The organism is Pandoraea faecigallinarum, from assembly GCF_001029105.3.
GTDB lineage: Bacteria > Pseudomonadota > Gammaproteobacteria > Burkholderiales > Burkholderiaceae > Pandoraea > Pandoraea faecigallinarum.
In genome coordinates, this window is the sequence record NZ_CP011809.2 from 57,672 (window position 1) to 104,368 (window position 46,697).

A 46,697-nucleotide genomic window follows, 5' to 3' on the forward strand; every position below is an offset into this window, starting at 1 on the left:
CAGTTGCTGCCGCTCGTCGACGCGATCCCACCCATTCGCGGCGTGCGCGGCCAACCGCTTCTGAAGCCCAAAGTCATCTTCGCAGACCGTGGCTACGATTCCGAGCCGCATCGTCAGCGGCTTCGCGAGCGCGGCATCAAACCGGTGATCGCCAGGCGCCGGACAGAACACGGCAGTGGCTTGGGCAAATTCCGCTGGGTTGTCGAACGTACTCATGCGTGGCTTCACAACTCTCGCCGTCTTCGCATTCGCTTCGAACGTCGGGATGACATTCACGAGGCATTCCTCAAACTCGGCTGTTCTCTCGTCTGCTGGAACATCTTCCGGCGCGCTGAGCCGTCTTTTTGAAACAGTCTCTAAGTTGACAACGCCGCACAAAGCCCTGAATACCGCTCGCCTCGCGAGTTCAGGCGTAATGCGGTGTCATCAACCTAACGGTGTCCGCGTGTCTTGAGTTACTAACTTTTTAGAAAGTAAATTCATTGTGCCGCATATTGGCACTCGGGTTGTTGGAAGAACGATTTGACGAGTTCGGGCAGTTTTTGGATTCGCCGCAGGGCGCCAAGTGCGAGTTTTTTCATGTCATCGCTGTTTTGCACAAGGCGTCGGCTGACCTGGCGTTTGACATGCGCCCACACTTGTTCGTCCGGGTTCAGTTGCGGTGCGTACGGCGGCAGGTAGAACAGCTTGAGCCGGCCATCGAGCGATGCGACATAGTCTTTGACGAGCTTGGATTTATGGATGGGATGACCATCGACGATGAGGAACACGGGTTTTGTCGCGCCGATCATCAGGCGCGTGAGGAATTCTTTGAAGGTACGTGAGCTCACGGAACCTTCATGAATCATGAACCGGAAGTCGCCGCGTGGGCTGACTGCCGAGATCATATTCAACGAGAACCGGCGTCCGGTCACGGTAACGACAGGCGTTTGTCCAATCGGCGCCCAGGTTGTGCCGGTGTGGTAATCGGAACGAATGCCGGCTTCATCGGCGAAGTAGATCGTGGCACCTTCGGCACGGGCCTGGGCTTTGATCGCGGGATAGGTTTCGGCTTCCCACTGCTGGACTAACTTGGCATCTTGCTGCCACGCTTGGTACAGCGGCTTTTGAACCGAGAACCCAAGCAGTTTCATCACGCGACTGACGGAGGCCAACGCCAGGGTTTTTCCGAACTGCCGTTTGATCAACTCGCCGATCAGCGACAATGTCCACAAACCGAATTCGAACTTGAACTGTTGCGGGGAGTTCTCGCGAACGGCTTGGGCAATCCAGCGCATTTCGTCGGCGCTGATCTTTGGCGGGCGACCGGAAATCGGTTTGGCCAGCAATGCATTTTGCCCGCCGTCAGCGAACTTCGCGAGCCAGCTAAAAATCGTGCGAACACTCAGGCCGTACGCAGCCGCCACGTTGGCTACCGCTTCGCCTGCGCGCACCGCTTTGACGGCTTGCTGGCGCATGACCTGGAGGGTGTGGTGGTCCAGTTTGCGACCGTCGGATAAGCGTTTGCATTTCATCTCGACACTATATCGCAAAAGTGATTTTACTTTCTAAAATGTTAGTACACAGGCAACTCCACCGACAAACACGCCTCCACCAGTTCATGCGAAGTTTCGGAGCTATTGATCACGAAACGGACGCATACGGTTGACTGCTCGCGGAGGGCAAAAAAGCTCAGTTGAAGTCAGCGAGGCAGGCCCTGCCGCCTCCTATACCCTGCTTTCTCTAAACCAAATTCTAGCTTTCGCTTCGAAATCCGCGCTGTGACTGGTTTGCAATGCTTCGCACGCCTGAAAAGTTAACTTGCTGTTTACCGGCTCGCCAATTATTCTCCGGGTTAGCTGAACTTTTCAAGCAAACCGGGAAAATTCGCCAACAACCTGGATAGCACCGTGACCGTAAACGACCTGCTGATCTCTAAGGTGCCTGAGATTGATCAATCGATGTCCATTGCAGACATCCGTGATGACATCGCAGCACGCGCCTTGAACATGCTCGAGCTCGTTCGAGCGACAATGCTCGAGCCCTACCCTCGGAAACATCCTCCGACGTTCACCGCAGCGAACATCGCAGCTATGTGCGGGTTCGACAAGCAGCGCATGAAATACCTCACCACGAAACACAACTTGCCCATCGGCACACAAACGGGTGCCGGCCGTGCCAAGGTGTTCTCGCTTGAGGAAGCGCTCACGTGGATCAAGGCCACGACCAACCGCACACAACGAACCGAAGGGGTCCGCGGCCGGGTTGTCGCCTTCGCCAACTTTAAGGGCGGGGTCGCGAAGACTTCGACTTCGGTTAGCGTAGCACAAAGGCTCACCCTTTTCGGGCGCAAGGTTCTCCTCATCGACGCCGACCCGCAAGGCTCTGCGACACAGCTTTGCGGCTACGCTCCAGATGCAGAGATCACTGACGCAGATACGCTGCTGCCGCTGATCTACGGCGACGAAGCAGACCTGCGCTACGCAGTGCGTGAAACCTACTGGAAGAACCTCGACCTGATCCCGGCCTGCAATGCCCTCCAGGATTCCGAGTACGCCATTCCGTCGCACATCCTCGGCGATACTCGCTTCGAGTTCTGGAACATCATCAAGTACGGCCTCGATCCGTTACTCGAAGAATACGACATGGTGGTTATCGACACGCCGCCTGCCCTCTCGTACCTGACGACTAACGTTCTGATGGCAGCGGACGCGATCATCATGCCGCTGCCGCCCGAAGCACTCGACTTTGCGAGCTCGACTCAATTCTGGCAGATGTTCTCGGAAGTGGCTGGCCGCCTGCCGCGCGCGGAGAACAAGCGCTACGATTTCGTGAATATCTTTATGACGAAGGTTCGCCCGTTCGATGCCTCCAAGGGGGTCCAAGGTTGGATTCGCAAGGCATATGGCGACCGCGTTTTCCCGCTCCACGTGCCTGATTCGAAGGTGCAGCACGCTGCGCTAGGCGCCCTCTCCACCATTTACGATCAGAAACGGCTGGACGTGGACACTGACGGGGAGACGCGGATGACGGGCGAGCAATACGAGCGACTGAAAGCACCGCTGGACGCGCTCTCAGAGTTTATTGACGATCAGTTCTCCCGTGTCTGGTCGAAGCAATTGGAGGTTGAAACATGAGCAAACTACTCGACCGTATGTCGGCCATCGACCCGAACCAGAAACCCGATCCTGCCAATCGCCCGGGTGCTATTCCGCGAAGCGCGCCGGGCCGCATGTTCGAGATGACCAGTCGGATCAACGAGGCTGAGGACAAAGCCAAAGAAGCTCAGGCCGAGGCCGAAAGGGCTCGGGAGGAACTCAAGGCCGCCCTTCAGCAGCTCGAGATCCTTCAACAGAACGTCGGTGGGGCGGGCGCGCTGGAAGTCGACATTGCCACATTGGTCGAAGTGGCCGGCCGCCGTCGCAAGCTCTCACCGTCCGAATACGCCGAATTGAAAGCAAACTTGGCGAAAAACGAGCTAATGCATCCAATCGTCTATCGCCCGCTTGGCGACGGACGAAACGAAATTGTCTCGGGTCACAACCGCGTTGCCATCTATCGAGATGAGCTCAAGCGGACCACTATTCCAGGCATCCCATACACCGGCACGGCGAAGAGTGCGGAATTGGGCGCAGCATTTGCGAACTTGCTCGCACCATCCATGCCTGATTTTGAAAAATTCCGCCAGTTTGAACGACTGCAGTCATCCGGGTTTACCCGTTCTGACATTGTTGAAGCCTCGGGCCTCAGCAGCTCGCACGTTTCGCGCATTCTTGCCTTCGAGAAGCTGCCTCCCGAAGCACTCGAGGCGGTCGCATTGCGGCCCGACCGGATTGGAGGCAATGCCGCGGAAGAATTCGCCTCGCTTGCCAGCGCAGGGAACGCAGAGTCCGTGATCAAGGCCATTCACGCACTGTGTGAAAACGAAGCCCTCACGCAGAAGCGAGCGCTCGAGATGGCTCGTCCGAAGGCACCAAAAGCCACCCCGCCTATTGTGCGCTCAGTGATGGCTGGCAAGCGAAAACTCTGCGACGTAACGGTTCGTAGCGGCGTTATTGGGTTGCGTTTCACAGGAAAAAGTGGCGAGATTGCGGCGGAAGAATGGGCAGCGAAAATTGAGGCGTTCATGCGCACTCAGCTTGCTGCAGATTGATTGCACCCTAGTAGGGAAGCCAAACAAATCAAGCACTTAGCGAAAATATAACGAAATCGGCATAGATAGCCCTAGTAGGGAATCATTAAGAATCAGCCGTTTACGAATAGGATAGAAGATGCAGAGATAACATCTAGAAAGACAAAAGCCTTCGGTTGCCGCCGAAGGCTTTTGCAAATCTGGGCTTGGCTGGACACCGCAGCCGCTACACTCCCCGGGTTAAAAACCGGATGAACTGACAATTCGGAGTGTAGCGGAACACGGGAGCCAGTCAAGTGGTTTGACGCCATTTTCACGAATGGAGTGATTGGCTATGTGTATCGCGCAACACTTTGTTGCTAGCGAGGAGTCTTTGCACGCCTCAGAAAAAGGGATTCACTTCGAATCCGACAACACGAATCTGCCGTGGGTAATCCTGCGTGCGGTTCACCGGGCCAGCCGGCTCGACGGCATCCCCGCCCGAGCCCGCGCGGTCCTGGCCGCCCTCGCCCGCACAGTCGACGCCAAGAAGCCTTACGGCGAGATCTTCGCGCGGCGCGAATTACTGAGCGAGCGCGCCATGCAGTCGGAGCGAACCTTCTATCGCAGTCTGGCTGACCTCGAGGCCGCGGGTCTCATTGAACGCCCCCCCCAACGCCGCTACGTCTCGCATGGGCTCTTCGGCCGTGCGTATCTGCACCTGTCAGCCCGCGCGGCCATCCTGCTGGGTCTCATCGAGGTCACCGTCGAAGACGACGACCTCGATGGCACCGAGGCGGTAGAAGAAACTCAGGCGCATTCTCTCGGCGAGCCCCAAGCCGTTCAACGCTTTGACGCACGGGGTGCCAACGTGGCAGACGGTGCTATAACTAAGGATCTTTCCCCTATCTCTCTGCAAAAGAGACAACCAGGCCGGCTCCCCAGTGACCTCGAGCGTCTGCGCACCCTGGGTTTTCATGAATTTCTGATTTTCAAGATGATGCGCGAAGCACGCGAGCACGGTAAGCGCCTCTCCGATGTCGTCGAGGCCACTTGGACCCATCTCGCCAAGGCGAGCCGTCCGATCAACTATCTGCGCAAACTGCTCGCCTCACCGGTAGACTTCGGCTACCAGCTACGCGCGAAGGCTGCCGAGCAGGCCCGCATGGACTTCCTCGCCGCTCAACAACGCTGCGCGGAGACGTTCGTGCATACTAACGTAGGCAAGATTTTTGTCGACGCCCAAGGGCTCCACCAGTGTGTGCTGGACGACGGAGGCCGCAGCCTGGCGATCACGCACCTCGCGGAGGGTGTCGTACGCCGCAGTGCCGGCAACTGGCAGGTCACATTTATGACGTCGGTAAAGTCGGGCCAGCTGCGCGCGGTGACGCCACACGAGCTCGCGCAGATCCGCGAGGCAGCCATCGCCCGGCGTGGCCTCGCTCCTGAGCGCGCCCCTGTTTCGATGGTCCCGAACGCCTACAGGGTCTGTGAGGAAGCCCTCCCGTCCCGCCTCGCATCGCCTCCATCGCGGGTCCCCACCGCGGAGGCTCACGCGGTCTCCCCGGTGATCAAACAGAAAGATGCGCCGCGCACACTCACGACGACGGCCGCAGAAGCCCTCGCGGCGTTACGGGCAATGTGCAAGCCACACGTCACGTCGACACGCGGTCGCGCCTCGACAACACCGGAGCCACACCATGCGTGACCGGCATGACAGCGGGTGCCGAGCAGGGTAGGGATTGGACGAGGGTGGACAGCCGGGGGCTAGCATAGCCGGCGCAATTTGCTATGGATGCGATCGGCTACCGTCACCCCTTGGGATAAGGCTGGGGAAAGCCTTCGAAAGAAAAACTGGTGGACAAGGGGGCCGGGTGCGGCTGGACATCCGGTAACGTCCGGTTCATCGGGCAGGACGTTTTCGACGTCCATGCGCCTGCACAAACCGATAGGCATGCAAGGCAACGCGTGCGTCATGACTGTGCGCGTTGACCTGTGCTCCAGTTGGATAGGTGGACTTGAACCCGAGCAAACGCGGTGCACGTCTGTCTCTGGAGAGGCGGGCAATGGCGTTCGGGCCGCCCAAGGCTGGCCAGCATCGACGATCGCCTGGCCAGTGACTCTCCAGGCGAACAGATCGCGGTGCAATGGGGGAGGGCAGTGGCGCGGCGACCTCCGGCCCACGAGGCGCCTCCACCGACAGTGCCTCATCGTCGGCTCGCAGGCAGACTCACGAGAAAAGCTCGGCATGGGTGCCGCTGCGCACGAACACCACCAAGCCGCTCTTGCCTGCGTCGTCGAGCGTGTAGATCAGCAGAAAGTCGCCCCCGATATGGCACTCACGATGGCCTGTCCAGTCCCCCGTGAGCGGGTGGTCGAGCCATTCAGGCGGCAGCGGCCCGTCGTTGGCGATCAGCAGCATCATGGCTTCTTCCAGCCGGTTCATGTCGTACCGACCGGAGTGGGACAGACGCAGCCAATCCTTGAGGAAATCCTTGGTGTAGTCCGAAGAGCGAGGCAGCTTCGCCCGTTTACTTGCGGCTGGCTTCTTCGAGGTCATTCAGCAACGCGTCAGCAGTGGCAAAGCGCGCGCGGCGGCTCTTGACAATCTCATCGGCCTCAGCCAGCGCGGCGCGGGTGGTGGCGTTGGGCGCCTTGAGCGCGAATGGCAGTTCCTGGTCAGCGACAACACGGGTTAGGAACACGCGGATCGCATCGGAAACAGTCAGGCCCATCGCGGCCAGCGTTTCCGTCGCCTGCGCTTTGACGTTCTCGTCCACGCGCACGTGGACCATAGTGGTCGCCGCCATGATGGGCTCCTGGGGAGATGGTATTGAGATGCATTGTATCGCACGTCGTGGACCATTTCAAGGACCCTGGGAGGGGCGCCCCTCGACCCCGCCGCTCAAGGACAAGGGCACTCGCCCTCGAGTTCGCAAGCTGGCCACCCATCCGAAACCGAGGATAGCGTTGTGCGAGGGAGGGGACGGTGGTGTGCGCTCATGCACGCCCTGCGCATGGTGAGACCGTCGGACAGGCCGTGTGGTCAATCCGCGGCACAACAAATAGGAATAATTCTCAAAATAGTATTTACATTACTCTAATACTCTTAAGCGGCATTTTTCTGCTTTTACTCTGGCGTTTTGCTTTACCTCTGTCGTAAAATCCCGGCAGATCAATCACTTAACGAAGCCATGCGCTTTGCCAACACGGTATTGTCAGGTTGTTCGGATGGGGGAGGTGGGAGGATAGAATGCGAAATGAAAAAATCTTCAGTCACCCCCAGCGCTCGAGCGACGCGGCGATCTCGTTCAAAGGCTACCGATTTCCGCCTGACATTATCAGCTATGCGGTGTGGCTGTATTACCGGTTTCCGCTGAGTCTGCGCATGGTCGAGGAAATGTTGGCCGTGCGGGGGATTGAGCTGACCTACGAGACGGTACGGTGCTGGGCGACGAAGTTCGGTCTGGCCATCGCCAGGCGTATTCGATCGACGTCCCCGAGGCGCGGCGACAAATGGCATCTTGACGAGGTGGTCGTGACAATCCACGGCAAAAAGCACTGGCTGTGGCGGGCGGTGGACGAACACGGCGCGCTGCTTGAGGTGCTGGTGCAAAGCCGTCGCGACACGGCCGCCGCCAAACGGCTCATGCGCCGCCTGCTCAAGCGCCATGGCGGCGCACGCGTGATCGTCACGGATAAATTGCGCAGCTATGCAGCGGCCCACCGCGAGCTCGGGCTAAGCGTCGAACACCGCCAGCATAAAGGTTTGAACAACCGGGCGGAGAATTCGCATCAGCCTACGCGGGTGCGGGAGAAAGTGATGCGTCGCTTTAAGTCGGCACGCCAATTGCAGCGCTTCGCCTCAGTCCATAGTCAGGTGTCGAACCTGTTCATGGGGTGTCGCTATCACCGCAACGCCGAGCATAAACGCGCGGTGCGCACCCAGGCTTTCGCGAGCTGGGAATGGGCTTGCTCCGCCCGTATGGCGGCATAACGAGCGTCGTTTTCTGCCATGGTGCCTTGGCTCGGTTTCAACTAAACAACCTGACAATACCCCGGGCCGAGCGGAAGGTATTGTCAGGTTGTTCGGATGGGGGAGGCGGAAGGATAGAATGCGACATGAAAAAATTTTCAGTCAGCCCCCAGCGCTCGAGCGACGCGGCGATCTCGTTCAAAGGCTACCGATTTCCGCCTGACATTATCCGCTATGCGGTGTGGCTGTATTACCGGTTTCCGCTGAGTCTACGCATGGTCGAGGAAATGTTGGCCGCGCGGGGGATTGAGCTGACCTACGAGACGGTACGGTGCTGGGCGACGAAGTTCGGTCTGGCCATCGCCGGGCGTATTCGATCGACGTCCCCGAGGCGCGGCGACAAATGGCATCTTGACGAGGTGGTCGTGACAATCCACGGCAAAAAACATTGGCTGTGGCGAGCGGTGGACGAACACGGCGCGCTGCTTGAGGTGCTGGTGCAAAGCCGTCGCGACACGGCCGCCGCCAAACGGCTCATGCGCCGCCTGCTCAAGCGCCATGGCGGCGCGCGCGTGATCGTCACGGATAAACTGCGCAGCTATGCGGCGGCCCACCGCGAGCTCGGGCTAAGCGTCGAACACCGCCAGCATAAAGGTTTGAACAACCGGGCGGAGAATTCGCATCAGCCTACGCGGGTGCGGGAGAAAGTGATGCGTCGCTTTAAGTCGGCACGCCAATTGCAGCGCTTCGCCTCAATCCACGGTCAGGTTTCGAACCTGTTCATGGCGTGCCGCTATCACCGCAATGCCGAGCAAAAACGTGCGGCGCGCACCCAGGCCTTCGCCGCCTGGGAATGGGCTTGCTCCACCCGCATGGCGGCGTAAGGGCGTCGTTTTCTGCCATGGTACCTTGGCTCGGTTTCAACTAAACAACCTGACAATACCGTCTCAGCTAATACATGTGAAAGTCTACTTCTGCGACCCGCGAAGTCCTTGGCAACGCGGCACCAACGAAAACACGAACCGACTCCTGCGTCAGTACTTGCCCCACGGTACGCAACTTGATCAATACTCGCAGGCGGAGCTGAACAAAATTGCAGCGCGGCTCAATGAAAGGCCCAGAAAAACATTGGGCTTCATGTCTCCGGCCGATAAACTACGCGAGGCTGTTGCAGCGACCCATTGAACCTACCCTCGCGACCTTGAGAATCTCGTTGGCACGACGCAACTCCTTGACTTCGCGCTCCAAGGCCTTGAGGCGCTCGCGCTCGTCTGTGGTCACGCCATCGCGCTCGCCGTGGTCGACCTGGTCGCGCTTGACCCACTCGTGCAGTGTCTGCGGCGTGCAGCCGATCATCGGCGCAATCGATTCGACCGCCGCCCACATCGACGGATGTTCGCTACGCTGCTCGCGCACCAGACGCACTGCGCGCGCTCGGACTTCCGGGGAAAACTTGGTTACCTTCTTGTTCATGGCTCCATTCTCTCAAGAGTTGGAGCCTCCACCAAATCCGGGGCGGTTCGCTCGTCGATCGGGTACCTCACGCCGTGTGATTACGAAACGAGGCTACAAGCGGCGTGAGTTGCTGTACGTGAAAACGAGTTAAGGTCAATCTGCTCTTCAGTGAATCTCGACCGTTTCATGGCGACTCCTCGCCCCGTTCGGGGCGCTGAGAAGCAACTTTACCTCTAGTTTTGGCCTGTACGCATATTCTGGGGACACGTCACCGGCAGCAGCCCATATTCCCCGCCTACCGCTTGTACACCATTGGAAGGCGAAAAACCGTGGGAAGCTACAATTACTCGTTTCCTCGCCTCAACTTTTCCTCTTCCATCATCATCTTTTCGTAGCGCATGTCATCCTCCTCCACCCAAGGTAAGCGCCCAAGCAGCCCGTTTAGCTCCTTCTTAAAACGAGCTTCCTCAATACCGTTGAATTCCGGACGGACGTTTCTGTTACTAGCTCCCGCGAGGCGGAGCAACTCGCTGCCGTCGTAGGTGTCTTGGCGTCGGAAATGGCTTTTGTATTGTCCCAAAGCCATTTCCCGCATTTTTGTGAAGCAGTGTCGCTTTGTGGTGGCGCAAGTGGATAGGCTCAGGAAGTCTTCCAAGTACTCCTTGGCTCTAGGCGCTTCACATTTGAGGAACCACCCTTCCATGGTGTCCCAGACCTGGCTGACCGGAGCGCGCTGTTCCGCGAGGTGCTGCGTTAGGGTCGTCGTCGCATCCTTCGGATCGAACCCCGTCGCAGCCCCCAGTTCCTTAAGGTGCTCCGCTAGGCTTAAGCGGCAGTACTCCGGATCGTAGTGCGCTTGTTCGAGCAGCACCCTTCGCAGCACCCTTATCGAGATAGGGGATTGATCGATGCTGATTATCGCGTAGCGGTGATCGGTGGGGTCACAGTAAGCATTGAATCGACTCAGTTGCGCGCTCGACGCCATCCCAAACAGATTGAGTAAGCTCTCGATTCGTTTTTGGTCGCTCTTCCCTTGCGCCATCATGTCGTTAAGGTAACCCTTGGCTTCTATCCTGCGGGTCGTGCAGAACATGTCTTTCACGTGGTCCCAAAATTTTTCGAGTCGGCTTTTATAGATCGGGTTGGCGTCTGTTGCGTCTGCGGCGTGATCGACCTCGGTCTCGCTGATCTGGCCATCGGCGAGCCAGTTGCCGCGGAGCAAGATCGGAACGGTCTTTATGGGGGGTGTCGTATCAAACGATGACATGGTGTGCGTAGCCCTATATTTATCGCTCAGAATGATGACAGCCATAGCTGACGTTCGACAGCACGAGGCTCTCCTGCCGGCGCATTCCAATCCGACTGATTCGGTTGGTGGTTTTATCACCCAGGTGAAACACCACATCGCAGAGGCTGTCAAACCATCCCATGTGGGTGGTTTTCCGATAGGCAGGGAGGACGGCGTCCTGATCATCGAATTTAAGATTAAGATCGGCCAGCGCAACCGCGATGTCCTCGTGACGGTGATTGGACACGAGGGGGACAATACGAAAGAATCGGCGAATTGTGAGAGGAATGAGAGGGCCATCTGCCATAAGTGAGTTCCTTACACACGCCGCCGGAATACCGACGGCTACCCCAATGAGCTCTATCCAAACGACACCACCTTAGCGCCGCGCGCGTAGCGCTTGCCAAACAGCGCCGCATCTAGGGTGCCGTCGCGCAGACGGTGACGACGGTCGTACTGTCATTGTCCGCATCCACGGTCCGGCCGGCCTCCGGTGGACACCTGAATTCGCCCCCGACGCGCGCTTTGGTCGTTGGCATCAGGCGCACGAATGGCAGTACTGTAAATGCATGGCTGAGAACTATTCTTATTGAACGCGCGCAGGCACGCCTCCACGACCGGCCGCGCTGGCGGCACCGTCTCCCCCCGCCGCGCCAGCTTTCCTGCCCCGGTTAGACTTGGCAGGAAGAAGGGCCGTGTAACGGAAACGCGTAAATTCCGCTTGCCAAAATGTACCTTTTTGGGCACAAATAGAAGATGGGTCCCACGCTGAAACCTCTCTACTGGATCGCTTCGGCGAAGAAGGATTTGAAGGCAATGCCCGCCGACATTCAGGACACGTTCGGCTACGCATTGCACCTGGCACAGTTCGGTGGCATCCACGTCGACGCAAAGGTGCTAAAAGGCTTCGGCTCGGCCAGCGTCATTGAGATGGTCGAGCCGTGACGAACACGGCACGTACCGCGCTGTCTATACCGTGAAATTCGGCAATGCGGTCTATGTCCTACATTGCTTCCAAAAGAAATCAATGAAAGGCATTGCAACGCCGAAACCTGATATGGACTTGATCCGTTATCGCCTGCGCGCGGCTGAGCATCACGCTAAAGGAGCCAATGATGGAGATTGAGAAATCCACGGGCAATATTTATGCTGACATCGGCGCGGGCAACGCTGATGAAATGCTCGTCAAAGCTCGACTGGTGTCCAAAATCGCGGAAATCATCGCCGCGCGCGATTGGACGCAGCAACAAGCCGCAACCGTTCTCGGCATCCCTCGGCCGAAGCTGTCGAATATACTTCGTGGCCAGTTTCGCGGGGTCAGCGAAGCGCGACTCATGGAATGCTTGGCAGCGCTCGGGCGCGACATAAAAATTGTCGTCGGCCCCGCCCGGGCAACCGCAGGAAGCATCGAAGTCGTGTTTGCCTGACTGAAGCCAACGAGCTTTCGAATGCAAACCGCGGATTTCTCAGCAGATAGTGTCGGAGTTGAGAGCAAGGCGTCAGCAACGTTTTGTCGCAAAAGGCCGACGCTCAAGGATAATGTGAAGAGGGGGGACGGGGTGCTTCACAGATCCTTGGTCGGTTCACGCGTAGCCGTGTACAGGGGGAGGGAGGCGAGCGAGGGGGCGCGGACCGTAAAATGCGGCAGCGCTGGGGACTGTCAGGAATTTTGTGTGTGAGGCTACCATTATGGAAATGGGGCCGCCATGCCACGCAAACCTAAGACACCACCACGCGAACTGCCGTCAATTCCTAAAGCGCTGATCGACCAATTGGGCGTTGTCAACTTAGGGATGTCGTCGAAGCCGATGCACGAATCGACAGCGATTCAAAAAGTATGAGACGGAGTTTGGGCAACGTGGGTGAATTCACGCCATTGAGCAAAGTGCACCGCGAGCTGTTTGCGATAAAGCCTCGCGCGCAGCAAATGGCGTTTGAGTGCGAAGTGCTGCCGGATTGGCCCGAAGCATGACAGGAAGGCCTGCGTGCGCGCTGGGACGCGAAAGCCCCGCATGCGCCGCTCGCGCTCCCGCGTAGGTTGATGGCTGTTCTCCGCGCGATTGTTGACCCGAGCCGCTGCTTTGACGAACACATGCTTCACATTGGCCAGCGCCGGGATGTCGGCTTTAGCCGCCGGATAGCTGCGCAGTTGATCGGTCACGATCTTGCGTGGCACCGGGTTCGAGCGCAGCACGTGCTTGAAGAACCGTTTGGCGGCTGCCTTGTCGCGCCGCTTCTGCAGTAGGATGTCGAGTTGCGCGCCATGCGCGTCGACGGCGCGCCACAGCAGGTAGGGTTCACCGCGCAGGCTTACAAACATCTCGTCGAGGTGCCACGTGCTACCGGGCTTGCAGCGTGCCGCTTTGACCCGATGGGCAAAACCCGCGCCAAACTTGTCGCACCAGCGGCGGATCGTCTCGTAGCTGACTATCACCCCACGCTCAAACAGCAACTCTTCGATGTCGCGCAAGCTGAGCTGAAATCGGAAGTACCAACGCACCGCATGGCTGATGACCGACGCCGGGAATCGGTGGCCGTGATAGAGTGATTTCGGTTTTCTCATAGCTTCATCGTACGCCAACTTACCGATAACGTGACAGTGCCCCCGGTAGAGGTATTTCCACGGTTCTGTCGCGATAACGAAGTTGCGCGGAAGCGAAGCCAGGGGCGCGTTGGTTTTTACGCAGCCAGTGCATAGAATTGCTCAGCAGGGGACGCACGGCGTCTCTTTGGGGCAAGCATTTGCCCCTTGCGAATCATGTGCATGGTCTCGATGCCGCCCAGGACAATGCGGGCACAACGGAAATTCTGAAAACCCAGCATCGGTCTGAGGCGCCGTTTGATCGCGCGGTGGTCCTGCTCGTCAAGGTTGTTCAGGTACTTGTTCTGGCGGATTTCGATGGGCGTCTCGCGCTGGGCGCCCAGCGCCTGCAGCGCGGCGCGGTTCGCCCCGCTTTTGTCAACGGTGACGGACTTCGGCGTGCCCCGCCCGGCGGTGGCTTTTTCGAAGAACCGGCGCGCGGCGGCGGTATCGCGGCGTGCGCATAGCAGAAAATCAATGGTGTGGCCCGCCTTGTCCACCGCCCGGTAGGGTATTGTCAGGTTGTTTAGTTGAAACCGAGCCAAGGTACCATGGCAGAAAACGACGCCCTTACGCCGCCATGCGGGTGGAGCAAGCCCATTCCCAGGCGGCGAAGGCCTGGGTGCGCGCCGCACGTTTTTGCTCGGCATTGCGGTGATAGCGGCACGCCATGAACAGGTTCGAAACCTGACCGTGGATTGAGGCGAAGCGCTGCAATTGGCGTGCCGACTTAGAGCGGCTAACAAAACCGGTCAACGAGCCGAGCGCAGATAACAGCGCACGCGAGGGATAGCAAAGCGAGATGGTTTTGAAGAGAGCGTTCAAAGCGGATACGCAACTTGCCGAACGCGGCAAGCCACGCATGCGTGCGCTCCACCACCCAACGATGTTTGCCGAGGCGGTCGTTCTTCTCGATGCCCCGACGAGCAATCCGGGCAATGATGCCGCGCTTGTGCAAGTGCTGTCGGCAGCGTGCAAAGTCGTAGCCCTTGTCGGCGTGAAGCTTGTCCGGGCGGCATCGGGGGCGACCACTGAGGCCCGGCACGCTGGGTATGGCGTCGATAAGTGCTTCGAACGCTATCGAATCGTGGCGATTCGCGCCTGTGACAGTCAGCGCCAGGGGCACGCCCCGCTTGTCCACAATCAGGTGACGCTTGCTGCCGAGTTTGCCCCGATCCGTGGGGTTTGGGCCAGTCTGTTCGCCCCCCGGGGGCTCGATACAGATGCACCATCAATACAAGCCCGGCTCCAGTCGATCTGGTCGTGTTCACGTAGGCGCCTGAGCAGAGCCAGATGCAATCGCCCCCAGACGCCCTCGGATTGCCAGTCTCGCAACCGGCGCCCGCATGTCATGCCACTGCCGAAGCCAAGCTCTTGCGGCAAATCTTCCCATGGAATTCCGGTGTGCAGGACAAATAGAATGCCGTTTAGGGCCGCGCGATTTTCCACACGAGGCCGCCCGCCTCTCGCCGAAGGTGCTGCAACCGGCAACAGCGGTTCAAGCGCCTTCCACAGTTCATTGCTAATTTTTCGTCGTGCCATGCCACCTCTAACGCTGCTGCCGTTGCTTTCGATGACATGGTTTTGTTAGCCGCTCTAAATCGACAAGAACCGAACCGACACATCGGCACATCCGAAGGCCCCGCCGCACATCGGCGAGGTGTATTTCAACAGCCTGTTAAGCTACAACGCCTCCAAAACCGGGAGTCTTCGCAAAACTATTTTTTATGTAACCGTTCACCAATAAATGTTGCGATTGATGGATTTGCGTAACGTAGTCGAGACCAGCCATCTTTATGGCACTGCCAGTATCAAAAGACGTATGTTTTAATTTAAAAAACTTTTTAGTAAAATCATCTAATACTTTGGCGTCTTCGTAAATTTTTTTTGTCGCTGTACCAGCCTTAAAAGAGATGCCAATTTGATTGGTCCTAAAAAACTTATCGGGATTGAATGACGGCCATGTTCCTTGCAGCACATCATTATTTATTTCGATGCTCGCAACGGATTTGAGGTCGAGATTGATTTTTTTGCTTAGCTCAATAAAAAATTTTCGCATCTCAAGCGCGCTGGCCCCGGCCTTGTCTCCATGCCCAGCGATATCCACGTTGATCCTTAGCTGGAGGGGCGATAATTGGGGCAAATGCCGCGATGCGCGTGCTTGAGCGGCCGGCAGAGGGTCGGTGAACGTGGCGATGGTGACATTATTTTTGTCAACGCACTTCACCCCTGACTGCTTCGTTAGGGCACATTGGGTGTCATCTTTTATCTTTTGCTTTGATACCAAAGTATCTAACACTGACATCAAATGCATCTTCTGCATTTTGACAAAAAAATCTTGACAAATCTGGAGACGATTTTATTTCGCCTAAAACTAATTCATGCGTGATATCTACAAATTTATTTTGCAGTGTCTGACGAACGGTTTCATCCTGTGGCCACTTGGGCTTTACTCCTTCTTTGCTTTGCACGTAAGAGAGCACGTCGCTAAAAAATTGGTATTTATCTTTTTCCGGAATTGTAGAGTTTTTAATTTCATTAAAAACCATAGCGGCATTAGTGTATGCAGTTTTTTGGTCAAAATTGAAATTCGTCCACGATGGTTGCCCCATTCCATTATGGTGAAATTCCGGGAGAGACCCAACATCCAACGGCACTGTCACGTTATCGGTAAGTTGGCGTACGATGAAGCTATGAGAAAACCGAAATCACTCTATCACGGCCACCGATTCCCGGCGTCGGTCATCAGCCATGCGGTGCGTTGGTACTTCCGATTTCAGCTCAGCTTGCGCGACATCGAAGAGTTGCTGTTTGAGCGTGGGGTGATAGTCAGCTACGAGACGATCCGCCGCTGGTGCGACAAGTTTGGCGCGGGCTTTGCTCATCGGGTCAAAGCGGCACGCTGCAAGCCCGGTAGCACGTGGCACCTCGACGAGATGTTTGTAAGCCTGCGCGGTGAACCCTACCTGCTGTGGCGCGCCGTCGACGCGCATGGCGCGGAACTCGACATCCTACTGCAGAAGCGGCGCGACAAGGCAGCCGCCAAACGGTTCTTCAAGCACGTGCTGCGCTCGAACCCGGTGCCACGCAAGATCGTGACCGATCAACTGCGCAGCTATCCGGCGGCTAAAGCCGACATCCCGGCGCTGGCCAATGTGAAGCATGTGTTCGTCAAAGCAGCGGCTCGGGTCAACAATCGCGCGGAGAACAGCCATCAACCTACGCGGGAGCGCGAGCGGCGCATGCGGGGCTTTCGCGTCCCAGCGCGCACGCAGGCCTTCCTGTCATGCTTCGGGCCAATCCGGCAGCACTTCGCACTCAAACGCCATTTGCTGCGCGCGAGGCTTTATCGCAAACAGCTCGCGGTGCACTTTGCTCAATGGCGTGAATTCACCCACGTTGCCCAAACTCCGTCTCATACTTTTTGAATCGCTGTCGATTCGTGCATCGGCTTCGACGACATCCCTAAGTTGACAACGCCCACGGTAGTCCTGCGCGCGCCGCGCGCCGGCGACCAGGCGCTCCTGAATCCATAGCAGCGTCGAGCGCGCCATGCGCAGATCAAGGCCGGTCTCGAGGTACTGGTCGGCGAGCTTGTCGAGCGGCAAACGTTCCAGGTAGCCGCGGAAGAACGCGAACTGATCAATCCCCAGATATTCACGACGCTCCCACTCGGCGCGCGTCGGTGCCCTGCCCCGCACCGCCCGCGACACGCGCTCGCTGTCCGGCGCCGTGGCCGCTGACGCCGGCACTGCACGCGACTCCACATCGGTGACGTCGGCTACCGCCGGGTTGTCGTGGTGCTTTCCGCCTGCGGGCTGCGTCATGGTGTGTTGGCAAAGCGCATGGCTTCGTTAAGTGATTGATCTGCCGGGATTTTACGACAGAGGTAAAGCAAAACGCCAGAGTAAAAGCAGAAAAATGCCGCTTAAGAGTATTAGAGTAATGTAGATAACTATTTGAGAATTGTTCTCATCCAATGTGCAACGTCGCGGCTGGATGGCCCGCGAGTCAGACGTCGGAACAAGCCTAACGCCACCCACTGTCGGCGGGCCGGCACCGGAACCCTGACGCCCCCGGCCGGCCTCCCCGGCTTCCCCCCTGAACGCAGCGACGCCTGCCCGCCGCGTTTGCGGGATTACCTTAAAAGGTATAAACTATTCCGATGACCGGTAATGAAAAGCCACTCGAATGGATTGGGGGAAGCTACAGGGAACTGATGGCGTTACCACCGGACGTGCGCCGACGATTCGGCTACGCCCTCTCGCTGGCCCAGATGGGCGATCAGGACGATGCGGCGAAGGTGCTCAAGGGCTTCGGCGGGGCGGGCGTGCTGGAGGTCGTTGAAGACGATGTCGGCGGCACGTACCGGGTGGTCTACACAGTCAAGTTCGTCGATGCGGTCTTCGTGCTGCATTGCTTTCAGAAGAAGAGCAAACGCGGGATCGCCACACCGAAAGAGGATATGGACATCATCCGCGCCCGGCTCAAGGTGGCCGAGGCAAGAGCACAGGAGTTGCGAAATGCAAAAACAAATCATTGAAGGCGTCGAAGTCCAGCGCAGTTCGGGCAACGTCTTCGCCGATCTGGGAGTGCCTGAGGCGCAGAAACTGAAGATCAAGACGGGCCTGGTGATTGAGATTCGAAAGGCGATGCGTGCGCTTGGGCTGACACAACAAGCGGCCGCCGAGCGCATGGGTATCTCGCAACCGAAGGTCTCGGGCATGATGCGCGGCGACTTTACCAATTTGTCCGAGCGCAAGCTCATGGATTGCCTGAATCGCCTCGGCTACGACATCGAAATCAAGGTCCGGCCGGCGGCTGAGCCGGTCGGCCACCTCACGCTGGCCACCGCCTGAGCGCCGCAAGCCACACCCGTAGCCCGCGGTATCCGCGAAGTTGACGCCTTCACGGGCGTGGCTCACTCCACCTAGCTTACCCAATATATGACGGGCTGCTTCGGCAGCCCGTTTTCGTTGTGCGCCCAGCATGGGCGCAATCTTGTGGGTGCGAGTCCCACCATGAGTTGACCACAGCGAATGAAGCGAAGCGCAACTGCGAGAGGGTGACCGATCGTGGGAAGGAAGCGTGGAGCGAAACCGCGAGCCGATGGACAAGAACCAGATAGAAGGCGAAGCCGATCAGGGCGAGCAGGCAATGGACTGCAAAGCTCTCGTGGTCAAAGGTCAGGCGGCGTAAATCTGGCGGTTGTGCGGCGAAGGATTGCGTTCTTACCTGGGGAGATCTCGCATTGCGCCTGAAAGGGCGACGGCGCCGAGCCGGAGCGAGAAGTCAGCAGAGGCCGTAGTAGCTGCCGGTTGTGGGCGAAGGGCCGAACGAGTAGGAGGGTCGAAGGCCGTGACGCTCGGACGTGTATTGCATCAGAAGCCCGCGCAGGCGGGGCGCAACGAAGGTAGGCAAGGTGAAGCCAAGCTGGGAGCGATGTGTGATGAAACACGGACGGCGCGGCACGAAACCGGAAACCTGGGGCGAGACGCCTGCTTACGCAGGCGCTCGCGAGAGCAAATCTGGTGATGGCGTGGAAACGCGTCAAAGCCAATCGCGGCAGTGCCGGGGTGGACGGGATGTCGATCGCTGAAACGGCGGACTATCTCAAGACGCACTGGCCTCGGATTCGGGAAGCATTGCTGGACGGAAGCTACCGCCCTCGCCGGTGCGGCGAGTTCAGATTCCGAAACCGGGTGGCGGGATGCGTGAACTGGAGGGTTGGCCGGGATTCGTGAAAAATCCGCCACATCTGCGGTCAAGTCGCTGATTTAGCGAAAGAAATCGGGTAGCCGAATCGGGGCCTGTCAGGAATTTCGTGTTTAAGGCATAACATGCTCCCAAGGAGAGTTTATGCCACGCAAACCGAAAGCCCAGCCGGCGGATCTGCCGGCGATTCCCGCCGAGTTGCTTGAGCAGTTCGGCAACGGCCCGATGACAGCCGAAACCATTAGCGCCGCGACGATGGCCTTCAAGAAGGCCCTGATCGAGCGGGCGCTGAACGGAGAGATGAACCATCATCTCGGCTACCCGGCCGGCGGGGCCAAACCGGCCAACGTCACCAATCAGCGCAACGGCCGAGGCGCCAAGACGGTTCTAACCGAGCATGGTCCTGTCCGTATCGAGGTGCCGCGCGATCGTGACGGTAGCTTCCAGCCGATCCTGATACCCAAACACGAACGACGCTTCACCGGCTTCGACGACAAGATCGTCGCCATGTACGCCCGCGGCATGACGGTCCGAGAAATCCAGGGCTTCCTGCTTGAGCAATACGGCACCGAAGTCTCGCCCGAGTTCATCAGTTCTGTCACCGACGAAGTCATGGCCGAAGTCACCGCCTGGCAAAGCCGGCCGCTTGAGCCGATGTATCCGGTCGTGTTCTTCGACGCCTTGCGTGTCAAGATCCGCGAAGATGCCGTGGTCCGCAACAAGGCTGTCTATCTGGCCTTGGGCGTGCTGCCCGATGGTTCGCGTGACATTCTCGGTTTGTGGATCGAGAACACCGAAGGCGCCAAATTCTGGATGAAGGTGTTCAATGATTTGAAGACGCGCGGCATTGGCGACATTCTGATTGCCGTGACCGACGGCCTCAAAGGCATGCCCGAGGCGCTGGCAACGGTGTTTCCTGCAACGACGCTGCAAACCTGTATTGTCCATCTGATCCGCAATAGTCTGGCCTACGCGAGCTGGAAAGACCGCAAGGCGCTGGCGGCCGCGATTCGGCCGATCTACATCGCGCCGAGCGCTGAGGCCGCGCAGGCCGAACTCAATGCCTTTGCCGAAAGCCCATGGGGTCAGAAATTCCCGACAGTCAGTGTTGCCTGGCGCAGCGCCTGGGACCGCGTGATACCGTTCTTCGCGTTCCCCCCGGACATTCGCAAGGTTATATATACTACGGATGAAATACACAAGCCCCCCACGCCGTACTTCGCTCGTTCGCTATGTCCGCGCTTCCGGCCACCGTATCGGCGCGCTGTCTGATTTGGGGCGCGACTGCTTCCACCGGTTAAACAGTCTTTGATAGGTTCGCTCAGACTGCTCAGCCACGGCTCGCTCTTGCTGACGGACACTCTTCAGACTGTAGGCGGCAGCCGAGCCTTTTCGCGAGCCATGCTGCGCCGGCATTCCAGCCTGCAGTTCCAGCGCACGTAACTTGTGTGCGGTCAACGCGGGACGGTCCCACGCGAACGGCTCGTCGCGTGTCAGCACATACCATACGATCACTGCGAGTTTGCGAGCGGTCGCGACGACGGCGATTTGCTGGCCGCGGCGATCGCGCACGCGTAGGAAGAAGGCGCGCAGCGGCCCAGGCGCCTGCGTGGCGCCCCAGGCAGCCTCGACCAGCATCGCCCGTGCGTAAGAGCGCCCGCGCTTGGTGATGTGGCCGTGCCTGGCCGGTGTCGGGCCGGACTGATAGACCGACGGATTGAGCCCGAAGTAGCTCACCAGCTTCTCCGGATTCGGAAACCGCTCGATGTCGCCAATGGCAGATAGCAGCCCGATCGCTACCGTGGTGTTGACGCCGGTGATCGTCAGCATCACGCGCAATCGCGCGTCGTCGATGGTCGCTTGCGCGAGTGCTTGCTCCACCTCGCTCAGATCCTCACCGAGGCGGTCCAGTTCGCGCAGCCGCTGCTCAACACCGAGTCGCTCGTCCAACGGAAGCGGTTGAACGCCGAGCCAGGCACGCCCCTTCTTGCCAAACAGATCGGTGGCGGGGCATCGCTCGATCAGATGCGCGGCCAGAACCGCATGAATCTCGTTCTTCAGCCGCGTGCGCTGCCGCACCAGCTGTGAACGACGCGAGATCTGTCGACGCAACGCCAGCGTGTGCTCGTCCGGCATCCATACTTCCGGCAGAAAGCCGCTTGCATACAGCTGTGCCAGTACGGCTGCATCGATCTTGTCCGTCTTGACGCGAGCCTCCGCGATCAGCCGAACTTGCAGCGGATTGGCAATCGCCACGCGCGCGACGTGCCGACGAAGCACGTTGACGATGGCGGCAGTGTTGCCGGTTGCTTCGAGCACCACATGATCGGTGGCGCGCAGCTTCTCGGCAAAACGCTCCAGTTCGTCGCGTCGCAACCCGGTGCGGCCGCCTGCATGAAGCGTGCCATCCTCCAGGTACGCGATCTCGGCCACTGAGCGCGAGACATCAAACCCCACGATTCGCATAACCGTCTCCCGTATCAGATCACTGTTGGGAGCCGGTGGGACAGCACGACAACTACGGATTCGCGCTCACAGCGCAACCGGGCGGGTCGCAGGGGCGGCCAACTACTAACACGAGCTCGCGGCTCATCGTGTAACAACGGCCTGCCCACCCAAAGTGCTCCCCAGTGCCCCTGTCCCGGATGGTCACACCATACGCTCAAACCACTCGGCGCGGAAACGCGAGGCACCGGCTATATCATGCCGGTTACGAACGCTATCGAGAATATCAACTCGCAACTGCGCAAGATCATCAAGACGCGCGGTCATTTCCCCGGCGACGATGCCGCGACCAAGCTCATCTGGCTGGCATTGCGCAATATCACCGCCGACTGGGGACGCGCAGCAAAAGACTGGAAAGCGGCCATGAACCAATTCGCTATCCTCTACGCGGATCGATTTGTTCGGCCATCCGTGTGATTCTCAACCCGCCTTGAACACGGAATTTCTGACATCCCCCCGAATCGCACTCCGACAAGGTGCGGTTCCCAATTACCAGTTCGGGTCGGGCCATTCCACGCCTTCCCAGCGCTGCAATTCACGAGACGACACAGATTCAGCAGTCTGCTGCACGCTCTCGATTCCAAACATGAGGCCAAAACTTGACAGCAGGGACGCGAACCGTTTGTTGCGCTGAGTCTTCGACCAGGAGCAAAACATTGCTCCCCGGCTATCCAGTTTTTCGAAAACGTCGATATCAGGATCAAGCCGTAGCCAGCGGTCGATGATGGCTTGCCCCTGCGTACCGAAATCCTCCCGCAAGGCGTCCTCAATGACGGCCTCCAAGGCGTACGTGATTGCCTGATGTCGCTTGGAATGATCGAGGTACCCGAGTGAAACTCGCAGCATCCGATGTTGCACGAGAAGAACGGGCCAGAGTATCTCGACCCCATAGCGCACGCCTATTTCTTCGAAGCCTTCAGGGGGCAGCAGGATTTCCCGTTGCTGCTCGTAGGCCTTGCGCACATCGTAGGCCAAACCCAGAAATGGTCCGTCATCCTGACGAAGTAATGGCGAACGGTCATTGACATCGTGAACGACCTCGTGTAGCTCGGCAAGCGAATGGTAGTCGCCGACAAGCAGAATGCCAGCGTGATTTTTCAACAGTTGATAGTCGAGCACAGGTGGCTCCCTCGGCATCAAAACGGCATGAATTCGAAGTCTGACGGTGCGGAAACGACCTTGCATCGCTTCAGCCAAAGCTTCAGATTCTTGATATCTTCGAATGCCGCAAGGTCCTGCTCAAGCGTTCGGTTGTTCAGCCTGAGTTCCTTGAGATCAACTGCAAGGTTTCGCGACACGCTATCGGGAGAAACGGGCTCGAACGGATCGATTCCGTAGGCGTAACGAAATGCCGATTCAACGTTAAGGATCTCCTGATCCAGTTCGCGCACCTGCTCCCTGAGGATTGTGTTGTAGTGTTTCAGCCGCTCTTCACTCATGCTATTGAGGGCAAGCTGGTCGATATGCTCGAGTTCGAGTTGCAGTTCCAGCAACTGAAGAAGGTTGTTTTTCTGGTAGGCTTCGTTCACACGTTGCATCAGCCGGGTCTTGCGCTCCCGCTCCTGCGGGTCGGTTTCGCGATCGGGGTGCAGCTCACTCGCCAGTTTGCGGTAGACCTCGCGAATTGACAGGTTGAGCCTAGCCTGCTGCTGCTGTGCGCGCGCTTCGGCGGCCTGCTGCCTCGATGACTTCTTCCGCTTCGCGCGCCGGACATCGCGTTGCGCATTGTCGCTTTCCCATTGCGCCTGAGCCTGCTGAAAATGGGACTCAGCACGTTGTAGCAGGTCTTCCGGGGTATTCAGATCCTCATCGTCTCCCAGATCAACGCCAAACATCGCCTCGAGCATGGACTTCATCCCGCCGACTTCGGTAGCCACCTCGCTGTCGTAGCTGGTCGGGCTGTACTTGTCGTAGATCGCCTTCAGGGCTTTGTCTTCATTCTCGTCTTCGCCGATCAGATCGCCTGCCAGATCGACGATCACAAGCGCAACCTTCCGGCGCTCTGTCTTGGTCAGGCTATCGTAAGCCCGGTCCAGGCAATGCACCATCCGGGTCCGTAGCGCTGCCGAGCTTTTCTCCAGGGGCAGGAGTTCATCGACGTACCGCTTCTGAAAGGCAGGCGTAACCGTTTCCCAATCGCGCAAGCGCTTTCGACGTTTCCCGATCTTCGCGATCAGCGAGTTGAAGGTCTTCTGGGCTTTTGAGAGGGCTGACGCGTTGTGATCGGGCGCAATGCTGACAGATCGCGATGTTCTGGTCATGGGGAAATCCGCTGAAGACGGGAGAAAGTCAACGACGGGGCCCATTTTAACCGACGCAAGGCCACGCAAACCGATCCGCCGGTCGATGAAAAAGTGAATTTCCATGAACCTGTATCGCTAACCCTTATTATCGATAGGGTCACATTTATGAATAAAACACCTTTTTCTGGAAACGCACCACACCTGACCTGCAGCTCGATTACCATCACGTTGCCTATAATCTCCGGATGCCGAACGTTCCGTCGCCACCATCCTTTCCTGACACCGCATCCCTGTCCGCGCTGCGAGCGTGGTACGCGGGCGTTGGCTCGCGGGAGGCCGTTGAGCGCTATTGTCCTCAGGCACTCGAAGGCGGCCAGTCGGCGCGCGGCGTGATCGGACGAATTCGTCGACAGCTTGCCGGTTTCGCCCGCAGCCGGCATCGCGCCGATCTGGCCCGGCTGTTCCAGTGCGCGGTGGACGAACGGTCCCGTCACCGCAAGGCCGCGACCCGGGCGCTGGATATCCTGCCAACGCTTGCGATCCCGCAACCGCAGGTGAGCGATGCGGTCGATGTCTGGCTGCCAGCCCGTGTTGTCCCCGTGCTGCATCAGCATGGCATCCGGACGCTGGCCGATCTGACCGTACGCATCCCCCGTCGCCGGCGCTGGTGGCGCACGATTCCCGGACTCGGCGTGCGCAGCGCACGGCACATTGAAACCTTCTTTGCCGCCCACCCGGCGCTCACCGAATGCGCCCGCGCGCTGGTCGTCGTGACGGCGCCGGAGCATGTGGTGCCGTGGGAAAACATTCGCGTACCACATGACGTCGATGGCTCGCGTGGCGTCTTTCGAGCGCCCAGGCCCATGTGTGCGCTCGAGGCCAATAACGACTATCAGGCGATCGGCGCCTGGCTCGAACGGCACGAAGCCGCCGAAACGCAGCGCGCCTATCGGCGGGAAGCCGAGCGCCTGCTGCTGTGGGCGATTGCCGAGCGAGGCAAAGCACTGTCTTCGCTCACGAGCGAGGATGCGACCGCTTATCGCGCCTTCCTGCGCCATCCCACACCCCGCGCCCGGTGGGTCGCGCCGGCGCGCCCGCGATCGTCGTCCGAGTGGCGGCCGTTCACGGGCGCGCTGTCGCCAGATTCCATCGCCTATGCGCTGTCAGTTCTGAGTGCAATGTTTCGCTGGCTGATCGAGCAGCGCTACGTGCTCGCGAATCCGTTTGCCGGCCTTAGGGTGCGCGGCGCGCAGCGCAATGGTGAGCTGGACATCTCGCGCGCCTTTACGGCCGGAGAGTGGGAGTTGATCCGCACGATTGCCGATGGCCTGGAATGGTCGCATGGCTGGGCGGTGCCCGCCGCACAGCGTCTGCGCTTTCTGCTCGATTTCGGTTACGCGACCGGCCTGCGCGCAGGCGAACTGGTCAGCGTTACACTCGGCGGCATCATGACCGGAACGCGCGGCGAGCGGTGGCTTCACCTCACTGGTAAGGGGGCGAAGGCTGGCAAGGTGGTGCTGCCACCGCTCGCACGATTTGCGTTGGACCAGTACCTGATGCAGCGCGGTCTGCCCGTGAGCCCCGCACGCTGGGCACCGGATACGCCGCTGCTCGGCCATCTCGATGAACCCGGCGGCATCACCACGCCGCGTCTGAGGGGGGTGCTGCGCGGGTTCTTCCGGACCGCCGCCGATGCAATTCGGGCCGACCACCCGGCACTCGCCGACAAGCTGCAGCGCGCGACGCCACACTGGCTGCGGCACACGCATGCAACAAATGCTCTGGCACAGGGCGCTACGTTAACGACTGTGCGCGACAATCTGCGTCACGCGTCGATCACAACGACCTCGATCTACCTGGACGACGACGAAGTTCAGCGTACCCGGCAGATCGAGCAGATCTTTGCGCGGCGGCAGCCAACGTGACGACTGTCCACGAGACCATCTATCCGGTGCTGCCTGCGGAGCCGGGCGCGGCGGAGCTGAAAGCGGCGTTCACGCCGAGCGCCGCGGAAATCCGCTTCGTGCGCCGACAATCCCGGCAGGAAGCCTCCGCCGTATTGATCATGGTGCAGTTGAAGCTGCTGCAGCGTCTCGGTTACTTCCCGATGCTCGTGGAGGTACCGCCCGCCATTATCGATCACATCCGGACGTCGATGCGGGCCCGCGTCCTGTCCCGGACGGCGATCGCACGGTATGACGTGTCGGGCACCCGCATCCGTCACCAGAAACTGCTGCGCGGCTGGCTTGACATCCGGGCGTTCGATGCGAGTGAGGCGGCATCGCTTGCTGAACTGGCGTCGGCGGAAGCCCGGACAAAGATCGAACTGCCCGATATCATCAACGGGTATTGTCAGGTTGTTCGGATGGGGGAGGTGGGAGGATAGAATGCGAAATGAAAAAATCTTCAGTCACCCCCAGCGCTCGAGCGACGCGGCGATCTCGTTCAAAGGCTACCGATTTCCGCCTGACATTATCCGCTATGCGGTGTGGCTGTATTACCGGTTTCCGCTGAGTCTGCGCATGGTCGAGGAAATGTTGGCCGCGCGGGGGATTGAGCTGACCTACGAGACGGTACGGTGCTGGGCGACGAAGTTCGGTTTGGCCATCGCCGGGCGTATTCGATCGACGTCCCCGAGGCGCGGCGACAAATGGCATCTTGACGAGGTGGTCGTGACAATCCACGGCAAAAAACATTGGCTGTGGCGGGCGGTGGACGAACACGGCGCGCTGCTTGAGGTGCTGGTGCAAAGCCGTCGCGACACGGCCGCCGCCAAACGGCTCATGCGCCGCCTGCTCAAGCGCCATGGCGGCGCACGCGTGATCGTCACGGATAAATTGCGCAGCTATGCAGCGGCCCACCGCGAGCTCCGGCTAAGCGTCGAACACCGCCAGCATAAAGGTTTGAACAACCGGGCGGAGAATTCGCATCAGCCTACGCGGGTGCGGGAGAAAGTGATGCGTCGCTTTAAGTCGGCACGCCAATTGCAGCGCTTCGCCTCAATCCACGGTCAGGTTTCGAACCTGTTCATGGCGTGCCGCTATCACCGCAATGCCGAGCAAAAACGTGCGGCGCGCACCCAGGCCTTCGCCGCCTGGGAATGGGCTTGCTCCACCCGCATGGCGGCGTAAGGGCGTCGTTTTCTGCCATGGTACCTTGGCTCGGTTTCAACTAAACAACCTGACAATACCTTTCCTTGTCCTTGTAACGATCCGTGGTCGCAACACGAATGTTTGCGACTGCATCGCCACTCGGCAGGTAACGCACCTCGGGATCAGCGCCGAGATTGCCAACGAGGATGACCTTGTTTACCGATGCCATGATGAACCTCCTCCACAACGTAGAAAAAGGCCATCCGGGAGCGTCGAGCGACGCGCCACGGATAGCGCGGGTTGTCACTCGACATGGAAAAGGTAGGTCAAAAACTCGGAATATTCAAGCGTGTATTCGCCGTAATCGGGATGGGGAATTTAGTCCGCTGCGGCACTGACAACTTCCTCGGGCAGCTCGGCATGCTCGCCAAACGCCGATGCGAGCACGTCGAACGCATGACGCGCGGCGTTCCTGACAGCCGTAGACGGGCTTTCGAGCGACGCGCCTAGCAAGTCGGCCGCAGAGTTCACAAACCATAATTTCGACGCCAAGACGCGCCCCGGAAACGCCTGGGACAACGCATCAACGTAACGTTGTGCTGCTTGTTGCGCGTGCTTGTTCGTAGACCAAGCGGACGGTAATGCAAGCGCGTTAGGCATGGCCTGCATGTCGAGGGCGACCGCCTCGAGGTCTTCTTCGGAGGCACGGAACGGGAGAATCGTTAGATGCGCCTGCTCGGCCATCGCTTGGTCGAATGCCGGTCGGTTTCCGCCGCCATCCACGATCAGCCAGCCATTTAGGTTGCTCTGGCTCGCGGTAAGGATCTGTGCCAGCTTGTTCGGATCGCGCCCGTCCAATACCCCGTAAGGTCGGCCCTCGCTCTTCACACGACGATTCGGATCGGTCAGGACATAAGCAGCCGGCTGCTTACGAAGGATCGCGCCAAGGCCCATCAAATGAGACGTGGTCGTTTTTGTCGTGCCGCCCTTCTGGCCCCCGATGTAGACGACATTACTCATACCGCCCCCTTTTCGAGAATTTCAAGCATGATCTCTTGCGCCGACACCACACGGCCGAGCTGTCGACTGCGATCAGCCGCTGCCGCTACATAGCGCGCGAACAGCGTGCGTGATGGACGCAACGTCAGCTGCATCGTATCGGCGGGTTCCTTCTTCGCCGCGCCCTTCCCTGCCGTCTTTGCCACCGTCCGCGTGCGTTCCCGCACCGGTGCCGGGGCTGCGGCCGGTTCCGGTGTGGATATTGGTGCGGGGGCTACCGCCGCTGGCGACACAAGGGGCGACGTTACCGCAGCTCCCAGACGAGCGGCTAAATCATCTACCCCTTTCGGCTGCTTCATCTCATAACCTCACAAAGTTATCGGGTTTCGATGCTATAACGTCGCAACATTAAAACTTCACAACGCTATAGCACTAACAAACCACAACTGCATAAAATCGAAAAACCACAACCTCACAACCTTAAAACCCTGAAACTGCACAACTGCACAACTGCACGCAATCATACAACCTAGAAGTTTTAACGTCAAACGACCATAAATTTATGACTTCAAACATTTATAAAGTTATAACTGCGAAACGGTTTGAAGTATAAATTGATTAAAATTAACCAAGTAGGTTATAGTTCGCTTATGGAGAAACGAACCCCGCATTGCAAGTTGATAGTCGTCAAAGCCTTGATCGAGGCAGGCAAAGTGCGCACGACGCATGCGGCGCGTACCGGCGCCACCGAGTTGGGGCTTGCCTTCTCCGACATGCTGGCGGTGGTGAAGGCACTCACGCCAACGGACTTCTACAAGAGCATGACCACCCATGCCGATCACACGGTATGGCAGGACGTGTACCGCCCCAGCACGCAGGCGGGCGACGTGTACCTGAAGCTGACGGTCATCGATGACGTGCTGATCGTGTCCTTCAAGGAGCTATGACCATGAAATGTCCGGTTTGCGGCGCGGCGGAACTGATCCATGACACCCGCGACCTGCCCTACACCTACAAGGGCGAAACCACGATGATTCCTGCGGTGACGGCTGACTTTTGCCCCGCCTGCGATGAGTCCATCACCGACATGGCCGAAACCGAGCGCGTCATGGGTGAAATGCAGGCGTTCCACAGACAGGTGAACGCGGCTATCGTTGACCCCGCCTTCATCGTCAAGGTGCGCAAAAAGCTCGACCTGGGACAGCGTGAGGCCGCCGAAATCTTCGGCGGCGGCATCAATGCCTTCTCGCGTTACGAGAACGGCAAGACCAAGCCGCCGCTGGCCCTAGTCAAGCTGTTCAAACTGCTGGATCGGCACCCCGATCTGCTCAACGAAGTTAGAACCGCTTGAGAGCCTGGAAAACATCTGTTTTCCGGTAGCGACGCCGCCCAGCCGAAAACGGCTCAATTGGGCCGCCACAAAATTTTGCGGCTAACGCCGCAAAATTGACGAGCCGGAACCGCGTGAGCGGTTCCGGCTATCGGCTGTAAAGGAGCATGGGACACCTGCGGGTATTGTCAGGTTGTTTAGTTGAAACCGAGCCAAGGTACCATGGCAGAAAACGACGCCCTTACGCCGCCATGCGGGTGGAGCAAGCCCATTCCCAGGCGGCGAAGGCCTGGGTGCGCGCCGCACGTTTTTGCTCGGCATTGCGGTGATAGCGGCACGCCATGAACAGGTTCGAAACCTGACCGTGGATTGAGGCGAAGCGCTGCAATTGGCGTGCCGACTTAAAGCGACGCATCACTTTCTCCCGCACCCGCGTAGGCTGATGCGAATTCTCCGCCCGGTTGTTCAAACCTTTATGCTGGCGGGGTATTGTCAGGTTGTTCGGATGGGGGAGGCGGAAGGATAGAATGCGACATGAAAAAATTTTCAGTCAGCCCCCAGCGCTCGAGCGACGCGGCGATCTCGTTCAAAGGCTACCGATTTCCGCCTGACATTATCCGCTATGCGGTGTGGCTGTATTACCGGTTTCCGCTGAGTCTACGCATGGTCGAGGAAATGTTGGCCGCGCGGGGGATTGAGCTGACCTACGAGACGGTACGGTGCTGGGCGACGAAGTTCGGTCTGGCCATCGCCGGGCGTATTCGATCGACGTCCCCGAGGCGCGGCGACAAATGGCATCTTGACGAGGTGGTCGTGACAATCCACGGCAAAAAACATTGGCTGTGGCGAGCGGTGGACGAACACGGCGCGCTGCTTGAGGTGCTGGTGCAAAGCCGTCGCGACACGGCCGCCGCCAAACGGCTCATGCGCCGCCTGCTCAAGCGCCATGGCGGCGCGCGCGTGATCGTCACGGATAAACTGCGCAGCTATGCGGCGGCCCACCGCGAGCTCGGGCTAAGCGTCGAACACCGCCAGCATAAAGGTTTGAACAACCGGGCGGAGAATTCGCATCAGCCTACGCGGGTGCGGGAGAAAGTGATGCGTCGCTTTAAGTCGGCACGCCAATTGCAGCGCTTCGCCTCAATCCACGGTCAGGTTTCGAACCTGTTCATGGCGTGCCGCTATCACCGCAATGCCGAGCAAAAACGTGCGGCGCGCACCCAGGCCTTCGCCGCCTGGGAATGGGCTTGCTCCACCCGCATGGCGGCGTAAGGGCGTCGTTTTCTGCCATGGTACCTTGGCTCGGTTTCAACTAAACAACCTGACAATACCCCGCGAGCGACGCGCCAGGGGGAGGAGATGTCAAACAGATTCCCGCGCGCGGGAACGGCTCGACGCCAAGCGCGCTACAGCTTTGCGCTAACGCGTACCCAGGCGGTGCGGCCGGGTTCCATGATCGCCGAATTCGCCGAGTAGCCAAAGCCGGCGTTTCCAGCAAGATTCAGATGCTCGGTGTACGCCTTGTTCAGCAGGTTGTCGATGCCGACCGCGACCTGCACGGCCTTGCTGATTTTGTATTTCGTATGCAGCGAAAGGACGCCGAAGCCGGCGCTCGGACCGAAGTCCTTGCCGACCACGTTGCCCTCGTTGAGCGTATAGCGATGCTGCGGTGCAACGACCCGCCACAGCCCGCCGACCGACCAGTCGCCGCGCGTGTATTCGAGTCCGAAGCGTGCCTCGAGGGGCGGCATCTGCGGCAGCGGATCGCCGCTCGAGGCGTTGCGCCCCCACGCGTACGCGAGCGACGTCTCCGCACGCAGCGATGCCACCGGACGCCAAGACACGCCGGCTTCCCCGCCCATGATTTGCGCATTGACGTTGGTCGCTTGCGTGGTCGATCCCATCGAGCCGGCCGCGTAGTTGAACAATATGAAGTCCTGTACGTAGCCCGCATACGCCGAGAGCCAGGCATCGAGATGAGCGCTCTTGTAGCGTGCGCCGATGTCGAGCTGCGTGGTCTTCTCCGGCTGTACCGACGAGAAGGCGTTTACCGTACCGGCCGGCCCAGCGTCCGCGGAGAACAGTTCCCAGTAGTCGGGATAGCGCTGCGCATGTCCGATGCCTGCGTACCATGTGAGGGGCAGCGAAGCGAGATCACGCTCGTAACGCGCGAAGGCGCTGGGCAACACGCGCGCACGATTGTCGTCGAAGGTCGGATTCGGCATGTCCATCATCTCGCTGGCCAACGCGCGCTTGTCGCGGGCGCTGGCATAGTCAAGGCGCGCGCCACCGATCACGCGCGAGGCATCGCTCGCATACCACGTTAGCTCGCCGAAGGTCCCCGCGTTCCACATCATTGCCTGCGCATCCCACGGCTGGTCGGCATAGTTCTGCTGGCCCATCGCCGAGCGCGAATCGAGGCGGTTGGATTGCGCGTCAACGCCTGTCACGAGCTTGAAGGCATCGCCGAAGCGCAGTGTCACCGCCGCGCGTGCGCCGAACGTGCGGCGGCGCACGTCGGCTGCCATCGGCATCGGCATGCTGCTTTGCGGGTCGGGCTGGCGCAACGTGTAGTTATCCATCACGTGGTCGGCTTGGTTATAGTAGACGCGCGCCTCGATGCTGTCGAGCACGTCGCCGATGTGCTGCTTCTCGAACGACAGACCGAACGTCTCGCGGCGAAAATGCACGCCATCCATGCTGCGCCCCGCGTAGCGCGCATAGCCGTCGCCGGTGCCCGCCGTCAGCTCGATGCGCGTATTCGCATCAGGGGTCCAGCCGAGTGCGGCGTCGGTATTCCACTTGTCCCATTGCGACGGCACGGTGTTGCCGTTACCGTCCCGATAATCCTGGGAATGTGCGTGATTCGCACTCACGCGGCCGTATATGTCCGGCTTGCCGAGCGTCACGTCGATGTTTTGGTCGTTGCGGCCGAACGAGCCCCCCACCAGGCTGCCATCAAGGCGCATGCCGGCTTGCTCGAAACGCGGCGTGACCCGCTCGAACAGCACCGTGCCGGCCGACGCGCCAGGGCCATACACCACGGACTGCGGCCCCTTCACGACCGTCACCTTGTCGTAGCTTTCCGGCGCGATGTAGGAGGTCGGCGCATCCATTCTGCCCGGGCATGCGCCGAGTGTCGGGACTCCGTTCGCCACGATGTTAAGTCGAGAGCCAAACATCCCGCGCAGCACGGGGTCGCCGTTGGTGCCGCCGCTGCGGATTGACGTGAATCCCGGGATGGTTTTGAGATAGTCCGCACCGTCGCTGGCGGGCAGCGGCTGGCGCGGCGCCTTCGGATCTGTACGTACGATGAGCGGCGTCGTCAACGGCGACGCGACGACTTCGACGGGGGGCAACTGCACGGCCGCGTCGTCCGCCGGTACGTCAATGGGGGGTGTGGTTTCGGCTGCCGCAGCGCTCGCGCTCATTGCGCTGATGGCTAGCGTGGGAACGCTGAAGATCAAAATCTGTTGCATGCGCCGCAAATAGGCGTGGCGGGGCGACCGCTGCGTTCGCGGTGGGAAAATGGTCATATTCAAAAGCCCGAGTAGCACCGTTGCCGCGCGGGCTCGACGAGCCCCACGGCGTTAGGTAGTCAGAAGAACGGAGACAGGTGCGTCAAGAGCGATCGGGCGGCGCGCGGGAGCGACGCGCACACGGGTACCGCTCGGCGCGTGGCTGAATGACAGGCGGCACCGCCGCGCGAACGGCAAGGAGGGAAACGAGAACGAATGGGGTAACGGCCGTCGCGAGGATGGCCGGCAGGTGCGCGAAGAAGCCGCAGTAGCCGCACGCGTCGAGATGCCCCGCGGGGTCGTGCAGGCGGCTCGCGCCGTCTGCACTGTCTGCATAGTGCAAGCTGGGCGCTGCGCTGCAGAGAATCGCCTCAGGCGTCGCCGTGTGCGCGACGCGCCATTGCGACGCCAGCGGCGCCGCGATCGCGAGCCATATCGCGAACACGCCAAGCCAAGCAGTCAGATAACGATGTTGGTACGGCATGCGCGCGTGGGGCAAGCGGGACGTAAGGGAGGGAAAGTCGCTCGGCGCTCATGAAATTTCCGCCATTTGCGTCGCGACCCCTGGCTGCCTCGACATCCGAAAGCAAACGTGGTCCAAGGGACGGACATCGGCGATTTCACGGCTACGCGACGCATTTTAGCAAGCTGCCCCTATCGTGGACACCCCCTAGCGTCTTGTACGCTGTATGGCGCTACAACACGCTCCACGGTGTGAGCGAAAGGCCGAAGAAAAAACGAGGACGTAACCACGGGCTTGGTTGCCAATGAGCTTAAGCAACTTAAAATCATTTGCGCATATGAGTAAATGTTTTAAAGTTTTGCGTTGCTGACGAGTTGTTCAGGTTCTATGGTTTGTTGACAATCATCGCCGAGGCGGCTGGAAATACGCCGAAACCACTTAATTTTCGTCGAAGGCGACATTGCATGCAGGTCAACTGGAAAAACCCGGGTTTCGGCGTGGTACTCCAAAACTATCCGGTAGTTCGTTTTGGGTATGCCTTTAACGGATTGGCAAACTTTGGTACTGTTTGAGTGCTCGCGCAAAGCCTAATGAGACCAGTTCGCCAATTTGACCCTAACAGGACCATGACCACCTTCGTTCGCGCTTACCTGCGCGCTTCCACCAACGACCAGGATGCCCGCAGAGCCCAACATACGCTGGACACTTTTGCCCATGAACGTGGCGTGGTGATATGCGGCTACTACGCCGAGAATGAATCGGGCGCTCGCTTGGATCGACCCGCGCTATTCCGCTTGCTGGCAGATTGCCGCCCGCATGACGTGCTGCTGGTGGAAGACGTAGATCGCCTCTCGCGTCTTGCCGCTCAGGAGTGGAAAAAGTGTAAGCGCTCAAATAACGACGCCCCTCAAGGTTCGGTCAGAGCAGGCATACTCCATGGGGTAAGCGCTGCGTAGTCATCAGCCGTGGTAGCGAGCGGCAACGTCTTGAATAGCCAGACCAGGTATCGATACGGTTCGATACCGTTTGCCTTACAGGTCTGAACGAGTGAGTACAGGTTCGCGCTGGCTTGAGCGCCAGCAACGGTATCCGCGAACAGCCAGCCCTTGCGTCCGATGACAAACGGGCGGATGGCGTTTTCGCAGAGATTATTCGAAATCGGCCAGGCGCCGTTCTCTACGTAACGAACCAGTTTGGGCCACTGTCCGTGCATGTACTGCAAGGCTCGTCCAAGCTGACTCGATGGCACAACGCCGGGCAGGTGCTCGGTAAGCATTTGCTCGAGCACAGCGAGTACGCGAGCGCTGTAGCGGGAGCGCAGGCGTTGACGTCGCTCGCAGGCCCATGTTGTGCTGCGGGCCTCTGCAGCAAACAGCTTGGCGATCATCGCAACGAAACGCGTGGCCAACAAGTCTGGTGTGCGGGAGGCTTTCGGCACTGACGCTTCAGCCTTGATAAAGCCTCGGCGCACGTGCGCCCAGCATCCGAGATGCACGAGTTGATGCTCACGCGCAATGCCGTTGTAAAGTTCGTACCCATCAGACATCAGCGCAGCGCCGGTCCGCACACCAGCATAGAGTCGCTGCGCGTGCTGAGTACCCCGCCCCGGCGAGTACGAAAACATTCGCACGGGTGGGCCCGAGCCGTTGACCTGCGCCCAGAGATAACTCTTTGCCTGTGGTCGTCGGCCGGCTTCCTTTAGCACCTGAAACGTCGTTTCGTCCCCATATATCAAGTCTGACTCGAGCAATGTGTCGCGCATTAAATTGATCACGGGCTGCACAGCCAGACCCACGCGCACGACACTGGCGGCGAGCGTATTCGACGAGATATCGCCGCCGAAGCGGCGCAGCAGCGTGGCCTGCCGATACAGCGGCATGCCGTACTGGTACTTGCCGGTGATGATCCAGGCGAGCGCCGATTCGGTAAGCAGCCCGCGCGGGATAATCCGCGTCGGTGCTGGCGTGACCTTGACGCCGAGATCGCAGCATGGGCAGGCGTATTTGACGCGCTGATGCTGGATCACACGAACCTGCTCGGGAATCACATCCAGTTGTTCGCTCGTCTCGACGCCAATTACCACTAGGGCGTGGCCATCGTGCGAGCAGAACTGCTCAGATGCGGGCAGTTCGTGTCGAACGACTTCGCGCGGCAGGTTTGGATCGAGCGGTTTGCGCCCGCGTTTGCTGCGCGTGTGGGCGGTGACGGTTGTGCCCGGCAATTCTTCGCGCGCGGGGCCAGTGCTTGAGGCCAGCGACTCGGCTTCGTTGAATAGACCGAGTTGGTCGGCATGACGGGCTTCACTCGATGCGCCGAACAGTTCGTGTTTGTAGGCGCGAAGCTTCTCCTGTGCGAGGTCACGCTGCGCCGTCACGAACCGAAGCTCGCCTCGTAAGGCGTCGCGCTCGGCACTGGCGGCGATCAGCGCCTGATATTCTGCGGCGCTGAGCATGATGGTGTTTTCTGGCATGGCCAGTTTGACCATGCGGTAAGCGCGACGTTCAGCTCATGCGCAGGTAATGGCGCTGAGGATGTTTCTGAATCACGGACAGATCGATTCCTTCGAGCAACCAGTGCAGCTGTTCGATACTGAGCGTCACGACGTCATCGCCCCCGGGCCAGATGAACCGGTCGGCCTCGAGTCGCTTCATCAGCAACCAGAAGCCGTTGCCGCCCCAGCCAAGAATCTTGATGCGGTCTCGCCGCCGATTACCAAACACGAACAGCGCCGGGGCCATCGGATTCAGGCGCATGGCTTGCTCCACCCGTATCGACAGACCGTTGATGCTCTGACGGAAGTCCACGGGTTCGCGGTGCTGGTACACTTTTAGCGCTTCGTCGAACCGGAACACGGCAACCTCCCGAGCATCTCGATAACCGCCGTCAACTGGGCCAGATCTGATTTCTCGAGATCGAGCTGCACGCCATTGGGCAGACGCACATGCACGCTGGCGATGATTTGCGGCTCAGGTGCAGAGGACTCAATCGTAGTAGCGGGTGGTGTGCAGGCGATCGGTACGAATGTCGAGGTCACAGGCTCGGTGACGGGCGTCATAACGGCACCTCCCCGTTTGTGCTCACGAATCCACTTGCGCAGTTGGTTGGCGTTGATTTGGGCCTTAAGCGCCAGCCGGGCAATCGACACGCCCGGCCGACGGCATAGCTCGACCAGTCGCCGCTTGGCGATGGGGTCGTAGTCACGTTTGCCGTTCGAACGTATGCGTACGACCCGCAGCGGGAAACAGTCGGTTTCGTTGAGTTCATTCATGTTTGCGTCCGCAAAAGTCTTTGCGGACGCAAGCTTGACCCCTGTCGAGCTACCGCGATAGGGCGTCCTTTAATGACGGCTTACGAAAAAGTTAAAAGGGCTGATCCGTGAGCGCGAGGTACGCGTGGTGGCTGTGAATGTGCCGACCACATGGCAGCACCTGGCACCCAGCCAATACGAATTTGATGCGCGGATGTTCGGCGCGATCAACGACATGCTCATGGATATGCTCGCTGCCATTGCGCGCCGGGACTACGAGCAACGCCGCGAACGGCAGGCGCAAGGCATTGCCAAGGCCAAGATGGCCGGCAAGTATCTTGGCCGTCAGGTGGACCACACGCGGTATGGTGTCATCAATCGCTTACTGGCCAGCGGCAGCTCGTGGTCTGTCGTACAACGGACAATCGGTTGCAGCCGAAGCACGATCAGCCGTGCGATCCGGTACGGTCAGTGCAACACGAAACCGACTGCGCCGGAACCTGGCGCTGCACCGGTGACCGGTGCGTAAGCGTCGTGCTGAAGTTCCATGTCGAGAACAGACGCAAGTTTGCTCTTGCGCGACCTGCTCGGCGATTTCCGGACCGCTGGCACCTCGATCGGTTTGGCGAACCGCGACCTCTTACGGAGGCCATCGACACCACCACGCGAGGCGGGCGGTTCATCTTCCTCGTGTTCGGCGCGCTGGCAGAAGGAACGAGAGGCAGGCCGCGAAGCTTCCTGCTTGAAACGAACCACACTATAGGGACGCTTCCGAGGGCCAGCTCAGCCCTGAGCAACTCTTAGAAGGAGCTGAACGTCACTCGCAGTTGCATACGCGGCAGCGCAGAACCTTGTCGCTTAAAAAGGTAGGTACAGTTTGCTGATGAGGTCTGATTTTCTATAACAATTCAATTTCGTCTTCATATTGTCGACGTGACGCTCGACCGTGCGAGGGGAGATACCGAGAGACGCGGCAATTTCCCTCATCACGACACCTCTCAGAAGCAACCTTGCGATCTCTCGCTCGCGCGTCGTGAGCAGGGCCCACTCACCTCCTAAACGACACGGTTGGCGCATCGACTCTCGCCCGGTGCGCATCGTGCCGGGGCTCGTGACGTCTGTGGTCGTGGGTGCCCGGGCGTCTGGCGCGTTGCGCGTCGCGCGATTATCGATGAGAAAATCATCGGCCTGACAAATCAGTTTTTTCCCAACATTGACGTAATACTGAGAAAAAGCATCTAGCCGATCGATGTTATTGAGATAAAAACTGGCAGCGCCCGGCATGCTGCGCGGCATGTAAAAGCAAAAGTACTCGGCAAAGTCTGCATTGTGATTGACCGTGACCAGACAATGATCGTGATTAAAAATCTCCCGCTGATCAATGAGTTGCTGACGAAAGCGGTCACGGAGCTCGCTTGGGTATGCTTCGACCTTCTCGCGCATGAGTGAATGCCGCTCGGAGGTCCCGTAATACTGGGGCGTATAGGTACCCGCAACATAGCGCGCGGTGAAGAAGGTGTGCTCAAGCGCTTGAAAATCGCTCCAGAGCTCGGCGCGCGTGCCGTCCGCATAGAACCTCGAGTAAGAGAACGCATTGATGCCAGTTTCGATAAAGAACGGCCGGCATATTTCAAGGGTATCGGATGAAAGGCTTGCCATCGTCATGGTGTCCTCCGCGCAAATAAACTCGCTGGCGACTGCCGATCTTAGGCGTCCGAGTCAGCACGCCAAGTGGCGCGAATCGCGGCAATTCCGTGGGCGCCGCGACGCTTTGCCGTGTCCAGCATATCCGGGGTCATGCCGCCGAGCGCAAAGACGGGGATACGTGCCCCGGCGACGATTTGCGCGAAGCGCTCCCAACCGATTGGGGTCGACTCGGGGTGTGTCTGGGTGTGCAACACCGGGGAAAGCGTCACGAAGTCCAAACCGAGTCGGTCCGCGTGCGCCACGTGCTCGGCGCTATGGCAGGCCGCTGAAACCAGTATGGATGTGGTTGGGCGCGCTGACAGTTGCATCATGGCATTAGTGACCAGGTGGACGCCGTCGCAGCCAACCTGTAGCGCGTCATCGACTGTTCCATTCAATATCATCATGGCCCCGTGGTCGTGACACAAACGAACGGCTTTTCGAGCAACGATGATGCGTTCGGGCAGGGGCGTCTGCTTGGCGCGAAGTTGCACCAGCTTGATCCCTGATTCCAAGGTGGCGCGCAGCTGGGAGAGAAACGGTTCGAACTCCGGTGGCTCGCTCGGGTTGGGGGTGACCTGGTACACATTGGGAAGGAAAGAGGGGGTCATATCACGTTCTCGGAGAAGGGTGAGGGGAATCGTGATCGGGTTGGTTGCCGCTGTGGCTAGCCCGGGCCGGGCGGGGGCCAGCTGACTTATCGTTGATGGCGGCGGTCTGCGCGACAAGAACCCCGAACGCGCACGCTGCGGCCACATAGTGGGCGGGGCCCAGCGGTGTCAGCGTCGACAAAAACGATGCGGCAATGGGGGTGACGCCGCCCAACAAAGCGTACGGTAAGTTGTACGAAAATGAGACGCCAGTGCAGCGCACCGAGGGCGGAAACGCACGGATGAATACCGCGCCCATGGCGCCGACCGTACCCAGGGCAAAGCCGGTGAGAAGGTAAAGAGCAAGCAGCCAGGCGGGGTGGTGTGCCGCGACGACATTCAACCCGTAATTGCTGGCCGCGATCAATAGAAACCCCCATGTCAACGTGGGTCTCGCGCCGACGCGATCGATCAAGCTCCCTGCCGCCACGCATCCCACGACGAGGGCGAGAATCGCCGCGCAGTGCGCCGCGAAAATATCGGCCGCTGGGAGAGAATATTGCTTTTGCAGCAGCGCCGGCGTCATCATCATCACCACCACGAAGGTCGTGGCGACCACCGCCGAGAGCGACATCAAGAGCAGGACATGGCCCGGACGGTGGCGGGCAAGTGCGGTCAGCGGGGCGTCACGGGGCGGGGTAGGGTTTCGTTGGAGCGCCTCAAACACCGGTGTCTCGTGCAATTTGCGGCGTTGGTGGAGTGTCGCGACACCCAGCATACCGCCAAGCAGAAACGGGAGCCGCCAGCCGTAGCGAAGCACTTCCTCGGGGGGCAGGCATCGATGGACGGCCCAGGCGGCCACCGATCCGAACAGCAGGCCGGCACAGGCGCCGGCCCCGACGATCCCGCAGGCACGACCGACCCGGATGCTTGGCACGTGCTCCGCGACAAATACCCACGCTCCAGGCATCTCGCCCCCGACGGCGGCCCCTTGCATCAGGCGCAATACGAGGAGCATGACGGGGGCAAACAGCCCGATCTGATCGTAGGTGGGCAGCAGCCCGATCGCCAGTGTTGGCAGCGCCATCAGGCTGAGGCTAAACAGGAAAGTGCGCCTGCGGCCAACCAAATCGCCGAAATGGGCGATAGCCACCCCACCGAGCGGCCTGGTCAGATAGCCAGCCGCGAAGATGCCAAAGCTCTGCAGCTGGCGCAGCCAATCGGAAATCGTGGCAGGGAAGAAAAGTTTGCCGACCGTCTCTATGAAAAAGACAAAGATCACGAAGTCATAGAATTCGAGCGTCCCGCCCAACGCCACGAAAGCGATGGCCTTGTAATCCGAATAGCGAAGAGAATGCGTCGAACCGAATTTTGAAGCGTGCATCAGTCACCGTCTGCCGTTGCGTTCGTTTCCCCGCATCATGTGACCAGAAGGGGTTGACCTCAGGAGAACGCCTGTTGCTATCGATCCCCGGATCGTCTTACCGCCCCCCGCTATACGTAATTTTTACTCATGTGTTCCCCGCTGTCCGTGGTAGAGAATTCCCTCATGGCCACGGCGTGACTATTTGGTGCCACGGCCAGAGACGATGTGCACCATTCGCTCAGCAAGCATCGTCAGTTCGGCCGGCGTCATGACCTCGGCCAATGACAGTTTCGAGACGGTGTCGTAAAGCTGACGGGCCTCGGCAGACGCGCCAACACTGAGTTGGGGAAACGTTGTTTCCAGACGGGCGACCAGCTCGGCGTTCAAAGGACGACGGTTCTTTTCGGCTGCGGCTTTCAGTGCCTCATAGAGGGCCCAAGGCAGGCGGTATTGAGAGCGGTGGGTATCTTCCATGCGTCTATTTGACACTGCCGAAGCACTGACGTATAGTGCCTGCAAGTCACTTGATAGTGACTAAATTAAGGAGCCGGAATGGAGGAGGTCATTCGTTCGCAGTATCGCATTCCGAGGGCGCTCCATGACTGGTTGGTCACGCGGGCCAAGGACGAACAGCGTTCGAGAAATGCGCAACTCGTTGTTGAACTGAGGGCGCGTTTGCAGGCCGCTGCTGAACCGCCATCACCGGCTCAGCCATATCCCGACGATAGGATCAACAGATAGCAAGAGCATCAAAAGCGCGCTCCAACGATAGTCAATATAAATAGGAGTACATATTAAAAACCTGGGCCAACAGCGAATGAGGAGCGGCTGACCTAGCATTTTTCTGATGCAATTCACAATTGGGTGAACGCTATGAAAGAGCAGGGAACTCGGAAACAGGAACAGGGGAAAATCGATCTTCCCCCCAGTGACAAAGTCGACAGGGCGCTCGAACTGACGGTGAACTTGCTGGTCGTCGTCTTCGTGTTGCTTCCCGGGTTGGCCAACGCCCAAAGCGCCGGCGGTGGTGCTTTTGATGGCATCACGCAATTCCTGAAGTCGATTACGCAACTGCTGATCTACGAGTGGGGCTACTACATCGGCATCATCACGCTCGCGATCCAAGGCTACCGCTGGAAAACAGGCCGCATCGACATGATGACGCTCGGTGGCTGGGGCCTAGGCATCGGGCTGGTGTTTTTTGCGCCGAACATCGTGTCCGACCTTAAAAGTCGTGCCGGGGGCTCGGTATGAGCCAGGATGCCCCGCTGCTCGACGAAGGGGAGCCGCTCGTCGCGGCGATGACCCGGCCCACGATGGTGGGCGGACTCACGCTGGTCAGTCTGGCGATGAGCTTCTATTTCCCCGGCATGGCCGCATTAATCACGCGCTCGCTCTGGGCGGCGGCATTGATTCCCGTCTTGTTGCTGATCAGCTATCTCGTCTGCTTGAAGGACGTGTACCTGTTCGACATCCTGTCGGCCGCCACCCATCTGAAGGCGTGTCCGAACCAACGGCTTTGGGGGTGCCGACGCTATGCGCCTCGCTGATTTGCTCAAAGCCCAGTTCGACATGTCGCTGTCGATGCCGGTCCCTCCAGGAGCCGGTGTCGACGCAAGGGAAATGGCGCTGAGCGACATGATTCCGTACACGGTGCACTACGATGACGAGACCGTCGTCACCAAGGATGACGGGCTGGTGCAGGTCATCAAGGTGGATGGCCTGTACTTCGAATCGCTGAGCGTCGAGCAGATCCGTCAGTTCGAATCGCGGCGCAATACCGTGCTGCGCTCGATCGCCAACAGCGACCGGGGCATCTACGTCCATCTGATTCGCCGCAAGGTGAACCAGTATCCGGCAGGCGCGGGCGGGACATGGTTCGCGCGCAAGTTCAATGCGGCCTGGCGCGAGCGCTATCGCCAGCGCTCGTTCTACGTGAACGAGATTTATATCTCGATCGTTCGCAATCGCTTTCGCCACGGTGCGCCCGGCGTGCTCGATCGCCTGTTTTCGCTGGTATCAGGCGAGAAGCTCACGCAAGACGATCTGGCCTCGTTCGAGGAACAGGCCAAGGACGTTCATGAGGCGTCTAACTTTGTGGTGCAGACGCTGGCGGCCTATGGCGCGCGCAAGCTGCGCGTTCAGCGCCGGCCACAGTGGGCGAGTGACACCGTGAGTGCGGCCGAAGCGCGCGTCGCGATCGAGCAGTTCCAACTCGGCTGGCACAAGTTCGTGACGGATCTCGGCCGGCGCGAGACTTATGGCCGTGAGGAAGTGCTCGACTATCTCGGTGAGGACTACACCGAGATCGGGGCGTTTCTGCACTACCTGATCAATCTCGAAGACGAGCGCGTGCCGGTGACCGAGTTGCCGCTCGATCGCACGCTGGCTGTCTCGTGGGTCGATTTCAAGATGGTCGGCAACATGATGGCCATCGAGAACCTCAGCGGTACGCGCGCCGCAGCGATGTTGAGCATGGCCGAGTGGCCGGCACGCACGCCCTCGCGCATGCTCGACGAATTTTTGCAGCAGCCGGTCGAGTACATCATCACGCAATCGTTCTTCTTCACCGACCGCATCAGCGCCGAGCACGACATGCGTCAGGAGCGTCGTCGTCTGACAGTCAACGACCGCGAGGGGGTGGCCGAGGAAGACAAGGACGAGATCACCCGGGGGCTACAGGACCTCACGCGCGGTCGCTCGGTCAATGGCCTGCATCATTTGACCATGCTCGTGCATGTCCCGGTGAGCGCAAAATTCGCCGATGCCACCGATGCCGTCAAGAGCCGACGTGAAACGATGGCCGAGCTCGATGCCGCCGTCGGCCTGCTTAAGAAGGCATTCGTGAATCTGGGGGTGAAGCCCGTGCGCGAATGGTTCGCCCTGGAAACGTTCTTCTGGGCGCAGTTGCCGGGCCAGGCGCAACACTTCATGGGCCGGCGCGGCAAGATCAAATCGGGCAACTTCGCTGGCTTCGCGTCGTTGCACAACTTTGCGGTAGGCAAGATCGACGGCAACCTGTGGGGGCCGGCCATCATGCCATTCGAGACCGAGAGCGGCACGGCCTACTACTTCAATTTCCATCGCGAGATGGAGGGGATGGTGGCCGGCCATTTTGCCCTCACGGCCGATACCGGCGCGGGCAAGACCACGCTGCTGGCCGCGTTGGTGACGATGGCCGACAAAGCGTTGCCGCGCGTGTTCTGGTTCGACAACCGCGAAGGCGCCAAGGTGTTCATGTGCATGATGGGCGGGCGCCATACGACGCTCTCCGTGCAGGGCACAACCGGATGGAACCCGTTCAGGCTGCCTGACACGCCCGAGAACCGTGCCTATCTGGTCGAGCTGCTCACGCTGATGCGTACCTGCTACGGCGGCAAGCTGGTCCCTGATGACATCGACCGGTTCAAGTCGGCGGTGACTGAGAACTACGAACTGCCCGCGGAAGATCGCCGCTTGCGCAACGTGGCCTGGTGCTTTGGCCAGGGCGAGCTCGCCAAAGACATGCGCGTGTGGCACGGCGCCAACGGCGTGGCGGGCGCGAATGCGGGCGTGTTCGATAACGAGACCGATAACATCGATTTGAGCACGTGCCGGCATTACTGCTACGAGATGCGGCAACTGATCAAGGATGGCGCGGCGCGCCCGGAGTTGCCCGTGGTGCTGAGCTACCCGTTTCATCGCATCGAGCAGTCGATGAACGGCGAGCCGTTCATCATCGTGCTCGAGGAAGGACAGAACCTCGTCAAGCACGCCTACTGGCGGGAGAAGATCGACAGCTACCTCATGCAGATTCGCCGCAAGAACGGCATTCTCGGCTTCGTCACCCCCGACGCCAAATTTCTTTATAGCGAAACCGACTCGATCAAGAAGCAGACGGCGACCAAGCTGTACCTGCCCAACGGCAACGCGAGCCGCGCCGACCTGATCGACGAGCTCGAACTCACGCCCGCGGAGTACGAGTTTATTCGGGACACACCGCCCGAAGCCTACAAGTTCCTGATCCGGCGCGGTAACGAGTCGATCCGGGCGGTGTTCGATCTGTCCGATCTGCCGGCGTTTATTCCGGTGCTGTCCTCGAACGACAAGGGCGTCGCACTCATGCACGAGCTCATGCGTGAGCTCGGGACCGAAGACCCCGAGGTGTGGGGGCCGGTGTTTATGGAACGCGCGCTGGCGCGCAACACGCACAACCTCGCGCACAACCTCACGAGCCAAGGAGCACGAGCATGAAAACCGCTCTTGTCGCATTCACCGTGGCGGTCTCTGCAATCGCCGCAATCTCAATCGGCACCTCAGCGCCCGCGATCGCGGGTGGCATTCCGACGTTCGACGAGGCGACGGTGCTTCAGTTGCAACAGCAGTTCAAACAGCTGGAGCAGCAATACGAAACGCTCAAGAGCCAGTATGCGGCGATCACGGGCACCTACGGCCGCGGGCAAATCGGCCTAAGCGATGCCCTGAATGCGGCGTCAGTGGTGCCGGGCTCGTGGCAGGAAGTCGTCGCGCAGCAGCAAAGCGGCGCGTTCGCCGCGAAGCAGGCCGATTACGAGAAGCTCATCAAAACGATGCCGCAGGATGTGTTTGCCAATCCTCAGGCGCAGGACGCCACGTCGTACAAGATGAGCACCGACGCCGTGCGCGCTGCGCTCGCCGGTGGCGACACGCTGTATTCGGAAGTCCAGACGCACCTGAACAATCTGGCACGCCTGAGCCAGCAGATCGACGTCACCACGAACATCAAGGACGCGCAGGATCTGCAAAACCGCATTTCGAGCGAGAACGGCATGTTGCAAAGCGCGATGGCCAAGCTCAATGCGATGAACATGAACCTGCAAGCGAACATGGTGAACCAGCAGAACCAGGCGACGGCCGCGACGCAGAAGTATTTCCGCCGCTCCGGACAGTAAGCCGTCCTCGCCTGTGAGACACAACAGCCAACAAGGAGTCGCCATCATGAAAATTTTGGCTTTTCTGCCTGCGATCCTGCTGACGTGGCCAATGATCCTGCTCGCCAGGAATGGTTGGCGTCTGTTCATGATGCTGGTTCTCGCAGCACTCCTGTCGGGCTGCGCGAGTACGTCGAACAAGTTCGACAAGTCGCCGTGTGCATGCGAATTCAACCGGCTCAACACGGGCAGCTTCGGAGGGACGACCCATGCGTAGCGTCTGGATGGTCGTATCTGGCTTTGCGATGGCTGTGGCCATCGGCGGGGCGGTGTACTACCTCCTTCCGAGGCAGTCAGCGGAACCGGACGCCGGCGCTTTCAGCGTACCGCCCCAACCATCGACTGGCAACCGTGTACTTGTCGTGCCAGCTGACAATCCGCTGCTGACCGCCAGCCGCGGGCAATTGGACCGGTGGGTTCCGCTTTATCCCATCCGCTGCGGGGAAATTCTCTTCGAAAAAGCGGACGCACATGCGAAGCATTTTTCGCGCTGCGTCGAAGAAATCCGTAGTCGTGTCGCTCACTATACCGGCGCGTCCATTAGTCGTAATGACGTGCTTGACCCTCGGGTCAAGGCGCATTGGCAAGAAGTGATGGGAGCGAAATAAGATGGCCACGATGTCCCTTCAGGGCTTGGTCGGTGCGGCGGACGGGGTCACTAGTTCGTTTCTGTCGCAAACGTACCCGGCCATCGCAAATGCAATCTCGACTCCGCTTTACTTCGCTGCCGTGCTCTATTGGGCGATCTTTGGCTACAAGGTTTATGCGGGGTATGCCGGCGTCCAGTGGAAAGACTTCCTCGCGAAATGCGTCATGACGGTGGCGGTATTCGGCACGCTCAGTTGGGGTGGTCTGGCGCAGACGCTCTACAACGCCTTCGTGTCGTTCATGGAGGGTACTGCATCAACAGTAATGGCGGGAAAGCCAACGGCAGAAATGATTGACGCGCTATGGAGCAACGTGGACGCGGTATCAACGGATCTCCGCAACGTCGATTTTTATCAATTCGCCATGATCTGTGACGGCATTCTCCTGTTTGTCGTGAACTGCGTCTTGTTCGTCCTGGCGCTCGTGTACATGACCATCGCCAAGTTCGGGCTGGCGATCACGATGGTGCTTTGCCCCCTGTTTCTCGGTTTTCTAATGTTCCCCGAAACACGGCAGTGGTTCATGAACTGGCTGAGCATGATGCTGACCTTCTGCTTTATGTACATCCTCGTGATTGCCATTATTCGCTTCGGTTTTATGGCCTTTGGTGATGCCATCGCTACGGCTGCAAAAGAAGCGCAATCTAGTGGCTTGGCGACCAGTGAGCAGACCGCACAAATCGCCATCGTGGAAGGCGCCTTGGTCATGTTCATGCTCCAAGTCAAGGAGTGGGCCGCTACGCTCTCCGGTGGGGCAACCGTGCAGGGCGTGTCGTTGTTGTTGATGGTGGGGCGGATGTTCACAGGGGCGGCCAGATGAATTTCGGAAGTGCGACGTTCAAAGGCGACGTCAATACCCAAAGTTTGCAACTGGGCGGCTCGAACAAGCTCAAGCAGGAGCGAAACCGCGCCTATTTGTTCATCGGTCTGCTGCTCTTAGTCGTCGGTGGCATGGCG

At 59.4% G+C, this 46,697-nt stretch carries 45 protein-coding genes and 14 pseudogenes (1 of these 59 only partly in view); 31 read left to right on the forward strand and 28 right to left on the reverse strand.

All coding sequences use genetic code 11. The features are described 5' to 3' along the window. Together AB870_RS26165 and AB870_RS27645 are read left to right on the forward strand one after the other, a co-directional pair. Positions 1–348, forward strand: the 3' portion of a protein-coding gene (locus tag AB870_RS26165; protein WP_418304025.1) for an IS5 family transposase. It extends 231 nt beyond the left edge of the window; only the last 348 of its 579 coding nucleotides appear in the window; its start codon lies beyond the left edge, outside the window; the stop codon is at positions 346–348. Further along, positions 305–435, forward strand: a pseudogene (locus tag AB870_RS27645) (IS3 family transposase); the annotation flags it as partial. The gene AB870_RS26165 and the pseudogene AB870_RS27645, both read left to right, overlap by 44 nt. A gap of 44 nt (positions 436–479) precedes the next feature. Here the strand turns inward: AB870_RS27645 and AB870_RS25165 are convergent. Further along, a complete protein-coding gene (locus AB870_RS25165; protein ID WP_047906187.1) occupies positions 480–1,514 on the reverse strand; it encodes an IS630 family transposase in 1,035 nt (344 codons plus the stop codon). Positions 1,515–1,889: 375 nt separating this feature from the next. On the opposite strand from AB870_RS25165, the gene AB870_RS25170 reads away from it, so the two are divergent. The 3 genes from AB870_RS25170 to AB870_RS25180 all read left to right on the forward strand — a co-directional run bounded on the left by AB870_RS25170 (position 1,890) and on the right by AB870_RS25180 (position 5,798). Then, positions 1,890–3,116, forward strand: coding sequence for a ParA family protein (locus AB870_RS25170; protein WP_174554750.1), 1,227 nt, complete (start codon positions 1,890–1,892; stop codon positions 3,114–3,116). Further along, positions 3,113–4,132 carry a ParB/RepB/Spo0J family partition protein gene (locus AB870_RS25175; protein ID WP_053059786.1) on the forward strand — a complete coding sequence of 340 codons (1,020 nt, stop codon included), beginning with the start codon at positions 3,113–3,115 and terminating at the stop codon, positions 4,130–4,132. The genes AB870_RS25170 and AB870_RS25175 overlap by 4 nt, the downstream gene beginning before the upstream one ends. Before the next feature lie 313 nt (positions 4,133–4,445). Further along, positions 4,446–5,798: a hypothetical protein gene (locus AB870_RS25180; RefSeq protein WP_053059787.1), complete on the forward strand. Its 1,353-nt coding sequence runs from the start codon at positions 4,446–4,448 to the stop codon at positions 5,796–5,798. A 522-nt stretch (positions 5,799–6,320) separates the two neighbouring features. Here AB870_RS25180 and AB870_RS25185 read toward each other — a convergent pair. Together AB870_RS25185 and AB870_RS25190 are read right to left on the reverse strand one after the other, a co-directional pair. Beyond that, a complete protein-coding gene (locus AB870_RS25185) occupies positions 6,321–6,650 on the reverse strand; it encodes a type II toxin-antitoxin system YafQ family toxin (RefSeq protein ID WP_047909440.1) in 330 nt (109 codons plus the stop codon). Further along, positions 6,622–6,900 carry a type II toxin-antitoxin system RelB/DinJ family antitoxin gene (locus AB870_RS25190; RefSeq protein WP_237170183.1) on the reverse strand — a complete coding sequence of 93 codons (279 nt, stop codon included), beginning with the start codon at positions 6,898–6,900 and terminating at the stop codon, positions 6,622–6,624. Before AB870_RS25190 ends, AB870_RS25185 begins: the two co-directional genes overlap by 29 nt. Positions 6,901–7,343: 443 nt before the next feature. Here AB870_RS25190 and AB870_RS25195 point away from each other — a divergent pair, with 443 nt between their 5' ends. The 3 genes and pseudogenes from AB870_RS25195 to AB870_RS26170 all read left to right on the forward strand — a co-directional run. Beyond that, entirely contained in the window at positions 7,344–8,087 is a 744-nt protein-coding gene (locus AB870_RS25195) for an IS6 family transposase (RefSeq protein WP_047909442.1), read from the forward strand. A 125-nt stretch (positions 8,088–8,212) separates the two neighbouring features. Next, positions 8,213–8,950: an IS6 family transposase gene (locus AB870_RS25200; protein ID WP_047909443.1), complete on the forward strand. Its 738-nt coding sequence runs from the start codon at positions 8,213–8,215 to the stop codon at positions 8,948–8,950. A gap of 76 nt (positions 8,951–9,026) precedes the next feature. After that, positions 9,027–9,251 (forward strand): annotated as a pseudogene (locus AB870_RS26170) (IS30 family transposase); the annotation flags it as partial. 9 nt (positions 9,252–9,260) lie between these two features. On the opposite strand, the pseudogene AB870_RS25205 reads toward AB870_RS26170, so the two are convergent. The 3 genes and pseudogenes from AB870_RS25205 to AB870_RS26690 form a co-directional block, all read right to left on the reverse strand. After that, positions 9,261–9,539, reverse strand: a pseudogene (locus AB870_RS25205) (transposase); the annotation flags it as partial. A gap of 325 nt (positions 9,540–9,864) precedes the next feature. Next, the gene (locus AB870_RS25210) at positions 9,865–10,833 is read right to left on the reverse strand and encodes a hypothetical protein (RefSeq protein ID WP_047909445.1); all 969 of its coding nucleotides are present in this window, start codon (positions 10,831–10,833) and stop codon (positions 9,865–9,867) included. Continuing rightward, complete coding sequence (locus AB870_RS26690; protein ID WP_157112549.1) at positions 10,808–11,116, reverse strand: hypothetical protein; 309 nt, start codon at positions 11,114–11,116, stop codon at positions 10,808–10,810. The genes AB870_RS25210 and AB870_RS26690 overlap by 26 nt, the downstream gene beginning before the upstream one ends. Before the next feature lie 449 nt (positions 11,117–11,565). Between AB870_RS26690 and AB870_RS25220 the strand changes: the two are divergent. Together AB870_RS25220 and AB870_RS25225 are read left to right on the forward strand one after the other, a co-directional pair. Next, a pseudogene (locus AB870_RS25220) lies at positions 11,566–11,935 on the forward strand (type II toxin-antitoxin system RelE/ParE family toxin). After that, positions 11,922–12,236 carry a helix-turn-helix domain-containing protein gene (locus AB870_RS25225; RefSeq protein ID WP_047909447.1) on the forward strand — a complete coding sequence of 105 codons (315 nt, stop codon included), beginning with the start codon at positions 11,922–11,924 and terminating at the stop codon, positions 12,234–12,236. Before AB870_RS25220 ends, AB870_RS25225 begins: the two are co-directional and overlap by 14 nt. Before the next feature lie 401 nt (positions 12,237–12,637). On the opposite strand, the gene AB870_RS25230 is transcribed toward AB870_RS25225, so the two are convergent. The 6 genes and pseudogenes from AB870_RS25230 to AB870_RS26700 all read right to left on the reverse strand — a co-directional run bounded on the left by AB870_RS25230 (position 12,638) and on the right by AB870_RS26700 (position 16,053). After that, on the reverse strand, positions 12,638–13,372 hold the full coding sequence (locus AB870_RS25230; RefSeq protein WP_047909448.1) for an IS6 family transposase: 735 nt from the start codon (positions 13,370–13,372) through the stop codon (positions 12,638–12,640). 116 nt (positions 13,373–13,488) lie between these two features. Next, positions 13,489–13,899 (reverse strand): annotated as a pseudogene (locus AB870_RS25235) (DDE-type integrase/transposase/recombinase); the annotation flags it as partial. Positions 13,900–13,960: 61 nt separating this feature from the next. Beyond that, a pseudogene (locus AB870_RS27650) lies at positions 13,961–14,128 on the reverse strand (IS6 family transposase); the annotation flags it as partial. Between the two features lies 1 nt (position 14,129). Beyond that, positions 14,130–14,932, reverse strand: a protein-coding gene (locus AB870_RS26175) for an IS5 family transposase (RefSeq protein WP_157112550.1) whose coding sequence is annotated in 2 segments (ribosomal slippage) — positions 14,130–14,605 and positions 14,605–14,932 — 804 coding nt in all. Because the reading frame shifts where the segments join, the coding sequence is not laid out codon by codon here. A gap of 136 nt (positions 14,933–15,068) precedes the next feature. After that, positions 15,069–15,695, reverse strand: a complete 627-nt coding sequence (locus tag AB870_RS25245) for a hypothetical protein (RefSeq protein WP_157112551.1) — start codon at positions 15,693–15,695, stop codon at positions 15,069–15,071. Beyond that, the gene (locus AB870_RS26700; protein WP_157112552.1) at positions 15,649–16,053 is read right to left on the reverse strand and encodes a hypothetical protein; all 405 of its coding nucleotides are present in this window, start codon (positions 16,051–16,053) and stop codon (positions 15,649–15,651) included. The genes AB870_RS25245 and AB870_RS26700 overlap by 47 nt, the downstream gene beginning before the upstream one ends. 30 nt (positions 16,054–16,083) lie before the next feature. On the opposite strand from AB870_RS26700, the gene AB870_RS26180 reads away from it, so the two are divergent. The 4 genes and pseudogenes from AB870_RS26180 to AB870_RS25275 all read left to right on the forward strand — a co-directional run. Then, positions 16,084–16,818 carry an IS6 family transposase gene (locus AB870_RS26180; RefSeq protein ID WP_084664397.1) on the forward strand — a complete coding sequence of 245 codons (735 nt, stop codon included), beginning with the start codon at positions 16,084–16,086 and terminating at the stop codon, positions 16,816–16,818. Between the two features lie 737 nt (positions 16,819–17,555). Then, positions 17,556–17,933 (forward strand): type II toxin-antitoxin system RelE/ParE family toxin, encoded by a 378-nt coding sequence (locus AB870_RS25265; RefSeq protein ID WP_047909453.1) that lies wholly within the window; start codon positions 17,556–17,558, stop codon positions 17,931–17,933. Continuing rightward, the gene (locus AB870_RS25270; RefSeq protein ID WP_047909454.1) at positions 17,914–18,249 is read left to right on the forward strand and encodes a helix-turn-helix domain-containing protein; all 336 of its coding nucleotides are present in this window, start codon (positions 17,914–17,916) and stop codon (positions 18,247–18,249) included. Before AB870_RS25265 ends, AB870_RS25270 begins: the two co-directional genes overlap by 20 nt. Before the next feature lie 1,000 nt (positions 18,250–19,249). Next, positions 19,250–20,302, forward strand: a pseudogene (locus tag AB870_RS25275) (IS256 family transposase); the annotation flags it as partial. A 33-nt stretch (positions 20,303–20,335) separates the two neighbouring features. Here AB870_RS25275 and AB870_RS25280 read toward each other — a convergent pair. Beyond that, the gene (locus AB870_RS25280) at positions 20,336–21,571 is read right to left on the reverse strand and encodes an IS110 family RNA-guided transposase (protein ID WP_047909156.1); all 1,236 of its coding nucleotides are present in this window, start codon (positions 21,569–21,571) and stop codon (positions 20,336–20,338) included. A 234-nt stretch (positions 21,572–21,805) separates the two neighbouring features. On the opposite strand from AB870_RS25280, the pseudogene AB870_RS25285 reads away from it, so the two are divergent. Further along, positions 21,806–22,027: pseudogene (locus AB870_RS25285) on the forward strand (transposase); the annotation flags it as partial. Between the two features lie 72 nt (positions 22,028–22,099). Here the strand turns inward: AB870_RS25285 and AB870_RS25290 are convergent. Further along, positions 22,100–22,729 (reverse strand): DUF6904 family protein, encoded by a 630-nt coding sequence (locus tag AB870_RS25290; RefSeq protein ID WP_084664403.1) that lies wholly within the window; start codon positions 22,727–22,729, stop codon positions 22,100–22,102. Between the two features lie 17 nt (positions 22,730–22,746). Further along, on the reverse strand, positions 22,747–23,976 hold the full coding sequence (locus tag AB870_RS25295; RefSeq protein ID WP_335645740.1) for a J domain-containing protein: 1,230 nt from the start codon (positions 23,974–23,976) through the stop codon (positions 22,747–22,749). A 122-nt stretch (positions 23,977–24,098) separates the two neighbouring features. Between AB870_RS25295 and AB870_RS25300 the strand changes: the two genes are divergently transcribed. The 3 genes and pseudogenes from AB870_RS25300 to AB870_RS25310 all read left to right on the forward strand — a co-directional run bounded on the left by AB870_RS25300 (position 24,099) and on the right by AB870_RS25310 (position 26,984). Continuing rightward, the gene (locus AB870_RS25300) at positions 24,099–25,778 is read left to right on the forward strand and encodes a phage integrase family protein (RefSeq protein ID WP_047909456.1); all 1,680 of its coding nucleotides are present in this window, start codon (positions 24,099–24,101) and stop codon (positions 25,776–25,778) included. Next, a pseudogene (locus tag AB870_RS25305) lies at positions 25,775–26,197 on the forward strand (DUF4158 domain-containing protein); the annotation flags it as partial. The gene AB870_RS25300 and the pseudogene AB870_RS25305, both read left to right, overlap by 4 nt. A gap of 43 nt (positions 26,198–26,240) precedes the next feature. Then, positions 26,241–26,984: an IS6 family transposase gene (locus tag AB870_RS25310; RefSeq protein ID WP_047909458.1), complete on the forward strand. Its 744-nt coding sequence runs from the start codon at positions 26,241–26,243 to the stop codon at positions 26,982–26,984. A 64-nt stretch (positions 26,985–27,048) separates the two neighbouring features. Here the strand turns inward: AB870_RS25310 and ssb are convergent. The 3 genes and pseudogenes from ssb to AB870_RS25320 form a co-directional block, all read right to left on the reverse strand. Then, a pseudogene (gene ssb / locus AB870_RS26195) lies at positions 27,049–27,174 on the reverse strand (single-stranded DNA-binding protein); the annotation flags it as partial. A gap of 149 nt (positions 27,175–27,323) precedes the next feature. Next, complete coding sequence (locus tag AB870_RS25315; RefSeq protein ID WP_047909459.1) at positions 27,324–27,965, reverse strand: hypothetical protein; 642 nt, start codon at positions 27,963–27,965, stop codon at positions 27,324–27,326. Continuing rightward, positions 27,962–28,303, reverse strand: coding sequence for a hypothetical protein (locus tag AB870_RS25320; RefSeq protein ID WP_047909460.1), 342 nt, complete (start codon positions 28,301–28,303; stop codon positions 27,962–27,964). Before AB870_RS25320 ends, AB870_RS25315 begins: the two co-directional genes overlap by 4 nt. Positions 28,304–28,594: 291 nt before the next feature. Between AB870_RS25320 and AB870_RS25325 the strand changes: the two genes are divergently transcribed. Then, positions 28,595–28,891, forward strand: a complete 297-nt coding sequence (locus AB870_RS25325; RefSeq protein WP_047909461.1) for a type II toxin-antitoxin system MqsR family toxin — start codon at positions 28,595–28,597, stop codon at positions 28,889–28,891. Positions 28,892–28,893: 2 nt separating this feature from the next. Then, entirely contained in the window at positions 28,894–29,295 is a 402-nt protein-coding gene (locus AB870_RS25330; protein WP_047909513.1) for a type II toxin-antitoxin system MqsA family antitoxin, read from the forward strand. Between the two features lie 220 nt (positions 29,296–29,515). Here the strand turns inward: AB870_RS25330 and AB870_RS26710 are convergent. Beyond that, positions 29,516–29,758 (reverse strand): annotated as a pseudogene (locus AB870_RS26710) (DDE-type integrase/transposase/recombinase); the annotation flags it as partial. A gap of 50 nt (positions 29,759–29,808) precedes the next feature. Here AB870_RS26710 and AB870_RS25340 point away from each other — a divergent pair. After that, positions 29,809–30,546 carry an IS6 family transposase gene (locus tag AB870_RS25340; RefSeq protein ID WP_047909443.1) on the forward strand — a complete coding sequence of 246 codons (738 nt, stop codon included), beginning with the start codon at positions 29,809–29,811 and terminating at the stop codon, positions 30,544–30,546. Between the two features lie 134 nt (positions 30,547–30,680). Here the strand turns inward: AB870_RS25340 and AB870_RS25345 are convergent, their stop codons facing one another. Then, entirely contained in the window at positions 30,681–32,753 is a 2,073-nt protein-coding gene (locus AB870_RS25345; RefSeq protein ID WP_418304026.1) for a TonB-dependent copper receptor, read from the reverse strand. Between the two features lie 142 nt (positions 32,754–32,895). Next, positions 32,896–33,276: a DUF2946 domain-containing protein gene (locus AB870_RS25350; RefSeq protein WP_047909463.1), complete on the reverse strand. Its 381-nt coding sequence runs from the start codon at positions 33,274–33,276 to the stop codon at positions 32,896–32,898. A gap of 605 nt (positions 33,277–33,881) precedes the next feature. Between AB870_RS25350 and AB870_RS26200 the strand changes: the two are divergent. After that, positions 33,882–34,142, forward strand: a pseudogene (locus AB870_RS26200) (recombinase family protein); the annotation flags it as partial. A 20-nt stretch (positions 34,143–34,162) separates the two neighbouring features. On the opposite strand, the gene tnpC reads toward AB870_RS26200, so the two are convergent. From tnpC to tnpA, 3 genes are read right to left on the reverse strand one after another with little or no spacing between them, the layout of a single operon-like run. Next, complete coding sequence (gene tnpC, locus AB870_RS25355) at positions 34,163–35,707, reverse strand: IS66 family transposase (protein WP_418304027.1); 1,545 nt, start codon at positions 35,705–35,707, stop codon at positions 34,163–34,165. A gap of 49 nt (positions 35,708–35,756) precedes the next feature. Further along, complete coding sequence (gene tnpB / locus AB870_RS25360; protein ID WP_047909464.1) at positions 35,757–36,107, reverse strand: IS66 family insertion sequence element accessory protein TnpB; 351 nt, start codon at positions 36,105–36,107, stop codon at positions 35,757–35,759. Next, the gene (tnpA, locus tag AB870_RS25365) at positions 36,083–36,523 is read right to left on the reverse strand and encodes an IS66-like element accessory protein TnpA (protein ID WP_047909163.1); all 441 of its coding nucleotides are present in this window, start codon (positions 36,521–36,523) and stop codon (positions 36,083–36,085) included. Before tnpA ends, tnpB begins: the two co-directional genes overlap by 25 nt. An 85-nt stretch (positions 36,524–36,608) precedes the next feature. Between tnpA and AB870_RS25370 the strand changes: the two are divergent. Continuing rightward, positions 36,609–36,960: pseudogene (locus AB870_RS25370) on the forward strand (recombinase family protein); the annotation flags it as partial. A gap of 148 nt (positions 36,961–37,108) precedes the next feature. Further along, a pseudogene (locus AB870_RS27655) lies at positions 37,109–37,222 on the forward strand (recombinase family protein); the annotation flags it as partial. A 138-nt stretch (positions 37,223–37,360) separates the two neighbouring features. Here the strand turns inward: AB870_RS27655 and AB870_RS25375 are convergent. From AB870_RS25375 to AB870_RS25390, 4 genes are all read right to left on the reverse strand, one after another. Next, a complete protein-coding gene (locus AB870_RS25375; protein ID WP_047909465.1) occupies positions 37,361–38,167 on the reverse strand; it encodes a response regulator transcription factor in 807 nt (268 codons plus the stop codon). A gap of 41 nt (positions 38,168–38,208) precedes the next feature. Beyond that, the gene (locus AB870_RS25380; RefSeq protein ID WP_047909466.1) at positions 38,209–38,799 is read right to left on the reverse strand and encodes a thiamine phosphate synthase; all 591 of its coding nucleotides are present in this window, start codon (positions 38,797–38,799) and stop codon (positions 38,209–38,211) included. Position 38,800: 1 nt separating this feature from the next. Continuing rightward, complete coding sequence (locus AB870_RS25385) at positions 38,801–40,162, reverse strand: MFS transporter (protein ID WP_064674973.1); 1,362 nt, start codon at positions 40,160–40,162, stop codon at positions 38,801–38,803. 180 nt (positions 40,163–40,342) lie between these two features. Further along, entirely contained in the window at positions 40,343–40,618 is a 276-nt protein-coding gene (locus AB870_RS25390) for an Arc family DNA-binding protein (protein ID WP_047909467.1), read from the reverse strand. A gap of 399 nt (positions 40,619–41,017) precedes the next feature. Here AB870_RS25390 and AB870_RS25395 point away from each other — a divergent pair, with 399 nt between their 5' ends. From AB870_RS25395 to AB870_RS25425, 7 genes are read left to right on the forward strand one after another with little or no spacing between them, the layout of a single operon-like run. Further along, positions 41,018–41,398, forward strand: a complete 381-nt coding sequence (locus AB870_RS25395) for a TrbC/VirB2 family protein (protein ID WP_047909468.1) — start codon at positions 41,018–41,020, stop codon at positions 41,396–41,398. After that, positions 41,395–41,694 carry a VirB3 family type IV secretion system protein gene (locus AB870_RS25400; protein WP_047909469.1) on the forward strand — a complete coding sequence of 100 codons (300 nt, stop codon included), beginning with the start codon at positions 41,395–41,397 and terminating at the stop codon, positions 41,692–41,694. Before AB870_RS25395 ends, AB870_RS25400 begins: the two co-directional genes overlap by 4 nt. 22 nt (positions 41,695–41,716) lie before the next feature. Further along, positions 41,717–44,377, forward strand: a complete 2,661-nt coding sequence (locus tag AB870_RS25405; RefSeq protein ID WP_047909517.1) for a VirB4 family type IV secretion/conjugal transfer ATPase — start codon at positions 41,717–41,719, stop codon at positions 44,375–44,377. Further along, positions 44,374–45,054: a TrbJ/VirB5 family protein gene (locus tag AB870_RS25410; RefSeq protein WP_047909470.1), complete on the forward strand. Its 681-nt coding sequence runs from the start codon at positions 44,374–44,376 to the stop codon at positions 45,052–45,054. The genes AB870_RS25405 and AB870_RS25410 overlap by 4 nt, the downstream gene beginning before the upstream one ends. A 46-nt stretch (positions 45,055–45,100) precedes the next feature. Beyond that, positions 45,101–45,310 carry a hypothetical protein gene (locus tag AB870_RS25415; protein ID WP_047909471.1) on the forward strand — a complete coding sequence of 70 codons (210 nt, stop codon included), beginning with the start codon at positions 45,101–45,103 and terminating at the stop codon, positions 45,308–45,310. After that, positions 45,303–45,701, forward strand: a complete 399-nt coding sequence (locus AB870_RS25420; protein ID WP_071386938.1) for a hypothetical protein — start codon at positions 45,303–45,305, stop codon at positions 45,699–45,701. The genes AB870_RS25415 and AB870_RS25420 overlap by 8 nt, the downstream gene beginning before the upstream one ends. Position 45,702: 1 nt before the next feature. Next, a complete protein-coding gene (locus tag AB870_RS25425) occupies positions 45,703–46,560 on the forward strand; it encodes a TrbL/VirB6 family protein (protein WP_047909473.1) in 858 nt (285 codons plus the stop codon). The last annotated feature ends 137 nt before the right edge of the window (positions 46,561–46,697 follow it).

Excerpts from the sequence above, each read along its gene's own strand:
- AB870_RS25300 (WP_047909456.1), top strand. The coding sequence starts at position 24,099 with ATGCCGAACGTTCCGTCGCCACCATCCTTTCCTGACACCGCATCCCTG.
- AB870_RS25310 (WP_047909458.1), top strand. The coding sequence starts at position 26,241 with ATGCGAAATGAAAAAATCTTCAGTCACCCCCAGCGCTCGAGCGACGCG.
- AB870_RS25415 (WP_047909471.1), top strand. The coding sequence starts at position 45,101 with ATGAAAATTTTGGCTTTTCTGCCTGCGATCCTGCTGACGTGGCCAATG.
- AB870_RS25375 (WP_047909465.1), bottom strand. The coding sequence starts at position 38,167 with ATGACGATGGCAAGCCTTTCATCCGATACCCTTGAAATATGCCGGCCG.
- tnpA (WP_047909163.1), bottom strand. The coding sequence starts at position 36,523 with ATGAATGAACTCAACGAAACCGACTGTTTCCCGCTGCGGGTCGTACGC.
- AB870_RS25405 (WP_047909517.1), top strand. The coding sequence starts at position 41,717 with ATGTCGCTGTCGATGCCGGTCCCTCCAGGAGCCGGTGTCGACGCAAGG.
- AB870_RS25330 (WP_047909513.1), top strand. The coding sequence starts at position 28,894 with ATGAAATGTCCGGTTTGCGGCGCGGCGGAACTGATCCATGACACCCGC.
- AB870_RS25200 (WP_047909443.1), top strand. The coding sequence starts at position 8,213 with ATGAAAAAATTTTCAGTCAGCCCCCAGCGCTCGAGCGACGCGGCGATC.
- AB870_RS25225 (WP_047909447.1), top strand. The coding sequence starts at position 11,922 with ATGATGGAGATTGAGAAATCCACGGGCAATATTTATGCTGACATCGGC.
- AB870_RS25295 (WP_335645740.1), bottom strand. The coding sequence starts at position 23,976 with ATGGAAATTCACTTTTTCATCGACCGGCGGATCGGTTTGCGTGGCCTT.
- AB870_RS25390 (WP_047909467.1), bottom strand. The coding sequence starts at position 40,618 with ATGGAAGATACCCACCGCTCTCAATACCGCCTGCCTTGGGCCCTCTAT.
- AB870_RS25385 (WP_064674973.1), bottom strand. The coding sequence starts at position 40,162 with ATGCACGCTTCAAAATTCGGTTCGACGCATTCTCTTCGCTATTCGGAT.
- AB870_RS25380 (WP_047909466.1), bottom strand. The coding sequence starts at position 38,799 with ATGACCCCCTCTTTCCTTCCCAATGTGTACCAGGTCACCCCCAACCCG.
- AB870_RS25320 (WP_047909460.1), bottom strand. The coding sequence starts at position 28,303 with ATGAAGCAGCCGAAAGGGGTAGATGATTTAGCCGCTCGTCTGGGAGCT.
- AB870_RS25230 (WP_047909448.1), bottom strand. The coding sequence starts at position 13,372 with ATGAGAAAACCGAAATCACTCTATCACGGCCACCGATTCCCGGCGTCG.
- AB870_RS25340 (WP_047909443.1), top strand. The coding sequence starts at position 29,809 with ATGAAAAAATTTTCAGTCAGCCCCCAGCGCTCGAGCGACGCGGCGATC.
- AB870_RS25185 (WP_047909440.1), bottom strand. The coding sequence starts at position 6,650 with ATGACCTCGAAGAAGCCAGCCGCAAGTAAACGGGCGAAGCTGCCTCGC.
- AB870_RS25345 (WP_418304026.1), bottom strand. The coding sequence starts at position 32,753 with ATGCAACAGATTTTGATCTTCAGCGTTCCCACGCTAGCCATCAGCGCA.
- AB870_RS25190 (WP_237170183.1), bottom strand. The coding sequence starts at position 6,900 with ATGGCGGCGACCACTATGGTCCACGTGCGCGTGGACGAGAACGTCAAA.
- AB870_RS25280 (WP_047909156.1), bottom strand. The coding sequence starts at position 21,571 with ATGCGAATCGTGGGGTTTGATGTCTCGCGCTCAGTGGCCGAGATCGCG.
- AB870_RS25315 (WP_047909459.1), bottom strand. The coding sequence starts at position 27,965 with ATGAGTAATGTCGTCTACATCGGGGGCCAGAAGGGCGGCACGACAAAA.
- AB870_RS25195 (WP_047909442.1), top strand. The coding sequence starts at position 7,344 with ATGCGAAATGAAAAAATCTTCAGTCACCCCCAGCGCTCGAGCGACGCG.
- AB870_RS25165 (WP_047906187.1), bottom strand. The coding sequence starts at position 1,514 with ATGAAATGCAAACGCTTATCCGACGGTCGCAAACTGGACCACCACACC.
- AB870_RS25175 (WP_053059786.1), top strand. The coding sequence starts at position 3,113 with ATGAGCAAACTACTCGACCGTATGTCGGCCATCGACCCGAACCAGAAA.
- AB870_RS25400 (WP_047909469.1), top strand. The coding sequence starts at position 41,395 with ATGAGCCAGGATGCCCCGCTGCTCGACGAAGGGGAGCCGCTCGTCGCG.
- AB870_RS25425 (WP_047909473.1), top strand. The coding sequence starts at position 45,703 with ATGGCCACGATGTCCCTTCAGGGCTTGGTCGGTGCGGCGGACGGGGTC.
- AB870_RS25210 (WP_047909445.1), bottom strand. The coding sequence starts at position 10,833 with ATGGCTGTCATCATTCTGAGCGATAAATATAGGGCTACGCACACCATG.
- AB870_RS25270 (WP_047909454.1), top strand. The coding sequence starts at position 17,914 with ATGCAAAAACAAATCATTGAAGGCGTCGAAGTCCAGCGCAGTTCGGGC.
- AB870_RS25350 (WP_047909463.1), bottom strand. The coding sequence starts at position 33,276 with ATGCCGTACCAACATCGTTATCTGACTGCTTGGCTTGGCGTGTTCGCG.
- AB870_RS25180 (WP_053059787.1), top strand. The coding sequence starts at position 4,446 with ATGTGTATCGCGCAACACTTTGTTGCTAGCGAGGAGTCTTTGCACGCC.
- AB870_RS25325 (WP_047909461.1), top strand. The coding sequence starts at position 28,595 with ATGGAGAAACGAACCCCGCATTGCAAGTTGATAGTCGTCAAAGCCTTG.
- AB870_RS25245 (WP_157112551.1), bottom strand. The coding sequence starts at position 15,695 with ATGTCAGTGTTAGATACTTTGGTATCAAAGCAAAAGATAAAAGATGAC.
- tnpC (WP_418304027.1), bottom strand. The coding sequence starts at position 35,707 with ATGCTCAGCGCCGCAGAATATCAGGCGCTGATCGCCGCCAGTGCCGAG.
- AB870_RS25410 (WP_047909470.1), top strand. The coding sequence starts at position 44,374 with ATGAAAACCGCTCTTGTCGCATTCACCGTGGCGGTCTCTGCAATCGCC.
- AB870_RS25265 (WP_047909453.1), top strand. The coding sequence starts at position 17,556 with ATGACCGGTAATGAAAAGCCACTCGAATGGATTGGGGGAAGCTACAGG.
- AB870_RS25395 (WP_047909468.1), top strand. The coding sequence starts at position 41,018 with ATGAAAGAGCAGGGAACTCGGAAACAGGAACAGGGGAAAATCGATCTT.
- AB870_RS26690 (WP_157112549.1), bottom strand. The coding sequence starts at position 11,116 with ATGGCAGATGGCCCTCTCATTCCTCTCACAATTCGCCGATTCTTTCGT.
- AB870_RS26180 (WP_084664397.1), top strand. The coding sequence starts at position 16,084 with ATGAGAAAACCGAAATCACTCTATCACGGCCACCGATTCCCGGCGTCG.
- AB870_RS25420 (WP_071386938.1), top strand. The coding sequence starts at position 45,303 with ATGCGTAGCGTCTGGATGGTCGTATCTGGCTTTGCGATGGCTGTGGCC.